Origin of the sequence: Mesorhizobium sp. M0894 (genome assembly GCF_040319725.1) — a bacterium.
GTDB lineage: Bacteria > Pseudomonadota > Alphaproteobacteria > Rhizobiales > Rhizobiaceae > Mesorhizobium.
In genome coordinates this window covers 1-56794 of sequence record NZ_JAMYOG010000022.1, presented here as the reverse complement: position 1 = coordinate 56794, position 56794 = coordinate 1, and the positions used below count along the sequence as shown (strand labels likewise).

At 62.5% G+C, this 56794-nt stretch carries 55 protein-coding genes and 1 tRNA gene; 23 read left to right on the top strand and 33 right to left on the bottom strand.

Translation table 11 applies throughout. From position 1 onward, the window contains the following. Nucleotide 1: 1 nt before the first annotated feature. The 4 genes from NKH91_RS28385 to NKH91_RS28370 all read left to right on the top strand — a co-directional run bounded on the left by NKH91_RS28385 (nt 2) and on the right by NKH91_RS28370 (nt 3476). Nucleotides 2-1843 carry an ABC transporter ATP-binding protein gene (locus tag NKH91_RS28385; protein ID WP_352885421.1) on the top strand — a complete coding sequence of 614 codons (1842 nt, stop codon included), beginning with the start codon at nt 2-4 and terminating at the stop codon, nt 1841-1843. 5 nt (nt 1844-1848) lie between these two features. Next, nucleotides 1849-2673, top strand: a complete 825-nt coding sequence (gene dapB, locus NKH91_RS28380; protein ID WP_352789161.1) for a 4-hydroxy-tetrahydrodipicolinate reductase — start codon at nt 1849-1851, stop codon at nt 2671-2673. A 24-nt stretch (nt 2674-2697) separates the two neighbouring features. After that, the gene (locus NKH91_RS28375; RefSeq protein ID WP_352845473.1) at nt 2698-3318 is read left to right on the top strand and encodes a 2,3-bisphosphoglycerate-dependent phosphoglycerate mutase; all 621 of its coding nucleotides are present in this window, start codon (nt 2698-2700) and stop codon (nt 3316-3318) included. A gap of 73 nt (nt 3319-3391) precedes the next feature. Next, nucleotides 3392-3476 (top strand) — tRNA-Leu (locus NKH91_RS28370). A gap of 272 nt (nt 3477-3748) precedes the next feature. Here the strand turns inward: NKH91_RS28370 and NKH91_RS28365 are convergent. From NKH91_RS28365 to NKH91_RS28320, 10 genes are all read right to left on the bottom strand, one after another. Beyond that, nucleotides 3749-4897, bottom strand: coding sequence for an MFS transporter (locus NKH91_RS28365; protein ID WP_352951025.1), 1149 nt, complete (start codon nt 4895-4897; stop codon nt 3749-3751). Then, nucleotides 4897-6240 carry an HdeD family acid-resistance protein gene (locus NKH91_RS28360; RefSeq protein ID WP_352548655.1) on the bottom strand — a complete coding sequence of 448 codons (1344 nt, stop codon included), beginning with the start codon at nt 6238-6240 and terminating at the stop codon, nt 4897-4899. The genes NKH91_RS28365 and NKH91_RS28360 overlap by 1 nt, the downstream gene beginning before the upstream one ends. A 213-nt stretch (nt 6241-6453) precedes the next feature. Then, nucleotides 6454-6825, bottom strand: a complete 372-nt coding sequence (locus NKH91_RS28355; RefSeq protein ID WP_352495429.1) for a DUF4087 domain-containing protein — start codon at nt 6823-6825, stop codon at nt 6454-6456. Between the two features lie 88 nt (nt 6826-6913). After that, nucleotides 6914-7351 (bottom strand): hypothetical protein, encoded by a 438-nt coding sequence (locus NKH91_RS28350; protein WP_352481358.1) that lies wholly within the window; start codon nt 7349-7351, stop codon nt 6914-6916. 148 nt (nt 7352-7499) lie between these two features. Next, the gene (locus tag NKH91_RS28345; protein WP_352845466.1) at nt 7500-9377 is read right to left on the bottom strand and encodes a M60 family metallopeptidase; all 1878 of its coding nucleotides are present in this window, start codon (nt 9375-9377) and stop codon (nt 7500-7502) included. A gap of 15 nt (nt 9378-9392) precedes the next feature. Then, entirely contained in the window at nt 9393-9809 is a 417-nt protein-coding gene (locus NKH91_RS28340; protein ID WP_352717238.1) for a lysozyme inhibitor LprI family protein, read from the bottom strand. Nucleotides 9810-9825: 16 nt separating this feature from the next. Next, nucleotides 9826-12135, bottom strand: a complete 2310-nt coding sequence (locus tag NKH91_RS28335) for a lysozyme inhibitor LprI family protein (protein WP_352845464.1) — start codon at nt 12133-12135, stop codon at nt 9826-9828. A 39-nt stretch (nt 12136-12174) separates the two neighbouring features. Beyond that, a complete protein-coding gene (locus NKH91_RS28330; RefSeq protein ID WP_352845462.1) occupies nt 12175-13131 on the bottom strand; it encodes a PDZ domain-containing protein in 957 nt (318 codons plus the stop codon). A gap of 123 nt (nt 13132-13254) precedes the next feature. Beyond that, on the bottom strand, nt 13255-13689 hold the full coding sequence (locus NKH91_RS28325; protein WP_352548652.1) for a hypothetical protein: 435 nt from the start codon (nt 13687-13689) through the stop codon (nt 13255-13257). 34 nt (nt 13690-13723) lie between these two features. Continuing rightward, a complete protein-coding gene (locus NKH91_RS28320; RefSeq protein WP_352845460.1) occupies nt 13724-14113 on the bottom strand; it encodes a hypothetical protein in 390 nt (129 codons plus the stop codon). 775 nt (nt 14114-14888) lie between these two features. Between NKH91_RS28320 and NKH91_RS28315 the strand changes: the two genes are divergently transcribed. Beyond that, nucleotides 14889-15521, top strand: a complete 633-nt coding sequence (locus NKH91_RS28315) for a L,D-transpeptidase (RefSeq protein ID WP_352845458.1) — start codon at nt 14889-14891, stop codon at nt 15519-15521. A 134-nt stretch (nt 15522-15655) separates the two neighbouring features. Continuing rightward, nucleotides 15656-15874, top strand: coding sequence for a hypothetical protein (locus NKH91_RS28310; protein WP_031212349.1), 219 nt, complete (start codon nt 15656-15658; stop codon nt 15872-15874). 126 nt (nt 15875-16000) lie between these two features. Here the strand turns inward: NKH91_RS28310 and NKH91_RS28305 are convergent, their stop codons facing one another. Further along, entirely contained in the window at nt 16001-18034 is a 2034-nt protein-coding gene (locus NKH91_RS28305; RefSeq protein WP_352845456.1) for a transcriptional regulator, read from the bottom strand. Nucleotides 18035-18256: 222 nt separating this feature from the next. Here NKH91_RS28305 and NKH91_RS28300 point away from each other — a divergent pair, with 222 nt between their 5' ends. Then, nucleotides 18257-19342, top strand: coding sequence for a PLP-dependent cysteine synthase family protein (locus tag NKH91_RS28300; protein WP_352481351.1), 1086 nt, complete (start codon nt 18257-18259; stop codon nt 19340-19342). Between the two features lie 25 nt (nt 19343-19367). Then, a complete protein-coding gene (locus NKH91_RS28295) occupies nt 19368-20855 on the top strand; it encodes a pyridoxal phosphate-dependent decarboxylase family protein (RefSeq protein WP_352481350.1) in 1488 nt (495 codons plus the stop codon). Nucleotides 20856-20882: 27 nt separating this feature from the next. On the opposite strand, the gene NKH91_RS28290 is transcribed toward NKH91_RS28295, so the two are convergent. The 8 genes from NKH91_RS28290 to NKH91_RS28255 all read right to left on the bottom strand — a co-directional run bounded on the left by NKH91_RS28290 (nt 20883) and on the right by NKH91_RS28255 (nt 30468). Beyond that, the gene (locus tag NKH91_RS28290) at nt 20883-22523 is read right to left on the bottom strand and encodes an ABC transporter substrate-binding protein (RefSeq protein ID WP_023718789.1); all 1641 of its coding nucleotides are present in this window, start codon (nt 22521-22523) and stop codon (nt 20883-20885) included. A gap of 148 nt (nt 22524-22671) precedes the next feature. Next, nucleotides 22672-23679: an alpha/beta hydrolase gene (locus NKH91_RS28285; RefSeq protein ID WP_352845454.1), complete on the bottom strand. Its 1008-nt coding sequence runs from the start codon at nt 23677-23679 to the stop codon at nt 22672-22674. 16 nt (nt 23680-23695) lie between these two features. Beyond that, complete coding sequence (locus tag NKH91_RS28280; RefSeq protein WP_352481348.1) at nt 23696-24373, bottom strand: isochorismatase family protein; 678 nt, start codon at nt 24371-24373, stop codon at nt 23696-23698. A 20-nt stretch (nt 24374-24393) separates the two neighbouring features. Beyond that, entirely contained in the window at nt 24394-25698 is a 1305-nt protein-coding gene (locus NKH91_RS28275) for a M24 family metallopeptidase (protein WP_352845452.1), read from the bottom strand. Between the two features lie 290 nt (nt 25699-25988). Next, nucleotides 25989-26966 carry a GlxA family transcriptional regulator gene (locus NKH91_RS28270; RefSeq protein ID WP_352845450.1) on the bottom strand — a complete coding sequence of 326 codons (978 nt, stop codon included), beginning with the start codon at nt 26964-26966 and terminating at the stop codon, nt 25989-25991. Between the two features lie 315 nt (nt 26967-27281). Continuing rightward, nucleotides 27282-28463: a cystathionine gamma-synthase gene (locus NKH91_RS28265; protein WP_352845448.1), complete on the bottom strand. Its 1182-nt coding sequence runs from the start codon at nt 28461-28463 to the stop codon at nt 27282-27284. Then, nucleotides 28460-29884, bottom strand: a complete 1425-nt coding sequence (locus NKH91_RS28260; protein ID WP_352481345.1) for a pyridoxal-phosphate dependent enzyme — start codon at nt 29882-29884, stop codon at nt 28460-28462. Before NKH91_RS28260 ends, NKH91_RS28265 begins: the two co-directional genes overlap by 4 nt. Before the next feature lie 416 nt (nt 29885-30300). Further along, nucleotides 30301-30468: a hypothetical protein gene (locus NKH91_RS28255; RefSeq protein WP_352481344.1), complete on the bottom strand. Its 168-nt coding sequence runs from the start codon at nt 30466-30468 to the stop codon at nt 30301-30303. 172 nt (nt 30469-30640) lie between these two features. Between NKH91_RS28255 and NKH91_RS28250 the strand changes: the two genes are divergently transcribed. Next, nucleotides 30641-30970 carry a hypothetical protein gene (locus NKH91_RS28250; protein WP_023718782.1) on the top strand — a complete coding sequence of 110 codons (330 nt, stop codon included), beginning with the start codon at nt 30641-30643 and terminating at the stop codon, nt 30968-30970. After that, nucleotides 30967-31614: a cysteine hydrolase family protein gene (locus NKH91_RS28245; protein ID WP_352845446.1), complete on the top strand. Its 648-nt coding sequence runs from the start codon at nt 30967-30969 to the stop codon at nt 31612-31614. The genes NKH91_RS28250 and NKH91_RS28245 overlap by 4 nt, the downstream gene beginning before the upstream one ends. Before the next feature lie 111 nt (nt 31615-31725). Here the strand turns inward: NKH91_RS28245 and NKH91_RS28240 are convergent, their stop codons facing one another. From NKH91_RS28240 to NKH91_RS28230, 3 genes are all read right to left on the bottom strand, one after another. Beyond that, complete coding sequence (locus tag NKH91_RS28240; protein WP_352481342.1) at nt 31726-32076, bottom strand: winged helix-turn-helix transcriptional regulator; 351 nt, start codon at nt 32074-32076, stop codon at nt 31726-31728. Between the two features lie 338 nt (nt 32077-32414). Further along, nucleotides 32415-33764, bottom strand: a complete 1350-nt coding sequence (locus NKH91_RS28235) for an FAD/NAD(P)-binding protein (RefSeq protein WP_352885423.1) — start codon at nt 33762-33764, stop codon at nt 32415-32417. Between the two features lie 61 nt (nt 33765-33825). Continuing rightward, nucleotides 33826-34278, bottom strand: a complete 453-nt coding sequence (locus tag NKH91_RS28230; RefSeq protein WP_352592220.1) for an RrF2 family transcriptional regulator — start codon at nt 34276-34278, stop codon at nt 33826-33828. 841 nt (nt 34279-35119) lie between these two features. Here NKH91_RS28230 and tauA point away from each other — a divergent pair. The 4 genes from tauA to NKH91_RS28210 all read left to right on the top strand — a co-directional run bounded on the left by tauA (nt 35120) and on the right by NKH91_RS28210 (nt 38053). Further along, entirely contained in the window at nt 35120-36133 is a 1014-nt protein-coding gene (gene tauA, locus NKH91_RS28225; protein ID WP_352481339.1) for a taurine ABC transporter substrate-binding protein, read from the top strand. Between the two features lie 75 nt (nt 36134-36208). Beyond that, nucleotides 36209-36982, top strand: coding sequence for a taurine ABC transporter ATP-binding protein (locus NKH91_RS28220; RefSeq protein ID WP_352481338.1), 774 nt, complete (start codon nt 36209-36211; stop codon nt 36980-36982). Beyond that, nucleotides 36979-37845, top strand: coding sequence for an ABC transporter permease subunit (locus NKH91_RS28215; RefSeq protein WP_352481337.1), 867 nt, complete (start codon nt 36979-36981; stop codon nt 37843-37845). The genes NKH91_RS28220 and NKH91_RS28215 overlap by 4 nt, the downstream gene beginning before the upstream one ends. A gap of 19 nt (nt 37846-37864) precedes the next feature. Continuing rightward, on the top strand, nt 37865-38053 hold the full coding sequence (locus tag NKH91_RS28210; protein WP_023718773.1) for a hypothetical protein: 189 nt from the start codon (nt 37865-37867) through the stop codon (nt 38051-38053). A 59-nt stretch (nt 38054-38112) separates the two neighbouring features. Here NKH91_RS28210 and NKH91_RS28205 read toward each other — a convergent pair whose 3' ends face one another. Beyond that, complete coding sequence (locus NKH91_RS28205) at nt 38113-38298, bottom strand: hypothetical protein (RefSeq protein WP_023718772.1); 186 nt, start codon at nt 38296-38298, stop codon at nt 38113-38115. A gap of 304 nt (nt 38299-38602) precedes the next feature. Between NKH91_RS28205 and NKH91_RS28200 the strand changes: the two genes are divergently transcribed. The 3 genes from NKH91_RS28200 to NKH91_RS28190 all read left to right on the top strand — a co-directional run bounded on the left by NKH91_RS28200 (nt 38603) and on the right by NKH91_RS28190 (nt 41323). Further along, complete coding sequence (locus NKH91_RS28200) at nt 38603-38962, top strand: septal ring lytic transglycosylase RlpA family protein (RefSeq protein ID WP_352481336.1); 360 nt, start codon at nt 38603-38605, stop codon at nt 38960-38962. A gap of 253 nt (nt 38963-39215) precedes the next feature. Then, the gene (locus NKH91_RS28195) at nt 39216-40493 is read left to right on the top strand and encodes a polyhydroxyalkanoate depolymerase (protein ID WP_352481335.1); all 1278 of its coding nucleotides are present in this window, start codon (nt 39216-39218) and stop codon (nt 40491-40493) included. A gap of 212 nt (nt 40494-40705) precedes the next feature. Next, a complete protein-coding gene (locus tag NKH91_RS28190; protein WP_023718769.1) occupies nt 40706-41323 on the top strand; it encodes a transglutaminase-like cysteine peptidase in 618 nt (205 codons plus the stop codon). A gap of 9 nt (nt 41324-41332) precedes the next feature. Here the strand turns inward: NKH91_RS28190 and NKH91_RS28185 are convergent, their stop codons facing one another. From NKH91_RS28185 to NKH91_RS28170, 4 genes are read right to left on the bottom strand one after another with little or no spacing between them, the layout of a single operon-like run. Beyond that, nucleotides 41333-41701, bottom strand: coding sequence for a helix-turn-helix domain-containing protein (locus tag NKH91_RS28185; RefSeq protein ID WP_352481334.1), 369 nt, complete (start codon nt 41699-41701; stop codon nt 41333-41335). A 38-nt stretch (nt 41702-41739) separates the two neighbouring features. Continuing rightward, complete coding sequence (locus NKH91_RS28180) at nt 41740-42276, bottom strand: Smr/MutS family protein (RefSeq protein ID WP_352481333.1); 537 nt, start codon at nt 42274-42276, stop codon at nt 41740-41742. After that, nucleotides 42273-43379 (bottom strand): murein transglycosylase A, encoded by a 1107-nt coding sequence (gene mltA, locus NKH91_RS28175; RefSeq protein WP_352481332.1) that lies wholly within the window; start codon nt 43377-43379, stop codon nt 42273-42275. The genes NKH91_RS28180 and mltA overlap by 4 nt, the downstream gene beginning before the upstream one ends. Nucleotides 43380-43402: 23 nt before the next feature. After that, complete coding sequence (locus tag NKH91_RS28170) at nt 43403-44110, bottom strand: Tim44/TimA family putative adaptor protein (protein ID WP_023718765.1); 708 nt, start codon at nt 44108-44110, stop codon at nt 43403-43405. Nucleotides 44111-44308: 198 nt separating this feature from the next. Between NKH91_RS28170 and NKH91_RS28165 the strand changes: the two genes are divergently transcribed. Both NKH91_RS28165 and secB read left to right on the top strand, forming a co-directional pair. After that, nucleotides 44309-44800: an FxsA family protein gene (locus NKH91_RS28165; protein ID WP_023718764.1), complete on the top strand. Its 492-nt coding sequence runs from the start codon at nt 44309-44311 to the stop codon at nt 44798-44800. 113 nt (nt 44801-44913) lie between these two features. Next, the gene (gene secB, locus NKH91_RS28160; protein WP_023718763.1) at nt 44914-45414 is read left to right on the top strand and encodes a protein-export chaperone SecB; all 501 of its coding nucleotides are present in this window, start codon (nt 44914-44916) and stop codon (nt 45412-45414) included. 271 nt (nt 45415-45685) lie between these two features. Here the strand turns inward: secB and dnaQ are convergent, their stop codons facing one another. The 5 genes from dnaQ to NKH91_RS28135 form a co-directional block, all read right to left on the bottom strand. Then, the gene (gene dnaQ, locus NKH91_RS28155; protein ID WP_023718762.1) at nt 45686-46405 is read right to left on the bottom strand and encodes a DNA polymerase III subunit epsilon; all 720 of its coding nucleotides are present in this window, start codon (nt 46403-46405) and stop codon (nt 45686-45688) included. A gap of 84 nt (nt 46406-46489) precedes the next feature. After that, nucleotides 46490-47092, bottom strand: a complete 603-nt coding sequence (gene coaE / locus NKH91_RS28150; protein ID WP_352592217.1) for a dephospho-CoA kinase — start codon at nt 47090-47092, stop codon at nt 46490-46492. Then, nucleotides 47089-47931, bottom strand: a complete 843-nt coding sequence (locus tag NKH91_RS28145) for a shikimate dehydrogenase (RefSeq protein WP_352885424.1) — start codon at nt 47929-47931, stop codon at nt 47089-47091. The genes coaE and NKH91_RS28145 overlap by 4 nt, the downstream gene beginning before the upstream one ends. Continuing rightward, on the bottom strand, nt 47924-48523 hold the full coding sequence (locus NKH91_RS28140; protein ID WP_352481329.1) for a Maf-like protein: 600 nt from the start codon (nt 48521-48523) through the stop codon (nt 47924-47926). The genes NKH91_RS28145 and NKH91_RS28140 overlap by 8 nt, the downstream gene beginning before the upstream one ends. Nucleotides 48524-48693: 170 nt before the next feature. After that, entirely contained in the window at nt 48694-49512 is an 819-nt protein-coding gene (locus NKH91_RS28135; RefSeq protein ID WP_023718758.1) for a pyruvate, water dikinase regulatory protein, read from the bottom strand. A gap of 401 nt (nt 49513-49913) precedes the next feature. On the opposite strand from NKH91_RS28135, the gene hemE reads away from it, so the two are divergent. The 3 genes from hemE (at nt 49914) to rho (ending at nt 52917) form a co-directional block, all read left to right on the top strand. Continuing rightward, nucleotides 49914-50942 carry a uroporphyrinogen decarboxylase gene (gene hemE / locus NKH91_RS28130; RefSeq protein ID WP_352845441.1) on the top strand — a complete coding sequence of 343 codons (1029 nt, stop codon included), beginning with the start codon at nt 49914-49916 and terminating at the stop codon, nt 50940-50942. Between the two features lie 5 nt (nt 50943-50947). Next, entirely contained in the window at nt 50948-51490 is a 543-nt protein-coding gene (gene hemJ, locus NKH91_RS28125; protein WP_084642637.1) for a protoporphyrinogen oxidase HemJ, read from the top strand. Nucleotides 51491-51651: 161 nt separating this feature from the next. Continuing rightward, nucleotides 51652-52917 carry a transcription termination factor Rho gene (rho, locus tag NKH91_RS28120; RefSeq protein WP_023718755.1) on the top strand — a complete coding sequence of 422 codons (1266 nt, stop codon included), beginning with the start codon at nt 51652-51654 and terminating at the stop codon, nt 52915-52917. Between the two features lie 183 nt (nt 52918-53100). On the opposite strand, the gene NKH91_RS28115 is transcribed toward rho, so the two are convergent. Beyond that, a complete protein-coding gene (locus tag NKH91_RS28115) occupies nt 53101-55119 on the bottom strand; it encodes a thioredoxin domain-containing protein (protein WP_352845440.1) in 2019 nt (672 codons plus the stop codon). Between the two features lie 59 nt (nt 55120-55178). Here NKH91_RS28115 and mnmE point away from each other — a divergent pair, with 59 nt between their 5' ends. Continuing rightward, nucleotides 55179-56507, top strand: a complete 1329-nt coding sequence (gene mnmE / locus NKH91_RS28110; protein ID WP_352845438.1) for a tRNA uridine-5-carboxymethylaminomethyl(34) synthesis GTPase MnmE — start codon at nt 55179-55181, stop codon at nt 56505-56507. Nucleotides 56508-56794 lie beyond the last annotated feature (287 nt).

Sequence of the window (56794 nt, the reverse complement as noted above, 5' to 3'; positions counted from 1 at the left end):
CTTGACACTTCCAGCACCAACCAAAGGGAAAGTCCGGCCCGGCGAGATCGTGGCGGTGATCCGCCGCATCATCGCCGAGAACAGCCGCGATTACCGCTGGTACTATGTTCTTGCCGTGCTGTGCCTGGTGACGATCGCGGCGACGACCGCCTTCACCGCCTGGATCATGAAGGATGTCATCGACCAGATCTTCTACAAGCAGCGCAGCGATCTTATCGCGCTGATCAGCGTGTCGATTCTGGCCGCCTTCATGCTGCGCGGGCTGGCCAGCTACGGCCAGGCAGTGACGCTGGCCAAGATCGGCAACAATCTGGTGGCGCGCTATCAGCGCCGCATCTTCGACCACCTGATGAAGCTCGGCGTCAGTTTCTTCAACGACACCCGTTCGGGCCGGCTCGCCGCGCAGATCAACGAGAACGTCAACGGCATCCGCGATCTCCTGTCGATGACGCTGACATCGCTGGCACGCGATGCCGTATCGCTTGTCGCGCTGGTCGGCGTCATGATCTGGCAGGACCCGGTGCTCTCGGCGATGTCGCTGCTGATCGGGCCGCCTTTAATTTACAGTGTCACCTATCTGATGCGCCGGGTACGTCGCATCACTCGCGAATCGGTGCAGATCAACTCGCGGCTGATCGGCGCCATGCAGGAAGCGACGCAAGGCATCGCTATCGTCAAGGCCTTCACCCTGGAGGACGAGCTGTCGCGGCGCATCGGCGGCCTCGTCGCCGGCGCCGAGCAGCGGGCAAACAAGATCGCCCGCGTCTCGGAACGGCTGACGCCGATCTCCGAAATGCTGGCCGGCTTCGCCGTCGCCGGCGTCATCGCCTATTCCGGCTACCGGGCGACTGTCGGCGGCCAGCCGCCGGGCGCGGTGTTTGCCTTCATCACCGCCCTGCTGCTTGCCTATGACCCCGCCAGGCGGCTGGCGCGTATGCAGGTCGGCATGGAAAAGTCGCTGGTCAATGCGCGCATGATCTACGAGCTTCTCGACCTCGAGCCGCAGCAGGGTGACGTGCCGGGAGCCGCCGAGGCGAAATTCACCTCTGGCGAAGTGCGCTTCAACAATGTGTCCTTCCGCTATGTCGAAGAGGCGCCGGTCCTGCAGGATCTGAGCTTTGTCGCCGCTGCCGGCAAGGTGACCGCCATCGTCGGAGCTTCGGGCGCCGGCAAGACGACGCTGGTTGCGCTGCTGCAGCGCTTCTACGACGTCGAGTCGGGCAGCATCGATATCGATGGCCAGGACATTTCAAAGGTCACCAAGCATTCGCTGCGCGGCTCGATCGCCTATGTTTCGCAGCAGCCTTATCTGTTCGAAGGCACCATCCGCGACAACATCCGCTACGGACGTCTGAGCGCCACCGACGCCGAGATTGAACGCGCCGCCCAACAGGCCGCAGCCGACGATTTCATTCGCCAGCAGCCGCAAGGCTACGACACGCCCGTCGGCGAGAACGGCGTGACGCTGTCGGGCGGCCAGCGCCAGCGCGTATCGATTGCGGCGCCGATCCTGCTGCTCGACGAAGCCACCTCGGCGCTCGACAACGAGGCCGAGGCCCGCGTCCAGCAGGCGCTGACCCATGTCATGCAAGGGCGCACCACCATTGTCATCGCGCACCGGCTGTCGACGGTGGTCAATGCCGACCATATCATCGTGCTGGAGCAGGGCCGGCTGGTCGAACAGGGCACGCACGCCTCGCTGATGGCCGACCCGCACAGCGTCTATGCCCGGTTCCACCGGGTGCAAGGCAGGAAAGGGCTGGGGCTTGTCGATGACGGCAAGCCAATCCAGAGTGCGGCGCAAAATGTCCGCGCGAAAAAGGTGGTCGGGAGACATTCATGAGTGACATGCCGACCGCGAGTGAAATGGGCCTGGTGGTGGTCGGCGCGGCCGGCCGCATGGGCCAGGCGCTGATCCGCGCCATCTACACCATACCGGGCGCGCGCGTCGCCGGCGCCATCGCGCCGGCCGGATCGCCCCATATCGGCAAGGATGCCGGCGAGCTGGCCGGCGTCGGCCGGCTCGGCGTGGCGATCGGCGACGATCCGCTGCCGGCCTTCGCCAAGGCCGATGGCGTGCTTGATTTCACGAACCCGGCGGCGACCGTCGAATTCGCCGGCTACGCGGCGCAGGCGCGCATCGCCCACATCATCGGCACCACCGGCTGTTCGGCCGAGGACAATGCGAAGATCGCGGCGGCGGCGCGGCACGCGACGATCGTCAAGTCAGGCAATATGAGCCTCGGCGTCAATCTGCTGGCGGTGCTGGTGGAGCAGGCGGCGCGCGCGCTCGATGCCGACGATTTCGACATCGAGATCCTGGAAATGCATCACCGGCACAAGGTCGACGCGCCGTCGGGAACGGCGCTGCTGCTCGGCGAAGCCGCCGCTAATGGGCGCGGCATCGACCTTGACGGGAACAGCGTGCGGTCGCGCGACGGCCATACCGGCGTGCGCAAGGCAGGCTCGATCGGTTTCGCCAGCTTGCGCGGCGGCTCGGTGGTCGGCGACCACAGTGTGGTGTTGGCCGGTACCGGCGAGCGCATCACGCTCGCCCACCATGCCGAGGACCGGGCGATCTTTGCCCGCGGCGCAGTCAAGGCAGCCCTGTGGGCGCGCGGCCGCAAGCCGGGCCTCTATTCGATGCGGGACGTGCTCGGCCTGACAAGCTGATCCACAAAATTTGAAGGAGCAAATATGTCGAGAACTCTCGTGCTCGTGCGCCACGGCCAGAGCGAATGGAACCTGAAGAACCTTTTTACCGGCTGGCGCGACGTCGACCTGACCGAACTAGGCCATACCGAAGCCAAGGCGGCCGGCGCCAAGCTCAGGGCGCGCGGCATGAAATTCGACATCGCCTTTACGTCGTCGCTGATCCGGGCGCAGAAGACCTGCCAGCATATTCTTGACGCCGTCGGCCAGAGCGACCTCGAGACCATTCGCGACCAGGCGCTGAACGAGCGCGACTATGGCGATCTCTCCGGCCTCAACAAGGATGATGCGCGCAAAAAATGGGGCGAGGACCAGGTGCATATCTGGCGCCGCTCCTACGACGTGCCGCCGCCCGGCGGTGAAAGCCTGAAAGACACCGGCGCACGCGTCTGGCCCTATTACCTGCACGATCTGCAGCCGCATGTGCTGCGCGGCGGTACCGTGCTGGTGGCGGCGCACGGCAATTCGCTGCGCGCGCTGATCATGGCGCTGGACGGCAAGTCGGGCGAGGAGATCGTCAAGCTCGAGCTCGGCACCGGTGTGCCGATCATCTACACGCTCAACGCCGATTCCACGGTAGCGTCGAAGGAAGTGCTGGAGCACTGAGCCGGAGAAGGAACGCGGCTTTCAAAAAAGCGCGTTGACACTCATCCTTTGCCCGCTTAATGAGCGCGCACCAGCCCAGATGGCGGAATTGGTAGACGCGCACGGTTCAGGTCCGTGTTCCGCAAGGAGTGGAGGTTCGAGTCCTCTTCTGGGCACCAAATTCCCGTTTCGAACTTTTGATAAGGTTCAGAAACCCCAAGAAAAAGCCCCGGTTTTGCCGGGCCTTTTTCTTGGCCGGATGTCCTAGGCTGTACGCGTCGACAGCGCACCAGGATTTTCGCTCGAGAGCTTGCGACGACAACGATCCCCTCCTTTTCAGCCGCGAGCTCGGCAGCTGCCTTTTTTGGAAAGCGTGACGTTAACGTCGAAGCTCATGTCGGCTGGGCCGTTGCCGGCACGGCACCCGCCAACAATACAGATGCCGCAATCGTCATACCACCCTGCCTCGTTTCCATATCTCCTCCCGCGAGCCGACAAACAACATGAATCCGCCACAGGTGATCGCAGCGAAGACGGGCAGACCATGCGGTGAACTTTCCATCGCCATGCCGGCGATGAGCGGCCCCAGGAGCGCGCCGATACCCCAGGCGATGGAGAGCAACGCATAGATGCTGAGCAATTCTGCGTCCTTGTAAGCCTCGCCGAGCATGGCGACCGTAGTCGTATAGATGCCGACGAAGGCACCTCCCCACAGGAAAAGCAGGGAATAGGAAAACCACGGGTGCAAGAAGGCCAAGGGCGATGCAAGCGCCCCAAGCGCCGATATTGCCGCAAGGGCAATCAGCAGCCACCGGCGATCCATTCGGTCACCGAGCCAGCCGATGGGCAATTGCAGCAGGATCGAGCCGATAAGGAGCACGGTTAACAGGAGCGTCGCTGAATGCTCCGGCCATCCAAGGCGGATGGCATAGAGCGGCAATAGGCTGAGACCGGCCGCTTCCAATGCGGCGTTCAAGACTGAGGAAGCAACCGCCACTGGCGCTAGTTTGAGGTACCGAAACGGATTGCCGATATCCTCGCGCGCTGGCTTGGCTGCATCGGGCCTACCTACGATCAGGACCACGCAAGCGACAAGTGCTATTGCAGCGCCGACAATGAAAGCAAGAGACTCCTCACGTCCGACCAGGACCAGGATGGCAGGGCCAATTGCGGTGCCGCAGGAAAGAGCGGTCATATAGATTGCTATCATTCGTCCCCGGTTTCTCTCACCGGCAAGCTGGTTGAGCCACGTTTCGGAAACGACAAACAGCGTCTCTGACGCCGCTCCGAGAGCCGCACGCAAGGGAAACCAGACCCAAAGAAACGGTGCCAAGGGAAAAAAGACGAACAACCCGCCCGATGCTATTAGAGCTCCCTTCGCCAGCCGCACAAATCCAAGCTGCTGTGCAAGGCGGGGCAGGTAGGGGGCCGCCAGAAGTACACCGATGGCGTACATGGCACTGTTCGCCCCAATAAGGCTTTCGGAATAGCCCGCTTCCGCCAGCTCAAGTGCAATCAGCGGTGCGCTGAGGCCATAGGTCAGCCCGAAGATTGCGGCGGTCAGGATGACGACCGCTGACGTGCGCACAAGCCCGCTCATCATGCAGGCGCCCCGTCGCGCTCGGCCACATGGGCGAGCTTGCGGCCAGTGCTGAACGCGTCGGAGAGCTTGCTTCTCCAGCGCCGGTCGCTGTGCTCAACAACGCTGCGCAGGAGGCGCGTATAGTCCAGAACGAGCCCAGGGGTCCACGTCAAGGCCTCAGCCCGGCCGCGCACGAGCCGCAACAACCAGAATTGCGGGTTGCTGATGATCTTGAAGAGATCCCGCCAAACATGGCCGTTGTACGATGCGCCCTCCAGAGCCGCATCGAGTGCCTGGATAACGGTTGTCGAGCAGTTGCGGGCCGTGAGATTGTAGGTCTTGTCCTGAGAATATGCTTCCCAGAATATCCTCAGGGCTTGCGGATTGAACCTGTGGAACGTCACCTTCTGGTCCGGCTCACACCAGTCGGCCGATTCCTGTGCAAGGGACTCGTTGAACCGCCCAGCTACATCATTCTCATGTCCCGCCGAGAGAATGGCCCGGAAGTCGTCAGGGCTGTGGTCGATGTCGTCGAACGGATAGTGGCTGATGTAAAGGTCCGGTGGCATTTCCAGCGCGGAATGGCCCGTTGAGATCACGCCTTTCTTGTCGACTGCCGCGACATACCGGTCGATTAGAATCCTGCGCTCCGGGTCCTTTATCGAACCGACAGCCGTCCAGACATAGACATTGAGGACCTCGTCCGCCTTGGCCCAGACATCGCCGTTTGCGGGAATGACCGGGCGGGCCACGCGACCCTGCCAGTTTCGGGCCGCATAAAGCGGCAGGGAGGTGATCGAGCCGCCTTCCGGCAATTGCCGTAATGGCAGGGCCATCCGCACAAGTGCATAGCCGGATGTCAGCAGAAGGAGCGCAAAGCAAAATGGAACTGTCAGCTGGTGCGGGACCGGCCAGGACATCAAGATGCCGATGGCCAGGCTGATCTCGATCAGGCCGGCGATAATCCCCACCCGCCAGCGTGGGTTGTGGATCACCAAAGCGGAGCCGATCCGAAAGAGCCCGTCAACCAGGAAGGCAGTGCCGAACACGATTGCCGCGCCGATATTGTTGTCCCAGGGGACGTCGAAGACCAGAAACGCCGCGAACAGAAATGCGATGCCACGCAGCGTATCAATCCAATGCTGGCGAAGTCCGACGGATATGGCCGCGGCAATCTCGACCAGTCCCTCGACTACCAGGAATATGGCGAGCGTATCCAGCGCGACGGAGAGCGCGCCATCGCTCAGATCGAACAGGATGGCAACCCCGACAAGCATCCAGATGACGCCTGCCGCAGTCAGGAGCTGCCAGATGGGTTTCAGCGCACGCGCCCCAAGAAAAAGAAAGACCAGCCGGATCATGATGCTTTTCGGTAACTTGTGGCGCTACGGCGCCATCTGGTTGACGTTTCCGAATATTGGCCGCGGCTTCTCCGCGGTCCCGTCTTCGATCGGTTCCACAAGCTGAACCCATCAGATGTTTAATTACGGAAGCATCGCCGGTCCGTCCCTTCGATCCAGAAGCGATTGGAGGAGAGGCGCCGTTTCCTGACTGTCGCCGGTTCCTGGTCATGACTATCCGTCCGGGTTAGGCAGCGATCTGTCGTTGCGACAGCGCACGAGCGGAAGGATTTCGCCCGAGATTATTCTGGTGATCTTTTGCTGCTTGGCGTTGGTTACGACGGTCATGCACGCGCATCCGTAGCCGTGGCCGGAACCAGGCACATTGGTCTCGACGAATTGCCGCTCGTCAAAGGCCGGCACATTGTCGATGCCTTTGGGATCCGGTCGCCCCTGCATCTGGATCCACCAATCCCCGTCACTGTCGGTCAGGACGAGGTTGCCGGGTGTCGGGCTGGAGTACCAGCCACAACGGCGCTCGGCGTAGGCGGCGGCAGGCAAGGACATGATGGCCAGGCAGAAACAGGTAGCGAATAATGGGCGCATGAGAACCTTTACCTCCTTAAGTAAAGCAGGTCATGCCGCCGATAATCTGCGTTGACGCAGGTAACGAGGCGGCATGATTTTGTAGGCCTTATGGCCTCAACTTCGTGTCCACATTTTCTTCGATCAATCCGCAATGAAGCGTCACAGGCTTCCTTTGGACATCGCTTAGTGGACCGTCGATGAAATCGCAGCTGAGCAGATTGTCCGGACTGCTCTTGCGTGCGGATGCAACGTTGACGTTGACCTCGGGAGGGCCGGCAAGCCAGTCGAGACGCTTCGTGTCGACCTTTGTGCCGCCGATGTGGGCGTGGCCCGCTGTGCCCGCTATCTCGACCTCTTCGTCCTGCGGCGTGAGATCGATCTGGCCGACTTCGTTGGCGTGCTTCTCGGCACTCCGCTTCGGGTCACCGTAATAGGAGGCGAGGACAACGATCCCTTCCTTTTCAGTCGCGAGCTTGGCGGCTGCTTTTTTGGACAGCGTGACGTTGACGTCGAAGCCGAGGTCGCCCTGGGCTGTCGCTGGCACAGCACATGCCAACAGCGCAGATGCTGCAATCGTTACTGCGGGCAGTGATCTATAGCGTTTCACAATCCACCTCCTTTAGCCCCTCACGCAATGCCGATACCCCCGCATCCTTTCGTGTCTGGCTCCGGCATCACGCTCGCCGCCGGCTTCACCGTGAAACAACATTCAGACCAACGCGCGACAGTTGAGGATCTGCTGGAGGCAGATTCAAACGCTTCAATCTGTCGGCGGTTTCCTGTTCTATGTGCAGCCCCCAATCGGAAAAGAACCGGGTCAGGTCCTGATTTGCGACCGTACTGGCACGCAGGATAAAGGTTTGTACCTTGACCGCATCCTGCTTATTGGCATCGTCCAGTGGATGCTCGCGGTAATATCGGTGAAGCTTCGGATAGAAGTCCTCGCCGAGACCCCGGCGCAATTGATCGAACATGACCAGCCGCACCCAAAGCTCATCGTCGTCATCCGCGCTGGCACGCATTTGTTTTTCATTGTCGAAATCGCGCGTCTTCCGCGCCAGATATCGCGCCGCCAGATCCAGCGGCGTCTTGCCGGTAGAGTCATCGCGCTCTTTCAAACGGGACGGATGGCCAAAATGTGCCTGGGCATTGAGGGAATAGATATTGACCGTAGTTTCTACGATCTCGCCCCAGGTCCAATCCTCCTGCTGGTACATATGGCCGGTTTCATGCCAGATCGACCACGCTTGTCGCAGCTTATTCACGTCCAGCAAATCACCCATGTTGCTGCCGGGGACACCCATAAAATAGTTGCCTGCGTACATGTATATGCCGTCGTCGAAGACCTTCGCCGGTGTCACCGTGTCCTGCTGATAGTGCATGCGCAAACGGGATGCCCGATGAAGTTTGGAGGAACCGTCGAGACCGGATAGTGCATCGTACCAGCCTAGAATTTGCTCGAGGGTGTCGAGAATTTCCGCAGGGTCGCCCTGAGGCGCCCTCATATAGACTTTGCGGGTCGCGGTAATGGCAACACGCTCGCTTATCATCTCGACGAATGGCGCACCGGGCATGTCGGTGAGCATTTTACGCCAGTCTTCGAAGCTTGTTTTTCCCTTGACGTAGAGGGGGGTCGAACTGCCGCCGCGCACGATTGCCACGTCGATCGGAGGCAGAGCCGCACTGAAGCCGCTGTAGGCGTAGCGGAAATGGATCAGCCCGTCGCGCTTCGCCGTGAAGTCGGTGCGCCCTTCCTTGGCAATGACCAATTGCGGGTCATCCTGGGGTCTTTCGTCATAGAAGCTGTTCATCGGGCCGATCATGATCATCAAGCCGTCGGGGGAAGGCGGCAGGCCTTCGGCCGTAACCGATACTGCCTCTCCCTTTCTCACGAACACACCGCTTGGCTGATCGTCCATCAGCTTCGTGCGTCTCAGCCTATTGGCCTCGGGTGTGGCTGCAGGCATCGGAGCGAGGCGATAGCGCTCGTTCAGATTGTCGAATTCCGACACCGCTGCCGACGCCGCTGCCGGTCGGTCGCCATTGCCGGCCGGATAAAGCAACCACTGGGCGTTATCGTCCAGGCTGGCGTCATAGACGATGATCTGAGCGTCGTCCGCACGTTCATTGGCCCTGACGTTGAGCGTCGTGCCGCTGTCATCCAGCTCGATGCCATAGCTGTTCAGATGCGGCTTGAAGCGCCATGCCTGCCCCTCAGCGGACTGCTCGTCCTTGAGGACGACACTCGTATTCCCGTTTTCGTCTTCGTCGCCCCCAGCAAGATACGTTCCGTATCGTCGAGACCGGATCTGATAGGTTGCGCCGTTCGTTTCCCGGGTCGCCCTGGTGATGGTCCACAGCTGCGCGGGACCATCCTTGGGTTTGCGAGCGGACTGACCAAGCACGATCTCGCCATGCCTGCCTTCAAAGGCAGTGAGCGCTTTGTAGGAATGCTTCGCGACGATGTAATAGTCCCCTTCGGGGATCTCAGCGGCACTTGCGACCGTAACAACTGCCGCCAGCAACAGCCCAGCTATCAAGTGCACTGCAGATGCTATGAAGTTCTTCATCCCGACACCGTCGTGTCAATTCGCGGCCGGAACGGGACAACTCATCGGATCGCCCTGCTTGCCGCATTTCAGGTAACCCTCGAAGGCTTTGACCCGGGATTGCGCCAGGCTGTCCATGCACTGCGCGGTGAGCATCGGCATTACGCTTCCTCCGGCCGCTCCTGAAGTCTGGAAACTGCACTCGGCGTCGCGAAATTTGTCCCAATCCCGTTGAGCTTGGACAAGAAGCTTCCTGGTATCCGCATCGTCCTTCAGGCGGGCTTCGATCTGCTTGTAAAGCTCATTGAGCTTCTTGTCGGATTTCTTGAACGCCGCATCGGCGCACGCATTCAGCGAGGCCTGATCCTTGGCGGCGGCGTAGCACTTGTCCTGGGCAAAGGTGAACGTCGGCATGGCCAGAACCATGGCAGCAGTCAGAATTGCGGTTTTCATCGATTTCCCTTTCCTATTATCTGGTTTTCATTGGATCCGCTTTGCCACCTTCGGCGACCGTGACGCTGCCGACCTTTCCCGAACCGGTTAGCCTGCCGCCTTCCTTGACCGTGACTTTGCCGGAGACTTCCCCGTCAACGGCAAGGAGTCCCGAGACGGAAACGTCGCCGGTCAAGGACCCGGTCACGCGCAACTGCGCCCCTGACGCGACTTCCGTCACGCCTGAATAGGTGTTCTTGCCGCTCAGCGTCAGCTTGCCGCCGGCGACAACGAGGCCGCCGCTCATGCCGCCGGCGTCATCAAAGTCCGCTATGGTTCCATCAAATTGCCCGTTGGCTTCTGTCAGGATCAGTCTGCCCGCACCCAGATAGACCTCGCCTTTTCCGTTCAGGTTGCGAATGGCCGTACCGTTCAGGGAGTGCGCCACTCCCCAGGACTTCAGGTGGTTTCCTTTCTGGTCGAGGTTGAGCACACCGTCGACCGTGACGCGCGAGGAATGCTCGACGCTGCCCGGCCCGGCCAGAGTAAGGTACCCATCGGCCGCAATGTGGGTTGTGCCGGTGTAGGTGTTGGCCCCGGTCATGCGCACGTCCGCGTCCTTCTCGATCGTGAAGTCGCCGGCGCCGGAGATGATGCCGGCCAGTCCGAGCCATTCCATTTCGCTGGTCGCGCGATTCAGCTGCACTTGATCCTCGGCGGCCGTGTCTGTCGTAAAGTTAGCAGCGCTGACAAAATAGGGTGAATATGCGGTCGTCTTGTTTTCCAGATCATACATTACGGAATTGGACTGAAAGAAGGGCAGCCCGACAGTAACTCCATTGCCATCACCCTCATCGCTTTGGCGGAAAATGTCGACACCATCATATTCATGGTTATTGATACTATCATCGAATCCAAAAAACTTGATGTCGATTGACTCATCACTATTCTCACCAATATTAAGTCCTCTCGACCGAAGCTTATCTAAAATAGGTTTTGTCGTAACAAAAATAAAATTGTGCGTTCCTGTATCCAATAAAACAGGTCCGCTGAAATCAACCGATTGCTTCTTTCCCTTATGATCAAAAGAAATTGTATAACGGTAAGACCCTTCGAACTCATTGGATGCGTTCGCGCCTGATCGTGGAAATTTCCTCTGAGTGTCTTCGTAGTCCACCAGTTCGCCCCACGGAATTAGGGCCGTGAACTGAGACCTCAGACTGGGGGACAAATTCAGCGTCAGGCAGGGAGCGCAGCCCGGTATCGTCTTGTCTCCAAGATTTGCATTGGCAGAGACCACATAGCCGCTTTGTGTCTGACTGGCTGGAGCGGCGGTCTGGTCCCCCTTATTGATAAAATCGCCGGCTCCAAAGGTGCCGTAAAACGGCGGCGAATCACCGGGTTCGCCTTTCTGCATGCTCTCGCGCGCATTAAGATCCGCATAGACCGGTGTACCGCTGGGGTGGCCCACGGGCTTTTGCGTCACATTCGCATCCTCGAAGCCGCTGAAATCCTTGGTGTAGACGTAATCCAACACCCGAGCAGCGCCAAAGCCGCCGTCGAAGGTTACGATAGGCTCCGAGGGATGATCCGGATCGTAATAGGACAGGCTGTCGAACCGGACCTGTTGTACCCAATCGCCATAGGTGCCGTCTCCATAGGCGTATATTTTGGGCTTGCTGCCGGGCATCGGCTTTACGCCAGGGACACTCGAATCGATCTCCGCGTTGAACTGATCCGACCCGGTGTCGAAATTGTACAGACGAGGCTTGGCACCATTGATGCCCACCATGATCCCGAGTCTGAACGAGTCGAATCCATCACTGTCGGTTCCGAAGTGCCTCCTAACATGTTGCAATGGAATGGGTATCGGGTCGGCAGCCTGGGCAAGGCCGGTCTGGCCGTTCTCCTGGGCCACGGGAGGTACGGCAGGTGATGTGTTCGCTGCCGGAACGGGGCAGCTCGCATCGCCTTCCCTGCATTTCAGGTAATCCTCGAAATCTTTGACCCGGGATTGCGTCAGGCCGTCCATGCACTGCGCGATGAGCGTTGGTATCATGCTTCCTCCGGCCGCTCCCGCGGTCTGAAAACTGCACTCCGCGTCGCGAAATTTGACCCAATCGCGCTGTGCCTGAACAAGAAGCGTCTTGGTATCCGCGTCGTCGTTCAGGCGGGCTTCGATCTGCTGGTAAAGCTCGTTGAGCTTCTTGTCGGACTTCCTGGACGCGGCATCGGCGCACTCGTTCGGGGCGGACTGATCCTTGGCGGCGTCGTTGCACTTGTCCTGGGCAGATGCGAAAGCCGGCATGGCCAGAACCATGGCAGTGGTCAGCATCGCGGTTTTCATCGGTTGCCCTCCGTTTAGAACTACCGGCGCGGTCGGCTGCTAGTTGGCACCGTCGTCGTCCGATCCGTCAGCGTCGCCGGTGCTGTCATCCGACGCGTCGTTGTCCGGGCTGTTGTCGCCAGCGTCGGTGCTGTTGTCGTCATCACCGCCGTCCGTTGGGTCTGCATCGTCATTCTGATCGCTCGAATCGTCCTGATCATTGGAACTGTCGGCGTCGGTCTTGTCGTCCGGGCTGTCATCGTCCCCGTCCGTTGAGTCTTGATCGTCGTTCTGATCGCTCGAAACGTCCTGATCGTCGGAACTATTGTTGTCAGTGCTGTCATCCGACGCATCGGTATCCGTACTATCGTCGTCAGTGTCTGTGCTGTCTTTGTCATCAGCATCGGGAGCGGTCGCGTTGGCGTCCGGATTGGCGTCGCCAGGCTGCGAGTCGTCCTCGCGATAGCTCGTGTCATTGAGGCCCGTCTCCATCTCGTCGTCGTACTGATCGACGATCTGCGTCCACTCCTCATGGTTATCGACGCTCGTCCATTGCGAGATATTGTTGACCGAGATGTTGGTATTGAAGTTGTTGACGGTGATGTTGGTGTTGACCTCGACGACATCTGCGGCTTCTATTCCGCGGTTCACGCCAAACAGAAAACTGGTAGCGCTCACGGCAAGAGCGGCCCATACGAGTCGGTCGACATCGGTCGGCGTCGAAATCGGTTGATGCCGCACTGTGGCAAGCACGTCACCCGGCCGGATGCCTTGCCGCGCGGCAACGCCATGGGGTGCAACAGCCAAGACATACACCCCGCGAAGCTTGGGCGGGATCTGGTAGCGGTGCCGAGAGGCGTGGTTGATGGGTATCAAAACCGCGTTAAGAGCCCGGGAAACATAGGGTTTCGGCAGATCATATTTGCTGGCATACGCAACATTGATCGTGTGCGGGACGGCTACACTCACAACAGCCGTCATTTTCACTGAAGTTGCCAATGCACGGGCGAACTGCATTATCAGTCTGGACTTTCGAACAGTTTGCATTTTGCACATCCTGCAGCTGATGATTGGAACCGATCTCAGAGGCCCGGCGCCCCGGAGCGCTCACCAATCATTCTCCCCCTGCGATCATCACCGTCATTCCGTAACTTCCTCGGCAAAACACTTTGCCAGATCTTGCGGCGCTCCGAGCTTCTTCGCCCAGGATACCAGTTCAGGTTTTTCCGACGGGTCGGCATAGCCGCCCCACACGTCGCGAAATTGCTTTTTTCCGTCGACCGTCTGGAAGAACATCACGCCGTCGTCGCTCACCGGCGTGGAGACGTAGGCGGCGCTCCAGTTGCCGTTCTCCATGATCGTGATGAACTTCACCCGAGCAGGCTTGACCTTGTTGTCCAACGCCGAGGCAACGAGGGGGGCATATTCCTGCTTGCGCGCCTTCGTCACATCGACCTTTACGCCGTCGCAGGCACCATTCGCGGCGAAAGCGAAGGTCAGCGTCATTCCCAACCCCATGAGGCCGATCATCACGATTTTGGCACATCGCGGGATAAGACCGTTGGATTCAAACATGAGGGCATCCTCTTCGTTCGTATTGGAGGGTCCACTAATCGGAATCGTCATCGTCCGATGAACTGTCGTCGTCCGGTGTATCGACCTCGCAGCCGATGCCGCGGCAGCCTTGGTAGTTGCCTTGCGTATCGAAGTTCGGATTGCCTTCCTTGTCGTACTGCGGCCTGTCGTCGATGCTTTGATCCCCGTCATCAGGATCGTCGACTTTACATCCGAGCCCATGGCAGCCGATGTAACGGCCCCTGGTATCGAAGTTGGGATTGCCGTTCCTGTCGAACTGCGGCCGGTCGTCTATCTTCCGGCTCCCTTTATGGGACCGATCAACCAGGCAGCCCTTTCCGCGACAACCATCGTAGTCGTCGGTGGTACAACCGAAGATTGCCATCAAAGCAGTGGCCAAGGCCGCACAGATTACGAGTTTCATGATTCATTCCTCCGACTGGCTGGCGGCTCGGATCGTCCGCATCGGAAGGCTATCGCAGGCGGCGATCCCCGCTTTTGTCGCGAAGTCTGGCGCCAATCGGAGGAGGGCAAAGCTTCGCCGGCCATCGAACGAGAGCCAGGCTGTGGGCGATGCATTCGACGAGTTAGCCGACGGTTGCCGTAATCTCTTACGTGGGAGGGAACGCTCCCAGCGGGGGCCGCCGCATTAGCGAATGTCAATATTCCTCTCCATGCTTAGTGCCCCGTCCGCCCAAGCATGTTTCAACGATCCGCTGACGCGGCTGTGCTTCTAAAAAGTTGCATCCGATTCGGCCTGCGGCAAGGAAAAACCACAATATTGCGGCGATGAATTTTGCAAATGCTTAATAATTCGGAACCAGCGCCGGCTATCTTAGCAGATGCTGAAATATGATCGGAAGCAAGTTTGCGGAATACGCTCTTAGCTTCATTCTCTTTATCTCGCGTTATTGCAAGTAGTTTCATATGTTATTGTGAATTCTCGCCCAGCCTTGTAAAAAGGCGCGACGGCATCGCTTCTTATATGATCGCTATAATCCGAATCTATTGTGGTATTTTTTTCGAATCCAGCCAAGCCGTTGCGCAGGCCGAAAGAAATGCCGCTCAATCATTCGACTTTTTCAACGCTGCGGCGTGCCGCATAGCGGCGCAGTGGGGGCCGCGGCCGCGTTGTGAGCATCTTCCCAGTCGGATTGTCATCGGGTAGCGTGCAGAGGCGGCACGTGAAGGCGCTCTCTTTGGCTAACGCACTGCCGCACCTTCAGCAGTTGGCGGCGCTGGCTGCGGGAACACAGGTTTTCGACCCGAAAACCCACAAATGGGTGGACTACGATCGCACCAAGGCGCGCAAATACTATGCCGCGCATAATGAAGTGCCCGAGGCATTTCGTCCGCAGATGGTCAAGTTCCGCACCGCGGAAGTGCCGGGCACGATCATCATCGATGGCAACCAGCACTTTCTCTACCTTGTGCAGCCGGGTCAGCAGGCCATGCGCTATGGTATCGGCGTGGGCCGGGAGGGGTTTGGCTGGGCCGGCATCGTGCGCGTCGGCCGTATGGCGGAGTGGCCGACCTGGACACCTCCGGCCGAAATGGTCGCTCGCGATCCAAAGGCGGTGAAATATGCCGGAGGCATGAAGGGGGGGCCGGACAACCCGCTCGGCGCAAGGGCGCTCTACCTCTATGAGCGCGACCAGGACACGATCTACCGGATACACGGCACCCCGGAGCCCTGGACGATCGGGCTCGACGTGTCGTCGGGATGTATCCGGATGAGGAACGACGACATCGTCGATCTCGCATCCCGCGTCAAGGTCGGGGCCAAGGTCATCGTCCTCATGCAGGGGGCGGCACTTTACAAAGGCGTGTGAGGGCATTCGGAGAGGGACAAGCAATGTCGGCAAAAAATGCAGTGAGAACTTCGATTCGGGCGACAGCAATTGGATTCCTGGCTGGAGCCCTTGGCGCTTGCGTCAGCGCGCCATCGCCGCCGCCGCAGGACCAGTTGTCCAGGACCAAGGTCGAAACGGCGCCGGCGGACCTTCAGCTGCTTTGCGCCAATGCGGTCGCCAAGGCCAGCGGCGTCGACAGCACCAAGATACTTCCGGTTTCATCAAGCAAGCTCGATTCCAAGACCTATCAGGTCGAACTCGATGCCAGCGGCAAGAAGACAAGCTGCCTCGTGGATACCGACGGCAATGTCAAATCCGTTGAGCCCGTCTGATCCGCTCCGGTCGACGAATTTTGCGACCTATCTGACCATTGGCGCCTTGGGCTGCGGACATGACGATGTTTGGGGGCGGCCAGCCGCGATGAGCGGTTTAGAGAACCCGGGCTAACCGCGCCTGCTTCACCTCAGCCCGATCCGCTTGGCGCCTTGCCGGAACAGCGCCTCGGCGTCCGGCTCGAAGCGGAAGGTGCCGATGAAATCATCGGCGCAGTAGTTCGGCAGCGTCTTGCGCAACGCGGCGGCGAAACCTTGAGCCTCGTCCAGCCGTCCCGCCAGCGCAAGGCAATGCGCGGCGATTGCCAGGATGATGGCATGGGCGTTGGGACGCGCGGCTGCTTTCAGCGCCCATTCGGCGGCTTCGTCAAACTGGCCGAGCCGGACATGCGACATCGCCCTGGCGCCCAGCATGCCGAACAGCAGCGGATCGAAGGGGCTCAGATGCCTGGAATGGTCGGATGAGCCGATCGCGGCCTTCGGGTCGCCGGACTGCGAGTGGACGAAAGACAGGGCATAGTGGCCAAGCGCGAAATTAGGGCTGAGGTCGACGGCGCGTTCCAGCTCGATGAGGGAGCCGTCCTGCTCGCCGCGCAGCCACAGCGCCCGCCCCATGGCCCAATGCGCGGCCGGATTGTGATCGTCGACGAGAAGGCTCTGGCCGGCTGCCTCGAAGGCCATGGCGCTCTCCTGATCGCGGTCGCCCCAGCGCTGGAAGGCATTTTGCCAATGAGTGAAGGAGAGCCCGGCATAAGCGCGGGCGAAGGTAGGATCGAGCTTCAAGGCCAGGTCGAAGAAATGCCGGGCCTGCTCGTTTTCCGCGCGGGTGAAGCGGTACATGTGCCACAGGCCGCGGTGATAGGCCTCCCAGGCGTTCAGCGAATTGGGCGCCTTCAGCATGGCGCGGTTGCGCTCGACCGTCTCGATCTCGGCCGAGATCGACGAGACGATGCTGTTGCCGATATCATCGAGCACCGCAAAGATGTCGTCCGGCTTGCGCTCGAACGTCTCGGCCCAGACTATCCTGGCGGTGCGCACTTCGACCAGCTCGACAGCAACGGTGACGCGGCCCGCCTGGCAGCGCACCATGCCCGTGGCGACATAGTCGACGTTGAGCCGCCGCCCGGCATCTTCGGGCGCGATGTTTTTCTCCGCCAAGGCAAACACCGAGCCGCGCGCGATGACGGAGAAATCCCTGAGCTTGGCCAGGCGGGTGATGATGTCGTGGGTCAGGCCGTCGGCAATCCCTCCGCGAGGGCCACCAGGAACGCCGCCGATGCCGGCCTGTTCAATAAACGGCATCACCGCAAGCGAAGCCTTGCGCGACGTTGCGGCGTTGGGATCGGCAAGCATGATAGGAGGTACCGAGAGCGGAACGGCCGGCTGCACCCATGATGACGCGCCGTGCTGACAGCGGATTGCCCGCCATGCGTCGCGAACGGGTCCGAAATCCAGGTCTTCGGACTGGAAGTGCCGTGCGGCGGCCGCAATATGCTCCTCGGCCGCGCCGAACTGGCCGCGCTGGGCGAGCCTCGTCAGCAAGGCCAGATGCACACGGCCGTCGAATGGCGCGAGCTCTAGCCATTTTTCGAGGTGCGCGGACACGTCATCGGAATCGCTGGGGAGCCGCTCGACAAGCTGTTGCAGCACGGCCGCGTGGCATGAGCTGAAGCGGCGGCGCTGAGCGGTCAACCAGCTGTTGAAATGCGGGCTGCGGTCGATCTCCAGCCCGTCGAGGAAATCGCCGGCGAACAGCCGGGAAAGCGCCAGCAGGCGTTCGAGCTCGAGCGTCTCTATTCCCTTCGTCGCGGCGGAGGCAATCTCCACGGCATCCACGGATACACCGTTCAGGTCGAGCGCGACCGTGTCGCCCTGTGCCTCGATCCTGCTCCGATCGGATTCGTCGAGAACGCCTCGAAGCTTGCTGAGGCACCAGCGGAGTTCGCCGCGCGGGTCGTTCGGCACGTCCCACAAAAGCTCGCAGAGCCGGCTGCGGCCGACCGGATGCGGCGCCAGCGCCAGATAGGCGAGCAGCGCACGCAGCTTGCGCGATTTTGGGAGCTGGATGATGATGCCGTTGCGTGCGATCGTCGGCGGGCCGAGCAGGCGCACGGAAAGGCCGGTCACCTCGCCGTCGAGGCTCGATCGGGTGGATTCCACGTGCGTTTCCACGCCTGCTCCCACGCTGGCCAGTCGGCCTTTGTTTTATCACCAAACGCGACACGGTGCATCCGGCGGCGAATTTCCGCGCCGGATGCCGCCATGGCCACATTGCCGGGAGGCAAATGTAGTGCGGCAAGGTCTCGAAACCTCGCCGCCCAAGCCACCGGTCTGTAACCGGCCCGTGACGACAAGAGACAACGACGAAGCGAGGAGATCGACATGTTGCATCAACAGAAAATCAGAACCACCGCCGGGCGCGGCCGCCTGTTCGACAGCATTCTCGACACGGTCGGCGATACGCCGGTGATCCGCATCAACAATCTCGGACCGGATCATGCGACGATCTATGTGAAGGCCGAGTTCTTCAATCCTGCCGCCTCGGTGAAGGACCGGCTGGCGCTCAACATCATCGAGGAAGGCGAGCGCAGCGGCGCCTTGACGCCGGGCCAGACCGTGGTCGAGGCGACCAGCGGCAACACCGGAATCGGCCTTGCCATGGTCTGCGCCCAAAAGGGCTATCCGCTGGTGGTGACGATGGCCGACAGTTTTTCCATCGAACGCCGCAAGCTGATGCGCATGCTGGGCGCCAAGGTGGTGCTGACGCCACGCGCCCAGAAGGGTTTTGGCATGTACAAGAAGGCGGTGGAGCTGGCCGAAGCCAATGGCTGGTTTTTGGCCCGCCAGTTCGAAACCAAGGCCAACGCCGCCATTCACGAGGCGACGACGGCGCGCGAGATCATCAACGATTTCGCCGGCTCGCGGCTCGACTGCTTCGTCACCGGCTATGGCACGGGCGGCACCGTCGTCGGCGTCGGGCGCGTGCTGCGGCAGGAGCGTCCGGAGACCCGGATCGTGCTCGCCGAACCGGCCAACGCGCAGCTGATCGGCAGCGGCAAGCCGCAGCAGCGCGGCGCCGGTGGCGCGCCTGCCGCCAGCCATCCGGCCTTCGAGCCGCATCCGATCCAGGGCTGGACGCCCGACTTCATTCCGGACGTGCTGCAAGAGGCGATCGACGCCAGCCTCTATGACGAGGTGGTGCCGATTGCCGGGCCCGAGGGCATGAAATGGGCCAAGGCGCTGGCGCAGAAGGAAGGGATTTTCACCGGCATCTCCGGCGGAGCGACCTTCGCTGTGGCGCGGCAGATCGCGGAAAAGGCGGCGCCCGGCTCGGTGATCCTGTGCATGCTGCCCGATACTGGCGAACGCTACATGACGACACCGCTGTTCGACGGCATCGAAGCCGAGATGGACGCCGAGGAGACTGCGCTTTCGCAGTCGACGCCCGGCTGCCAGTTTCCGGCGTGACGGCGGCACATCGGGAGCGGCCTGTATGGACACGAGGCCTGGATTGGCCATCACGGCCACCGAGGAAACGCTTGACCCCTCGAACTGGGCCGACGTGCAGGTCCTGTCGCATCGGATCGTCGACGATGCCGTCGCTTACCTGCGCGATGTCAGAGAGCGTCCGGTGTGGCAGGAGATGCCGGTTGATGTGAGGACTTTCTTCACGGCGCCGCTGCCGCGTTCGCCGGCTCCGCTGGCCGAAATCTACGGCGACGTCACAGGGAAGCTGATGCCCTATCCGATGGGCAACATCCATCCGCGCTTCTGGTCCTGGTATATGGGCTCTAGCAATTTCACCGGCGCGCTCGGCGATTTCCTGGCGGCGATCCAGGGCTCCAATCTCGGCGGCGGCAACCATGCCGCCGCGTTGATGGACAACCAGGTCGTCGACTGGTGCAAGGAAATGATGGGCTTTCCGCAATCGGCCAGCGGCACGCTGGTCAGCGGCGGCTCGATGGCCAACATCATCGGGCTGACCGTGGCGCGCAACGCCAAGGCGGGCATCGACATACGCGAGCACGGGGTTGCCGGCATCGACAAGCCACTGCGTTTCTATGGCTCCGACCAGCTTCACTCCTGCCATCGCAAGGCGATGGAGGCGCTCGGCCTCGGCAACCGGGCACTGCGTCGCATCCCGAGCGATGCGGGGCTGCGCATCGACATCGCTGCGTTGCGGGCGGCGATTGTCGAGGACCGTAACGCGGGCTTCAAGCCGGCCTGCGTGATCGGCACGGCCGGCACGGTGAACACCGGCGCGATCGACGATCTGCAAGCGCTGGCAGACCTGGCGTCACAAGAGGATCTGTGGTTCCATGTCGACGGGTGCATCGGCGCCCTGCTTGCGATTGCGCCGGACAATTCGCATCGCGTTGCCGGCATTGAACGCGCCCACTCAATCGCGCTCGATCCGCACAAATGGCTGCACGCGCCATTCGAGGTCGGCTGCGCGCTGATTAGGGATGCCTCCGCGCATCGCGGCACGTTCGCGGTGACGCCGGAATATCTGGAATCGACCCCGCGCGGACTCGCCTCCGGCCACTGGCTGCACGATTTCGGCTTGCAGACGTCACGCGGTTTCCGCGCGCTGAAGGTGTGGATGGCGCTGAGAGAGCACGGCATCGAAAAGTTCGGCCGGCTGATCGATCAGAACATTGCGCAGGGACATCATCTCAGCGCGCTGATCGAGGCGGAACCGGCTCTCGAACTGGTGGCACCGGTGAACATTAACATCGTTTGTTTTCGCCACCGCGGCGACGGGCAGACGGGAGAGAGGCAGAAGGCGCTCAACACCGAGATCATGCTGAGGCTGCAGGAAGAAGGCATCGCCGCCATTTCCGACACGACAGTGCATGGCCAGCATTGCCTCAGGGTGGCGATCAACAACCACCGCACCCGTCGCGACGATCTTGACCTGCTGATCCGGGAAACGGTGCGGCTCGGGCAGGAGATTTCAGCGACGGGCGCGACGGGCTAACGCCGGCCTTTCTTTCGAGCGGCGAGACTAGGCATCGAGCCAGACCTTCTCGAAATGCTGCTCGAGCGACTGGTGCTGCTCGCAGCCATGGACGCCCTTGCGGTAGGTGCGGTAAACCGAGCGCCAGTAGGGCTGGATGATAACGCCGGAATCGCGCAGATTCTGTTCAATCTTGGCCATGAGCTCCTTGCGGGCGCCGGGATCAGGCATCGCTAGGGCCTTGTCGAGCAGAGTGTCGAACTCCGGATTGGCATAGGCGCTCTCGTTCCACGCGGCGCCAGACTTATAAGCGAGCGCCAGCACCTGGACGCCGAGCGGCCGGCCGAGCCATTCCGTGCAGGAGAAGGGATATTTGCTCCAATCGTTCCAGAACGTCGCGGCCGGCAGCACAGTGCGCTTGATCTTCAGCCCGGCCTCGCGCATCTGCGCGGCGATGGCGTCGCCGGTGCTCTTCTGCCAGTCGACGTCGACCGAGATGAGTTCGTATTCGTGGTCGGCCTTGCCAGCCTCGGCGAGCAGGGCCTTGGCTTGATCGGTGTTGCGGACGGCCGGGCCGATATCGGCATATTCGGGATGCATCGGCCCGACGTGATGGTTCTCGGCAGGCTTGCCGCGATTGTCCATGCCGATCTTCAGCACGGCGGCGTTGTCGACCGCGAGCTGGGCGGCGCGCCGCACCTTGATGTCGTCATAGGGCGGATTGCCGATGTTGAAACGCGCGACGATGGTCGAGCCGGTGGCGATTTCCGAATTGCTCAGGCCCATGGAGTCGGTCTGCGCAACCGTGTCGGAGGCGGTTTCGTGGTCGGTGTCGATCTCGCCCGATTCGAAGGCCGACAGCATGGCGTTGGGATCGGAGCCGTAGTCGACCCATTTGATGCCGTCGAGGTAGAAGTCGCCCTTCCACCATGGCTTGTCCTTACGGCGGACTTCGGCGCCGACCTCGGCGTCCCATGCGACGAGTTCGCAAGGCCCGGTAGTGATCGCCAATGCCTTCAGCGGATCGCCGTCGCCTTCATAGCTGCGGTGCATGATCAGCGCCGGATAGTCGGCCATGCCGGCGATCAGCGAAATGTCGGGCTTGGGCAGATTGAGCCGGACGATGAAATCGTCGACGCGCTCGATGCCGCCGTCGACGGCCTTCTTGGTATCGGCGTTGACCAGTGCGCCCATGCGCGCGGCGACCGAATTGCCGGCGACGGACGCATCGCACCAGCGCGTCAGATTGTGGATCACGTCGTCGGCGTTGAAGGTGTCGCCGTTCGACCAGGTGATGCCCTTGCGGACATGCAGCGTCAGCACGCGGGCGTCGTCGCTGGTTTCCCAGCTCTCGAGCAGCCATGGCTCGAAGGTGAAGTCGCGCTTCCAGCGCACCAGATATTCGTTGCACTGGCGGGCGACGTTGGACATCTCCACGCCGTCGAAAGTGCGCGGATCCTTCCAGCCCTTGACGTTCATGGCGACACGCAAGATGCCGCCGCGCTTCGGTTCCTCGGCCCTGGCCGGTGACGGCGCAAGCCCGCCCAGCGCCAGCGCGCCGGCAGCGCTGACGCCGAGCGCAGCCATGGTGGCGAGATATTCGCGCCGGTTCATCTGGCCTTTCTTGAAGCCATCGGCGACGGGCTCGGCCTGCGGATGCAATTTCCGGTCGGTCAGCATGAACTTCATCGTAAATCCTCCCTGTCGGGCCGGCGCATCGCGGATGCGGGCTCCTTACGTGGCGTGATGATAGGGCTGGCCTGACCGAAGCAGTGTTCGGGTTTCCGCAGTTGTTGTGCGCTGTTCCGCGACAGTGGAGATTGGAGGACGGTCCGCGTCACTCAGGCCAATCACCTCCGCCCAGCGCGGCTATTGCCGCGATTATGCGCTCAAACGCCTGGCCGGCGCGCGGTACGGTTTTGCGGGCGCGCAGGAAGCTGTGCACCAGCCGCGGCTCTTCGCGCCACCATGCCTTGCCGCCGGCGGCAAGGATGCGATCGCGATAGGCCTTGCCGTCAGCCGACAGCGGGTCGCATTCGGCAGTGATGACGACGGTCGGCGGCAGGCCAGAGAAGTCCGTATCGCCGAGCGGCGAAAATGTCGGGTCGTCCGGCGACTGCCCCTTCCCTGCCCGGATATGCCGATAGAATTCGACGTCGCGCAATGTCAGCAGTGGCGCCTCTGCGTGCTCGACATAGGAGCCGGCGCGCGCTTTGCCGTCCAGCTCGGGGCCGTCTAGCTCGTCACCGCCGAGCTCGGGATAAATCAGCACCTGGCCGATCGCATGGCGAGGATGGCGGCGCGTCGCATGCGCGACGGCGGCGGCAAGATTGCCGCCGGCACTCTCACCGCAGAGTACGAGCGGCAGGCCGGTCGTCGCCGCAGCCCATTCGAATACGGCCAGCGCATCCTCGAAGGCCGCCGGATGCAGATGCTCGGGCGCCAGCCGGTAGTCTGCGGACAGAACGGGAAAGCCAGTGCCGGCGCAAATCTCGGCGCAGATGTCGTCATGGCTGTCGAGCCCGCCAAGGACGAAGCCGCCGCCGTGATAATAGACGACCATCGCTTGTGGCGCCGTGCCCGCCATCTGGTAACGCCGGACCGGGATCGCATGGTCAATGGCAGGAACCGCGCTGTCGCTGGCCTTGACACCGGACGGATAGGGCTCGCGGAACGCCCGGCACATGGCGTCATAGACCGCCCGCTGCCTGTCGATCGGCATGTAGACGATCTCGGGCGGATACGACTCATTGACCCGGTCGATATAGGCCCACAGCTCCGGATCGAGCAGCGTTTGGTATTTTCCGCGCTCTGTCGTTTCTGGTCGATCGGCCTCGGTGATCATCGCGGCGCGGTCCCGCTCAGAGCTCGGCGTAGAGGCGGGCGGCGTTTTCGTAGCTGAAGCGCAATGGCACCGAGCCCTCGACCTGCCAGGCTTCGACCGTCTCGCCGGCCAGCAGCCGACAGGCGCCGTCGGTGGTGGTGACGGCGCCGCCATAGAGCCGGTTGGCGAGATTGAGAATGGCCGTCTGATGCATCGCCGTGCTGCCGCTGCCGCAGGCATCCTTGACCAGCAGCACGCGAAACCCGAGCGCCACCGCGTCCTTTACGGTGGCATCGATGCAGGCCTCGGTCCAGACGCCGGCAACGACCAGCCACTCGACGCCATCGGCCTTCAGCCGCTCGGCGGCAGGCCCCGCGCGGAAGGCGCTGGCATCGGTCTTGACCAGCATCGTCTCGCCTGTCGCCGGGCCCACTTCCGGACAGATCGCCGTCAGTGGATCGTCCTTGTCGGAAAACGCCGACTTGCCGTTGGCCTCGACCGGGTGGAACGGCCGTGCCGTGGCGAGATCGACGATATAGGCCCAGTGGTACAGGGGCACATTGTTGGCCCGAGCCGCCTGCTGCAGCCGCTGGACGTTGGCGAGAATGTCGCCATAGCCTTCGACCAGATAGCGCTTGTCCCGCCGATGCTCCTCCTGGAGATCGATGAACACCGCCGCCGCCTTGCCGCGCTTGATCGAGATCGGGCTTTTCATGCAAAACTGCCTGTCAGCACTCAAACGTGCCTGTCAAGGAAATCGTCCTCATAGGGAAAGCGCGACAGGAGTTCGGTGCCGGTCTCGGTGATCAGGATCTCGTCCTCCAGCTTGACGCCCTCGCGGCCGCCCTTTTCGCCGATATAGCTTTCGACGCTGACCACCATGCCGGGCACGATGACACCGTCGCGGCCATAGGTCTCGTAATCCATGGCATGCGCGATGAACGGCGTCTCGCCATGCATGCCGACGCCGTGCATGACCGAGGTGTAGCGCTGGTCGACGAAGCGGTCCGGGATCTTCCAGGCCTTTTCGGCAATCTCGCGAAACGCCATGCCCGGCTTGACGACCCCGATGTTGTGCTGAACCTGATCGTGCGCCATGCGGTAGAGCGATCTCTGATAATCGGTCGGCTTGCCCGGGCCGCAGCGGAAGGTGCGCGAAAAGTCCGAATAATAGCCGTAGCAGCCGATCGTGTCGGTATCGAGCGCCAGAAGTTCGCCCGGCCTGATCTTGCGGCCGCTCGCCTCATTGAACCATGGGTTGGTGCGCTGGCCCGAGGTCAGCAAACGGGTTTCGATGAATTCGCCGCCCTGGCGGATCACCTCGCCATACATGATGGCGAACAACTCGTTTTCGGATACGCCGGGCTTGATCGCCTCGCGCACCGCATAGACCGCAGCCTCGGCGCCAGCCATCGACACCTGCAGGCATTTTACTTCCTCTGGCGTCTTGACCGCGCGCACCGCCAAAATCTCGCCCTGGCAATCCCGGACGTCGCAGCCGCGCTTTTCCAACGCCAGTGCCTGCAGATGGCTGCAGCGGTCGAGCCCGAGCTTCATCGAGCCGCCGCCATGCGCCTTGAGCAATTCGGCGATCTCATCGGCGAACGGGCCGGCTGTTTCGTCGTCACGGCCCGACACCGAAGACCAGACCAGCTTCGACGGCCGCGCCTCGTCGATCGTGTCGAGCACCATCGAGACATGGTAGCTCTGCGGATATTCGAACAACACGATCGGCCCTTCGGTCGGGATGAAGAAGTAGCGCGTCGAGTTGCGCAGGAAATAGCCGAACATGTTGCGCGAGCCGGTGGCGTAGCGCTGGTTGTAGGGGTCGAACAGCACGACGCCGCCATAGCCGGCCTCGCGCATCCACGCGCGCAGCTTGGCCAGTCGCCCCTTGCGCAGCGCGTCGGCATTGATGAAGGACGGCTCGGTATCCGACAACCACATGCCGCCGGCCGGATCGGCCGCAGCCGGATGCCGCATGCGGTCCTTGAAGTCAACGTCCTCGGTGCTGTCGGGGTCGAAAACGACGATGCTCATGGGTGCCTCCTGGAAGCGAGACCATGGAGCAAAGGACGTGCGGGCGTTGTGCGGAAAACCGCAAATGTTGTGCTGGATGCCGTGAGCGGTGGCCGGACAGCACCCCCCTCTGGCCTGCCGGCCATCTCCCCCTCAGGTGGGGAGATTGGACGTCACTTCAGCTTTCGCCAATCTCCAAAGTTGTCGAGTGAGCTTTGCTTGCGAAGCTACCAATCTCCCCCCTTGAGGGGGAGATGGCCGGCAGGCCAGAGGGGGGTGGGCGGGAACTCAGCGTGGAGCGATTAACGCCGCTAGTGCCTCCTCATCACCTTCGGCGCGTGGCCATGCTCCTCCCGGAACGCGCGGGCAAAGCTCGACATCGACGCAAAGCCGCAGGCCAGCGCCACGTCACGCACCATCAGCGTCGAATGTGCCAGGAGATCAGCGGCGCGCTTCAGCCGCAGGCGGCGGTAGTAGCCGTTGGGCGAGATGCTGAGCTCGGAGCGGAAATTGCGTTCAAGCTTGTCGGAGGAGACGCCGAGCCGCCCCGCCAGCTCCGCCATGCCGAGCCGCTCCTCCACCGCATCCTCCATGATGGCGATGGCCGACAGCACCAGTTCGTTCTGGACGCCGGTGCGTAAGCGCAGCGGCATCAGCTTGCGGTCGACGCTGGAGCGCAGCGGGCTGTGCACGAACCATTCGGCGACGCCGGCCGCCAGCTCGGCGCCATAATCGTTGGTGATGATCTCCAGCATCATGTCGAGGCTGCCGACGCCACCGGCCGAAGTGAAGCGCTTGCGGTCGATGACATAGAGATCGCGCCTGAGCTCGATATCCGGAAACGCTTCGGTGAAGGCTGCCTGGCTGGTCCAGTGCAAGGTGCAGGCATGGCCGTCGAGCAGGCCGGCGCGGGCGAGGAAGAACGCCGCATCCGCCACCGCACCGATATGGGCGCCGCCGCGCAGGCTCTTGCGGATCCAGCTCACGGCATCGTGCGCGACGAGATGATCGGCATCGCCGCCCGAGCAGACGACGATGCGATCGACCTTCGGCGCGTCATGGGCGGCAAAGCCGGGCTGGATGACGACGCCGTTCGAGGCCTCGACCGGGCCTTCGGCGGCGCCGACGATGATCCAGCGATAGCAGTCCCGCTTGGCCAGCACGTTCGCCGCGCGCAACGGCTCGATGACGGAGCTGAACGCCATCATCGGAAAACCGGGGAAGACCAGGATGGCGAAGGTGAGGGGGGCTTCGCTTGCCGTCGGTTGGTTGCGTTGTCGGTTGTTCATAGCTTCCGGAGCCGGGAGGATCGGGTCGCTACAATTCAGGCAGAATTGGCCTGGGTCAACGGAATAGCGTGCGGGGGCGCGACACAGAACAATTGTCGCTTGTCGGTGATCCTTCACGCCCCCCTCTGTCCTGCCGGACATCTCCCCCACAAGGGGGGAGATCGGCCGTCACCGCCGTTTTCGTCAATCTTCCAACATTGTAAATGTGTGCGGAGCGCTGAAGCTGCTAATCTCCCCCCTCGTGGGGGAGATGCCCGGCAGGGCAGAGGGGGGCGCTGTCCCGCCGACATCTCGCAAGGTTTCTTGTTACCGGGCTCAACTCGCCAGCGCCTGATCCAGATCCGCAATCAGATCATCACCATCCTCTATCCCGGCCGACAAGCGCACCAGCGAATCGGATATCCCGATCTCCGCGCGTTTTTTCGCCGGGATCGAGCCGTGCGTCATCAGTGCGGGGTGCTCGATCAGGCTTTCGACGCCGCCGAGGCTTTCGGCCAGCGTGAACAGTTGCGTGTGCTCGAGGAAGCGTTTGGTGCCGGCGAGGTCGCGGTCGAGCTCGACCGTGATCATGCCGCCGAAGGCGTGCATCTGCCGCCTGGCGATGGCGTGCTGCGGGTGGCTGGGCAGGCCGGGATAGATGACGCGACGGATGTCGGGGCGGCTTTCCAGCCAGTGCGCGATCTTCTGGCCGTTCGACGAATGACGCTCCATCCTCAGCGCCAGCGTCTTCAGGCCGCGCAGCGCCAGGAAACTGTCGAATGGCCCGGAAATGGCGCCGATGGCGTTCTGCAGGAACTTCAGCCGATCGGCGAGATCCTTGTTGTCGCCGACCACGGCGACGCCGCCGACCATGTCGGAATGGCCGTTGAGGTATTTCGTCGTCGAGTGAACAACGATATCGATGCCGAGCTCCAGCGGCCGCTGCAGATAGGGGCTGCAGAAAGTGTTGTCGGCGACCGACAGCACGCCTTTGCGCCTGGCCAATGCCGCGACGCCTTCGAGATCGACGACACGCAGCAGTGGATTGGTCGGCGTCTCCACCCAGAGCAGCTTGGTTTCCGGGCGGATCGCCGCTTCGACCGCGGCAAGATCGGTGAAGTCGACAAAGTCGACCTGCAGATTGGCCGAGCGCTTGCGCACCCGCTCGAGCAGCCGAAACGTGCCGCCATATATGTCGTCGGTGGCGACGATATGGGCACCGGAATCGAGCAGTTCGAAAATAGTGGCGATCGCCGCCAGCCCCGAAGCGAAGGCGAAGGCGGCTGTGCCGCTTTCGAGGTCGGCCACAGCGCGCTCGAAGGCAAAGCGGGTCGGGTTCTGGCTGCGGGCATATTCAAAGCCCTTGTGCACGCCGGGGCTCTGCTGGCCGTAGGTCGAAGTCGCATAGATCGGCACCATCACCGCGCCCGTCGTCGGGTCGTGACTCTGGCCGCCATGGATGGTGCGCGTCGAGAAGGCGAGGCGATTCCTGCCCGATACGGTGGCTTTGACGGTCATCGGGCGCGCCTCAGATGGTTGATCAGGTCGATACGGGTTATCAGGCCAATGAATTCGTCGCCATCGAAGACGATGGCGACTTCGTTGCGGTCGAACACCGGCAGCAGCGCATCCAGCGTCTGGCTGGCCTGCAGCGTGTGCAGGGTAGAGGTCATGGCCGTACTGACCGGGGCCTTGAAGCGGTCCCAGCGGCTGTCATAGGGGCCTTCGACCTTGGCGAGGATATCGCTTTCGTCGATGATGCCGACGAGCTTGCCCTCGTCCAGCACCGGTAGTTGCGAGACATCCGAGCGGCGCATCCGGCCATAGGCGTTGAGCAGGCTTTCGTCCGGACCGACATACACGGTGTCGCCGGTGCGGTGCGAACGCATCACCAGATCACGCAGGTCGCCATGCTGCTCTTGCTCGGCAAGGCCCTGTTCGGCCAGCCAGAAGTCGTCGAACACTTTCGACAGATACTTGTTGCCGCTGTCGCAGACGAAGGTGACGACGCGCTTCGGCACGGTCTGCTCGCGGCAATAGCGGAGCGCCGTCGAAAGCAGCGTGCCGGACGACGAGCCGGCGAGGATGCCTTCCTTCGAAAGCAGGTCGCGCACCGCCAGCATGCTCTGCTTGTCGGGGATGGAATAGGCCTTCCTGACCAGCGACAGATCGGCATTGGGCGGGACGAAATCCTCGCCGATGCCTTCGACGGTCCAGCTTCCGGCCTCTACCATCTTGCCGGTCTTGATCAAAGGCGCCAGCACCGAGCCGACCGGATCGGCCAAAATCATCTCGGTCTTCGGCGAGACTTTCGCGAAATAGCGGCCGAGCCCGGTCAGCGTGCCGCCGGAGCCGACACCGACGACAACCGCGTCGACGTCGCCTTCGAGCTGTTGGAAGATTTCCGGTCCGGTCGTGGTTTCATGAGCCAGCGGATTGGCCGGGTTGGCGAACTGGTTGGCATAGAAGGCGCCGGGCAGCTCGACGGCGATCTTTTCGGCCATGTCCTGGTAATATTCGGCATGGCCCTTGCCGACATCGGAGCGCGTCATGCGCACTTCGGCGCCGAGCGCGCGCAAATGCTGGATTTTTTCGCGGGACATCTTGTCGGGAACGACGAGGATGATGCGGTAGCCCTTGGGGATGCCGACCTGGGCGAGGCCGAGACCGGTGTTGCCGGCGGTCGCCTCGACGATGGTGCCGCCGGGCTTCAGTCTGCCCTGTTTTTCGGCGGCGGCAATCATCGACAGCGCGATGCGGTCCTTGATCGAGCCGCCGGGATTCTGGCTTTCGAGCTTGATGAACAGCCGGCACTTGCCGATGTCGAATTTGGTCAGCTCGACGACCGGCGTCTGCCCGATCAGATCGAGAACCGAGGCATAGGGCGGGCGCAAGCGGGACGATGCGTCGTCCGGTGCCACGATCTTGTGCTTGCTCATGTCAGATGCTCCGTTGCCAGAATGAGCAACCGCCCTGGAAGACGGCAACCTACCGTCTTTTCCAGCCGTTTGCAGTTGTAAAGAAGATAGATCGTGCCAATCCGGCCGCCAGCAGGGGAATGGAATTTCGCGAAAGCTTCGCCAGCCTCGAGGCTGGGCAAAAGATTTGCAGAACCTGCTTAGGGTTCAGGCGATCGCGGCCTGGGCTTCGATCTCGATCAGAAAATCCGGATTACCGAGGCCGGCGACGCGCAGCACTTTGATGATCGGGGCACGCCGCGGTTTGCCCAGAAGGCCATCCAGGCGCCGAAGGCCGGCCCTATGTCCAGGTCGCCGGCGATATAGACCGAGAGGCTGACGAGGTCTTCAGGCTTTGCCCCACCGGCTTCGAGCACCTTTGCCAGGTTGGAGAGCGCCTAAGCGGTCTGCGCAGCGAGATCGTCCCTGGCGACGATCCGGCCTTGCGCGTCGACCCCATTCTGGCCGCCGACCAGCACGATGCGCGCGGATGGCGGCAGCGACACGCCTTGCGAATAGGCCGGGTTGCTGTGCATGCCCTCGGGGTTCAGCCTTTCGATGGTCACTGCGCTTTTCCTCCTCAGCGAAAACTATACCGCGGCCGCCTGGCCGTCCGTAGGGTCGCACGGCACAGAACGGCAATCGTGCGGCCGTTTCAACGCACCATCTCGTTCGTTGCCGCCGCTGATTCCGCCATGCTACCCGGCGCTGGTCGAACAGCAATGCAAGGAATGGCCGATGAAGATTCTTGCCTATGACAATTTCAAGCCCGGCGTCACGCTCGACGACCTGCGGCCTTATTTGCGCGACGAAGTGTCGAACGTCTGGCGGCTCTGGAAGGCGGGGATCGTGCGCGAGAATTATGCGCGCGGCGATATTGGCGGCGTCATCATCGTCTTCGAGCTCGACAGCGTCGCGGAAGCGCGGCGCTACACCGAGGACTTCCCGCTGTCCAAGGCCGGGCTGCTGGAATGGCACTTCATCGCCTTTGACGCGCCATTGCCGCTGGAATTCCTGTTCGACCCGACCGTCGACATCGCCAAGCCGTGGGACCGGACGGCGGCATGATCCGGTCGCGCGACGGGATCGAAATCCCGGCCAGCCTGGCTGAGTGGTGCGATCCGCGCCGCACGGCGCTGGTGGTCTACGACATGCAGGTCGGCATCTGCCGCCAGGTGGCCGGCGCCGCCACCATCGTCGAGCGCACCGGCACGGTGCTGGAAGCGGCGCGCGTGGCCGGAATGCGGGTGGCGTTCACGCGCCATCTGTCGCTGCCGCGCAAATGGATGGGCGCGACGCAGCTGCGCACCGCCATGGCCTGGCAGCGGCGCGACAGCCCCGACACAGTTGAGCCGTCGTTCCCGCGCGACGCCGAAGCGACGCGGATCGTGCCCGAGCTGGAACCCCGCGATGACGAGGCGGTGTTCGACAAGCTCACGATGTCGGCCTTCGATTCCACCGCGCTCGGCTTTGCCTTGCGCGATTGCGGCGTGCGCACGATAGCGCTCGCAGGCATCGCCATGGAGATCGGCATCGAGCCAACCGTTCGCCAGGCGACCGACAATGGCTTTGTCGCCGTGGTCATCGAGGATGCCTGTGGCTTCGGCAACCGCGAGGCGCGCGACCGCTCGATGGCGACGCTACGCTTCCTCGGCGAAGCCGTTGTCACCGATGTCGCCAGCTTCTGCAGCGCGCTTGCCGGACCGGGTTGAGGACAGTCGGCTTGCTAGAGCGATCCACCCTTTCACGCGAACGTCGAACCGCTCCATCGCTTTGTCTCGCAATTGCGGACAGAAAACCGCTCCGCGCTTCCCGGAATTGATCTAGGTGGCTGCGCTATCGGTGCGAAAACGCACGCCCTCGGCGCGGCCATGCACGCTTCCCCAGTCGTAGAGCGCCTGGAGCGCGGCGGCGAGATCTTCACCGCGCCCGGTCAAGGCGTAGCGCCCCTTGCCGTCGGGCGACATCTCGAGCGTGACGAAGCCGATCTCGACAAGCTCGGCCAGGCGCTGCGTCAGCATCTTGTCCGAGAGCGAGGGGATCAGCCGGCGCAGGTCGGAATAGCGCATCGGCTGTTCCTTGACGTGCGCCAGGATCACCGTCTTCCATTTGCCGCCGAGCGCGTCGAGCGCGAACTCGACCGGGCAGCCGTAGAGTCTTCCGCGTTGGGTCATGCGCCATGGTAGGCAAGGCATGGTGACGACGGAAGCAGAATTCGCCCGGTCATCTGGCCAGGGGTCGCGGCTCACGGCCTCGCCGGCCACAAAATCCAGGGAGGAGAACGAAGATGAGCGTACGCGACGCCAATCCGGTCAACGCGCAACAGCCGAAACGTGTGGCGATCGTCATCGCCAACCCGGCTGTCTCGACCACCACGGGCTGGCCGGTCGGCTTCTGGCGGAGCTAGCTCCCGCACCCCTGGTTCGCCTTCACCGCGAGGTTATGCGGTCGAGATCTTTTCACCCAACGGCGGCGGTCTTGCATCCGAAATTGCGTCAAGACAAAGGGGGCCTTATCCGAGCAATCGCTTGCTTAGCCGCGCACACTGCACGCGAATATCGGGAATGGCGTCGATCTCGAAGAAGGTGCCGCGCGTCAGCGGCCCGACCGCCAAAATCTTGGCCGATACTGTGCCATCGCCGGCGATGACCTCGCAGTCCGCGGTCACATCGAGGCCGAGCCGCAGCGGATCCGGCCGTGCCAGCCCACGGTCGACCAGCGACCGCACCACGCTGTTCGAGGTGGTCGAGATATCCTTGGCGATGCCGGTGCAATCATAGATGCGGGCGACATCGAACCTTTCGAGGCGCTGCGTGTGGCGGGACTGGACCTCTACGGTGTAGCCTGCGGCGATGTCGACGATGCGGCCGGCGACAAGCCGGATGCGGCCGGCCTGCACCGCCTCCGTAACGCGGGCGTAGACTTGCGGCGCCATGCGATGGCGGTGGATGTCCCACCACGCCTTGGTGTGCTCGACAAAGCGGCGCTTGGCCGAGGACGGCCAGTTCTGCCAGATCTTCTGGTTGAAGGGCCTCAGACCGTCGACGACGTCGCGCCAGTCGATGCCGGCCTTCTGGTTTTCCCGGATCAGGTCGCGGAACCAGCCGACGAAATAGGAAAGCTGGGTGCCGAGCGGGATATCGGCAACGTCGAGCTTGATGGGATTGCCCTTGCGATGCGGCGAAGGCAGCAGGCCGCGCCGCGACACCGCGACGATCGCGCCGCGATGACCGCGCTGCTCGAGCGACAGAAAGGCATCGACCATGCTCAACCCCGTGCCCAGCACCAGGACTCGGGCTTCGGGGTCGAGCGCGCTGTCGGCCTCGGATCCCATCCTGATCGCGTGGCCCTGCCCCGCCCCCGGCTCCTCGTCATGGCCGGTCGCCAGCACGGCAAGGTGCGCAACCACGCTGGTGCCGTTGGCCAGCGCCACCTCGACGCCGGACGCGGTCGGCGAGATCGACAGGCTCTCCTCGCGGATCAGGCGCAGCCGGCCCGTCTGCTGCTCACGCGCCTCGAGTTCGTCGAGCAGCTCCTTGAGATAGCGGGCGTAGACGCTGCGCGGCGCATAGACCGGTGCCTGTTCCGGCGTTGCCAGGCCGCGTTCAAGTAGCCAGCGCGAGAAATTGCCGGGATCGTCGGCATAGGCGCTCATGCCCAACGCGCTGACATTCAGCACATGGGCTGAGAGCAGCGTTGAATAGGCCATGCCTTGCCCAAAATGCGGGCGTTTTTCGACCAGGCTGACGCGGAGATCGGGATTGGGCGACTTCAGCAGATGCGCGGCAAGCACGACGCCGCTGGCGCCGCCACCGACAATGATGATCGAAGTTGGAATGATCGAATTTGCGCGTCCGGTCATGCGCGCACCAATTGTCTTGGGAGCCATCGGTTCCGGAATTCTCGGGTCAGGCTTTGTTGATTCAGGCCTGGATTTTCAACGGCACCGAAAGGTCTTCGTCGCCGGCGATGTCGCGCATCTCGGCGAGGCTGCGCTGGTCCAGCACCTCGGCGATGGCCTGCCGGACCTCCAGCATCAGATGTCGGACTTGGCATGTCGCCTCGTTGCAATCTTCGCAGCGCTGATACTGGGTGCGGCTGGCGCAAGGAATGGGGGCAAGTGGCCCGTCGAGCACGCGCACGACGTGCCCGACCTTGATCTCGTCCGCTGGGCGCGCCAGGCGATAACCGCCCTCCTTGCCCTTGCGGCTCTGGACGAAACCGGCATTGCGCAATTCGCCAAGGATGGCATCGAGGAACTTTTTCGGAATATTGTTTGCGCGGGCGATGTCGTTGACGAAGGCGAGCTGTCCAACCGGCAGGCGCGCCAGATGAACGAGCGCCTTGAGGCCGTACTTACCTTTTTTCGTGAGCATAACCCGAACGTTTCTCTGTCATGCGATGACCCAAGGCCATCGGTTGCGAAACGCCTGGCGTGCCTCCCCGCCGCGTCCAAGCTGTCACTACAGATAAATTCTAGTGACATGATATACAAGCCAAGAAACGTTGATTTTGTTTCGTTTTCAAGCCGCAATGGCCATTTTGGCCGGGGCTTGTGGCCCTACGAGCACAGGAGCCGCCGCCAATGGGACACCGGCAAACTGGCCGGCGACAGGAATGTCCCGACCGGCCGACAGCAGCTTCTGTCCCTGAATTTGAAGGCCAAAGCATGCCGCGCGCGGCAACAAGGAGGGTGGCGTCGCTCATCGTCCTCTCCAATCCTTCAATGTCCATAAGAATACTAGACTTAACCCCGAGCACAGGAAATTCACTTTCAATTGTTCGGCCGTTCGCAGCATGGATTTGCCGGTGACCGGGCCAAAACGGAAAATTCTTGTTTGCGGCTGATGGCGCAATCACCGGTCGCTCCAACGGACAGCGAAGCCAGAGGCGAGGTGGAGCCAAGAAGGCAATTGAGGTGCTGCGCCATTGTTCAAAGCAGCGACGCAGCGGAGACCCGAGGATCGATGCCGCTATACTGACCAATGAATGCAGTCCAATAGTGCGCGCCATTCCGTCTCTGTTTCGGCTGACCTGACCGTCAACAGACCTTAGGCCGAGGCCCGCTGCAGCCGCCATATCCGCCTTCGCGCCGCGCCACTGACGGCTTTTTTCTAACAAGACGGCAATGGTTGGAAGGATTTAACTCTACAAGCCTTATAGACTTAGCTGACTATGAGGGAGCGATCCGATTTTTCTCTTTTCAAGGAGCCTTTCATGTCCACTATTTCGCGACGCGTCGTTCTCCTGTCCTCGGCGGCTCTGGCTGGTGCCGGCTTTCTCGGCCCAGCCCATGCGAAGGACCTCAAGATCACTATCGGCTACCAGACGGTCGTCGAACCCTCGAAGGTGCCGCAGGCCGACGGCGCCTATGAGAGCGCGACCAAGGCGGCAATCGACTGGCGGAAATTTGATTCCGGCGCCGACGTGATCGCCGCCGTCGCTTCCGGTTCGGTCGACATCGGTTATGTCGGCTCGAGCCCGCTGGCGGCGGCGGCGAGCCGCGAGCTTCCCATCCAGACCATCTTCATTGTCGGGCTGATCGGCGAATCCGAGGCCCTTGTCGCCCGCAACGGCGCCGGCATCGAGAAGGTCGCCGACCTTGCCGGCAAGAAGGTGGCGGTACCCTTCGTCTCGACGACGCATTACAGCCTGCTTGCGGCGCTGAAGCATGAGGGTGTCGAGCCGAAGTCGGTCGATATTCTCAATCTGCGGCCACCGGAGATCGCGGCGGCATGGGCGCGCGGCGACATCGACGCCGCCTATGTCTGGGATCCGGCACTCGGCCAGATCAAGACGTCGGGCAAGGTCGTGCTGGATTCCTCGCAGGTCGCCGCTTGGGGCGCGCCGACTTTCGACGCCTGGATCGTGCGCACCGACTTCGCCGAAAGGAACCCGGAGGCGGTGCGCGACTTCGTCAAAGTGACGGGCGCTGCCTATGCCGAATTCCTGGCCAAGCCGGATCAATGGTCGGTGTCCTCGCCGCAAGCGGCCAAGATCGCCAGGATCACCGGGGCCAAGCTCGAAGACGTGCCGCAACTGCTGAGGGGCTATGTCTTCCCGACGCTCGAGGAGCAGGCCTCGGACAAGTTCCTCGGTGGCGGCACGGTCAAGGCAGTCGAGGCGACGTCGGCCTTCCTCAAGGAGCAGGGCAAGATCGACGCCGTGCTGCCGGATTATTCGAAATACGTGTCGTCGAAATATGTCGGCGAGGCGCTTGCCTCGAATTAGCGACCGCTCAATGCGCGCGTCCTCCCTTCCCTGACGCGCGCGTTGCCTGCAGATTCAGAATATCGGCGACGCCACATGACGCATCTCCTGCTCGACAAAGTCTCGATTCATTATGAAGGCCAGCCGGCGCCGGCCGTCGAACGCGTGTCGATTGACGTCGCCAAGGATGACTTCGTTGTCCTGGTCGGCCGCTCCGGCTGCGGCAAGACCTCGCTGCTCAATGTCGCTGCGGGCCTGGTCGAGCCTGTGCGCGGCAGCGCCACGGTAGGCGGCAGGCCGATCACGGCGCCAGGCTCGGACCGCGCCGTCGTGTTCCAGAACGACGCGCTGTTTCCGTGGCTGACCGCGCGGGAAAATGTCGCCTTTGCGCTCAGGCTGCGCGGCGTCGGGCCAAGTGAACGGGCGCGGCGCGCCGATGCGCTGCTGGCGCTGGTGAAGCTCGACGGTGCCGGCGACAAGCGCATCTGGGAGCTTTCCGGGGGCATGCGCCAGCGCGTCGGCCTGGCCCGGGCGCTGGCGGCCGAGCCGCAATTCCTGCTGCTCGACGAGCCGCTGGGCGCGCTCGATGCGCTGACACGGGAACGCATGCAAACAACGCTGCTCGATCTGTGGACGGCAAGCAATGTCGGCGTGCTGATGGTGACGCACGGCATCGAGGAAGCGCTGGTGCTCGCAACCCGCATCATTGTGCTGGCTCCCGACCCTGGGCGGGTGGTGCGGAGTTTCGAAACCGGCTTCAGCCGGCGCTATGCAGCCGGCGAGGCCATTCGCAGCATCAAGGCCGATCCCGCCTTCGCCGCGGCGCGCGGCGAGCTGACCGATGCGATCTTCGAAGGAGAGGCAGCATGACCGTTACCTCCTATACCGAGCGGCCGCAGCGCTCCAAGGCCGACGACGGAGCCGACGCGCTGTCCGTGCCATGGTCGCGGTCGCGGCCGAGACGCAGCCGCGTTTCGGCCCGCATGGTCAGCGCGATCACTGTTCTGGTGGTGCTGGCGGCGTGGGCACTGTCGGCCCGCCTGCAATTGGTGTCGCCGGTTTTCCTGCCGTCGCCCGTGGCAGTCTGGAACAAATTTGTCGTCGTCGCCCGTGACGGCTTTGTCGACGCGACGCTGCTCCAGCATATCGCCGCCAGTCTGTGGCGGGTATTTGCAGCGCTGATCGCGGCCGTTTTCGTCGGCGTTCCCATCGGGCTGGCTATCGGCATCAGCATCATAGGGCGCGGCATCTTCGATCCGCTGCTCGAATTGCTGCGGCCGATCCCGCCGCTGGCCTATCTGCCACTAATCATTATCTGGTTCGGCATTGGCGAGCCGTCCAAGATCCTGGTGATTGCCATCGCCATGCTGGCGCCGGTCGCGCTGTCGACGGCATCGGGTGTTCGCGGCGTCTCGCAGGAACGCATCAATGCGGCACGCGCGCTTGGCGCGACCCGCACGCAGCTTGTCCGGCACGTGATCCTACCCAGCGCACTGCCCTCGATCCTGACCGGCCTGCGCATCGCGCTTGGCGCCGGCTGGTCGACGCTGGTTGCCGCCGAGCTGGTGGCGGCGACGCGCGGGCTCGGCTTCATGATCCAGTCCGCCGCCCAGTTCCTCGTCACCGACGTGGTGGTGATGGGCATACTGGTGATCGCGGCCATTGCCTTCGTGCTCGAATTCATCATCCGCAGGATCGAGCGGGTGCTCGTCCCGTGGGCGGGGCGGGAGTGACCGGATCGGAGACGTGACGATGCCCCATTCCACCGCTGTGCTGCTTGCGCGTTTCGGCCATTGGCTCCGCCTGATCAAGGCCGGAGACAAACAGCCGCCTGAGGACGAACGCAAAGCGCCGACGCCGGTGCATCTGGACGCGGAGCGCAACCGCTTACCGCCGCGCGACGAAAGTTTCTACTGGGGCTGGCAATACTGGTCGCGGTGACCGGCCGCCACAGGTCCGCTGTGCGCTGCTCTGGCGGGAGCCTGAGGATCGACGCCTGCTCAAACGCGCGAACGGTTCGCCCAGGCCAGGCCGGCCAAGCCAACCAGCGCGGTGACGATGCCGACATAGAGCCATTGCGACTGGCCGGTCATGAAGCTGCCGCCGATAAGGCCGATGCCTTGCAATGACCACAGCACGCCGATGGCGAGCACAATCAACGCCAGCAGATTTTTGATCAATCTCATTGCTAAAACTCCTTTCCAAGTCGATCATCGGCCGCGCTCCTGCCGGAATGGAACAGCGAAAGAAGCGGCCCGGTCAGGCCAACTTCTACTTAGATGCAAATCTCTGATCTTGTGCAAGACGTGCTGAGGTCGATGCGAAGATCATCAAAGAAGCTGTGCCTTGCTGCGGAAACTCTCTGACAAATTGTTTCGCACCGACTCCAAACGTGTAACATTGTCATGGAACCGACAGATCATTGCCGCATTTGCTGCCTCATTCGCCTCTAACCGCTGCGGGTCTGTCAACGGAGCCAGTCCCCAACACATGAACAAAAGCAACCAGACCGCGCTTGCCGCGGCCATGATCGCGGCTGGCCTGATGGTCGGCGCATCCACTGCCAGCGCCGCCGCTCAGTGCGGCCGTGCCTCCTGGTACTCACTGCATTCCAGAACCGCTTCCGGCGAACGCATGAACCCGTCGGCGCTGACCGCAGCGCATCGCAGCCTGCCGTTCGGCACCAAGCTGAAGGTGACCAACCGCAACAATGGCCGCAGCGTCGTCGTGCGGATCAACGATCGCGGCCCGTTTATCAGGGGCCGCGTGCTCGATCTGTCGAAGGGCGCCGCCAGCCAGCTCGGCTTCATCAGCTCGGGCCATACCGCCGTCTGCATGGCACGCGTCTAACAGTCAGAGCGCCAGGCCGGACACCTCCTCCGACGATCGCACCGATAGGCGTACCCTTGGCTACGCCTTCGCAGGTGCACATTGAGCCGGCTGTTGCCGTTGAAGGCGGATTCCCAACATCTTGGACGAAAGAATGAGCATAAATCACGCAAGTTGACGTATTGCATCGCAGCAAATTGTTGCTAACCTCCCGCAAGACAAGGCTCGGCGCTGCTCGTCGGCCCTTCGATCGCAGTCGGCAGCGGGGTTCTCGATGTTCTACCAGCTTTACGAACTGAACCATGCCGCCTTGCAGCCGGCCCGCCTCTATGCCGATGCGGTGCGCCTGTTCTACTCCAATCCGCTCAATCCGGTTTCACACACGTCCTGGGGCCGCTCGGTCGCGGCAACGGCCGAATTGTTCGAACGCACGACACGCCGCTACGGCAAGCCGCAATTCGGCCTGACCAAGACCGTGGTCGACTGGAAAACCGTCGAGGTCAGCGAACGCACCGTCTGGTCGCGGCCGTTCTGCAATCTGGTCCGTTTCGAGCGGGCTGTCCCGGCCGGGCGCCGGCCGGATCCGAAGCTGTTAATCGTCGCACCGATGTCGGGCCACTATGCGACGCTGTTGCGCGGCACGGCCGAGGCGATGCTGCCCTATGCGGACGTGCATATCACCGACTGGGTCGACGCCCGGATGGTGCCGCTTGCCGACGGCAGCTTCGACCTCGACGACTATGTCGACTACATTGTCGACATGCTGCATGCGCTGGGACCCGACACCCACGTGATGGCGGTGTGCCAGCCGTCGGTGCCGGTGCTGGCGGCGGTGGCGCTGATGGAAGCCAAGGGCGATCCTTTCGTGCCCTCGACGATGACGCTGATGGGCGGCCCGATCGACACGCGCCGCAACCCGACGGCGGTCAATTTGCTGGCCCAGGAAAAGGGCATCGACTGGTTCCGCGACAACGTCATCATGCGCGCGCCCTGGCCGGTGCCGGGCTTCGGCCGCGAGGTCTATCCCGGTTTCCTGCAGCTTTCGGGTTTCATGAGCATGAACCTGGATCGCCACATCATCGCCCACAAAGACTTCTTCATGCACCTGGTGAAGCATGACGGCGACAATGCCGAGAAGCACCGCGAATTCTATGACGAATACCTGGCGGTGATGGATCTGACGGCGGAATTCTACCTGCAGACCGTCGATACCGTCTTCGTCCGCCAGGCCTTGCCCAAGGGCGAAATGACGCATCGCGGTGTGGCGGTCGACCCTTCGGCGATCCGCAATGTCGCCCTGTTCACCGTCGAGGGCGAGAACGACGACATCTCCGGCCTTGGCCAGACCAAGGCGGCGCACGACCTCTGCATCAACATTCCGGCCGACAGGCACGCCCATTACATGCAGCCGGCGGTCGGCCATTACGGTGTGTTCAACGGCTCGCGCTTCCGCTCCGAAATCGTGCCGCGCATCGTCGATTTCATTACCAGCTACGGCCGCCAGAACCGTGTTGCGGTGAAGCCCAAGCTGGTCAGGACCGGCAAGAAATAGGCGACCAGCGATGATGCCCGTCAATCCGCATCAGGTCGGTCAATGCCAAAATCATCGGTTGGCGGGGCCGTGCGGCCGGTCGACCTGTTGCACAATAGTCGCGTTGGCGCCACGCAGGTAACCATGCCGCAAAAATCAATCCATCCTCATAATTGACACCGACTGTAAATACCCCTTAACGTTTCGTTAACAACAAGGGACAAGCGGGGACAATGATTTCCTCACCAATGGCGAGAACGCTACGCCTGTGCGCGCTGGCTGGACTTACTGTGGCGGCAGGTTGGGCCAGTTCGGCCTCGGCAGCCAGCCCGATGATAACAGGTGGTCCGACGTCGCAGCCGATCGGCCATTATGATTTCTGCAAGACCTACCCGTCGGAATGCTCGATCCGCCCGAAGGATCTGTCGCCCGCCAGCATGACCGGCTCGCTGTGGCGCAAGCTGCTCAGCGTCACGGTAAAGGTCAACGCCGCCGTCAAGCCTGAGAGCGACTTCGACATCTACGGCAAGGACGAGGTCTGGGCCTATCCCGACAAGGGTGTCGGCGACTGCGAGGACTATGTCCTGGAAAAGCGCCGTGAGCTGAACCGGCTGGGCGTCTCGTTTGCCGATCTGCTGATGACCGTCGTGCGCAAGCCGGATGGCGAAGGCCACGCCGTGCTGACGGTGCGCACCGACAAGGGCGACTACATCCTCGACAATCTGACCGACCAGGTCCGTTCCTGGGACCAGACCGGCTATCGTTTCCTCAAGCGGCAGGCGATCGACAATACCGGCCGTTGGGTCTCGATCCGCGGCGGCCAGCAGGTTCTGGTCGGCTCGGTCCAGTAACAAAGCAACTCATTTCGGCCGGTTCAGCGCGGCGCGGAGCGACGCAATGATGCGGCGAAGCTCGGCTTCGTCGAGCTTTTCGATGTTGTCGGCCAGGAGATTGGCAAGCTCGGTCGCCGCCGGGCTAAGGCCGGACGTGTCGAGCCTGACGCGCGGATGCGAGGTTTCGGCCAACCGCGCCAGTTCCTCGGCGTCGTCCCAAATGATGTTGAAATAGCCGATGATCTTCTGGATCAGCGTCCAGCTCGGCGCACCGCGGCGGCCGTGTTCGAGCGCCGAGAGATAGGCTGCGCTGACGCCGATCGCCTTGGCCATGTCCTTCTGGGTGACGCCGCGCTCGTTTCGCAGCACGCGAAGCTTTTCGCCGAACGGGGTCACGAGCACATCCTCATTGGCGCATCCTCATGGGCGCATCCTCAAGAGCGCGCCCGCCGCAGACGGACGTAAAGCGCGCCCGAGCCGCCATGATTGCGGGCGGCATGGTCGTGGCTGGAGACAAGGGGCCGGAAGGCGGGCGTCGACAGCCATGACGGCACGGCGCGTCGCAAGACGCCGTCGCCGCCCGACGAAGAGCCCTTGCCGGTGATTACCAGGACATAGCGGATGCCGCCGGCATGCGCCCGGTGCAGGAAGGAAAACAGCAGCGAATAGGCTTCGTCCTGGGTCAGGCCATGCAGGTCGACGCGGCCCTCGATCGGCAGCCGGCCCTTCGACAGCTTGTCCAGCGTCGGTTCGTCGAGTGCGTGGGAAACATGCTGCGCCTTCGGTTTCGCGACCGCGGCAGCATTGCCCGCGACCTGTGCCGGCGGCGGCACCTGCCTGGTTTCGTCGATCTCCGGCCCAAGCTTGGGAATATCGACGGCGATCTTGCCCTTCAGCGGCTTTGCCGTGCGCGCCACCAGGTTCCACAGGACCCGGTCGTCCTCGCTCAGCCTGTCGATGCGCCGGGTCATCGGTCTGCTCCTGAAACCAGCGGCCGGGGGATCAGCGCATAAAAATCGGCGGCGTTGCGGATAACGCCGGCGATCTCGCCGGCCGCATCGCCCGACCCAGCGAACAGATCGCCGCGGGCCGGCCCGATGATCGCTGAGCCGGTGTCCTGTGCGATCATCAGCCGCCGGAACGGTTTTTCGTCGAAGGCGGTCAGCGACGGCGCATCGATATGGAAGGGCGTGCCGAACGTGTGCAGCAGCCGGTCGACGGCGATCGAGCGGCAGGGTGTCAGCGGCACCTTGGCGGCAGCGACCGGGCCGAGCTCCGGGTCGTCGACGCCCATCTCGCGGAAGAAGATGTAGGAGCGGTTGCGCCAAAGGATCTCGTCGACGCGCTCCGGACGCGCCTTGAGCCAGGCACGGATCGACTGCATCGTCACTTTTTCCAGCGGGATCTCGCCTTCGTCGCTCAGGATCTTGCCCGGTCCGGTAAAGCGCTGGCCGGATTTGGCGGCATAGGTGACGCGGCAAAGCTCCCCGTCGGTCATGTTGAGCCGCGCCGCGCCCTGCACGTGGATGAAGAAGGCATCGACCTTGTCGGCGAGCCAGGCGATTTCCAGGCCTTGTCCAGCGAGCGCGCCGCGTTCGATCTCGCCGCGGTCGAAATATTCGACCGGGTCGTTCGGCGCCGCACGAGCGAAGGCAAGATAAGGATCCATGCCGGAAGGACGATTGCCATCGTCGATGTCGACAAGGTCGGCCGGGCGGGTTAGCAACGGCACTGAAAATCGTCGCGTGCGCACCGGCGAGGCGTCGACCTCCGGCTCGTAGAAGCCGGTGACGAGGCCTGGGCCGCCGTTTTCCGCCCCTATATGGGCCGGCACAAAGTAGCGCTCGAAGAAGCTTCGGGCCTCCAACCGATTCGCCGGCGAAACGGTGCGCGCTGCGGCATAGGCTTCGGCAAAGGCGCCGAAATCGACGCCGAGCGCGCCGGAGCGGTAGGGTTTCGTCAGGACATGAAAGGCCGAGCGGCGAAAGGCGTCAAAGGCAGGGAGTTGGTCGTCCTCGTCCCAGCCCGGCAATTCGCCAAAGGACTTTTCGCTGAAGACTCGAGAAAGCGACACGACAGCCCCCGCCGCCGTCCAGTTCAGTCTTCTTCTTCGGTGGCGACGAGCTTCCAGTTCGGATCGCGCGAGCGCGCGTCACGAGCGAAGGTCCAGACGTCCTTGACCTCGGCGACGGTCTCGGGATCGCCGTCAATGACGGCGCCGGCCTTGTCGCGGGTCGCTGAAATCAGTTCGCTGACAATGCGCAGCGTGATGTGCGCCTCGCTGCCCTTCATCTCGGCCGAAACGATGTCGGCCTTGTCGATGCCGACGAAGGAGGACTGGATTTTTTCGGCTTTTGCCTCGCGGTCGCCGATGGCCGCGACAAAGCCGTCATAGACCTCGCGCGACAAAAGGTTCTTCAAGGTTTTGCGGTCGCCATCGGCGTAGGCCATGACGATCATCTCATAGGCCATCTTGGCGCCGTCGACGAAGGTCTTCGGGTCGAAGGTCGGATCATTGTCCTTGATCGCCCGCAGGCCCCGGTTGAGATCTGTGTCGGGCTTGGCAAAGGCGTCGATCGCCGTATAGGCATCGGCCGCCGGCTCTCCCGCCAGCCGCTTGCGCGGCAGCGAAACCACGTTCTCGGGTTTCTGGGCGGCATCCTTGTCGTTCTTGCGCCCTGCCGTATATGGATCGAAGGGCGGGCGTTCGTTGCCCGTGCGTCGGCCAAGCACGTTGCGCAGCTGGAAGAAGATCACCACCGCCGCAATCAGAAAGAAAATTGTGCCGAAGTCGAAGAAGCCCATATCTTGCGCCAATCAATCCCTGCTTTGGCCGGACCAGCGGCCAAGCAAGGGCCGCGATCACATAGCGTTCAGTATCCAAAGCATATAGAACGCATGGCGCAATCATTCAAATCAAAGGCAGCCATACCTATCTAACAGCTCTGGTGCCAGCGGCGATTGCTCGCCGGCCGGCAAAACATCGAAACGATCGGTCAAGATTTGCGTATCTCGCTGCTTCCCCTGTTTGTTCTTGCGCTTCCGCTGCTGGAGATAGCCGGTTTCGTCATTGTCGGCCGCCAGATCGGCGCGCTGGCGACGGTCGGGCTGGTGCTGGCCTCGAGCGTCGCCGGCGCCTTGCTCCTTCGACACCAGGGTTTTGGCGTCATGGCCAGGGTCCGTGCCGAAATGGATGCCGGCCACGATCCGAGCCGCCAGCTTGCGCACGGCGCCATGATCGTTCTGGCCGCGATCCTTTTGATCATCCCCGGCTTCATCTCGGATATTTTCGGCATTCTACTGTTCCTGCCACCGGTGCGCGATCTTGCCTGGCGGATGCTGAAAGGCCGCATCGTGCTGGCCACCGATTTCGGCGTTGGTTTGCGGGCAAGGCAACGCGGCAAGACCATCGATCTCGACGACGGCGACTATTCGCGCGCCGACGACCATGCGCGCGGGCCTGACTCTCCCTGGCGCCGCCTCAAGGACGAGTAGCCGCAAGGCAACCGGCGTCTTTTGCAAACTTGTCTTGTCGTGCCGGCCATGATAGCGAACGCCCGAATTTCAATCCGGTCAGCAACGCTGCCCAGGCAAAAGGATCACAGCTTATGGCCAGCAACGACGACGCCCCGACCGGCGCAGCCAACGGTAATGGAAATGCGGAGCAGCCTTCGCTCAACGTGCTTGCGCAATATGTGAAGGACCTGTCCTTCGAAAGCCCCGGCGCGCCAAACTCGCTGCGCGGCCGCGACAAGGCCCCCGGCATCGCCATCAACGTCAACGTCAACGCCAACCCGCTTTCGGACAAGCAGTTCGACGTCAATTTGACGCTGAATGCCAAGGCATCGTTCGACCAGGAAGTGCTGTTCAATGTCGAACTGGTCTATGGCGGCGTCTTCTCCATCAGCGGCTTCCCGCAGGAGCACATGCTGCCGATACTGTTCATCGAATGCCCGCGGCTGCTGTTCCCGTTCGCCAGGCAGATCATTGCCGAGGCAACGCGCAATGGCGGCTTCCCGCCGCTGATGCTCGACCCGATCGATTTCGCGCAGATGTTCCAGCAGAAGCTGGCCGAGGACCAGGCCGCCGCCAAGGTCAAGGTGAGCTGAAGGCGTTTGTGTCTCGATAGCGTTTGAGAAACCCGGCCTTGCGCCGGGTTTTTTTATGAGCCGCTGGCGGGACAGTGCCCCCTCTGGCCTTCCGGCCATCTCCCCCTTAAGTGGGGAGATCGGAACTTCACGTCAGCCTTCGCCAATCCTTCATCGTCGCAGGAATGAGCGAGGCGCTGGGACTGCCAATCTTTCCCACTGAGGGGGAGATGCCAAGTGGTGGCTAAAAGGGCAGGACAGAGGGGGCGACGGATCACTCCGCTCAAAATCACTATGCCGCGGAACTCGCTTCCCGGCCGATGCGCAGCCAAAGCGCCTTTTCGCCGAGGCTGCCAACCATGCCCGCGTGTGCTGCGCGCTCGGCATCGGTCAGGCGCGAGGGCAAGGCGATGGGCCTGACGCCGATCGAAATGTCGATATCGTCGACATTCTGTCGTCCGCCCGCCGGCGTCATGATGCTGTCGAGGATGAGGCTGGCCTGCTTGCCGCCGATAAGCTCGATATAGACCTCGGCCAGCAATTCAGAATCGAGCAACGCGCCATGCTTGGTGCGACGGCCATTGTCGATGCCATAGCGGCGGCAGAGCGCGTCGAGCGAATTGGGACCCATTGGATGCTTGCGGCGCGCCAGCGCCAGCGTGTCTACGATCCGTCCCGGATCGATGGCCGGATGACCAAGCCGGCCGAATTCGAGGTTGAGGAAGCCGATGTCGAAGCCGGCATTATGGGCGACCAGCTTGGCGCCGTCGATGAAGGCCAGGAACTCCTCGGCGATCTCCATGAAAGTCGGCTTGCCCTGAAGATCGGCGGCGCTGATGCCGTGCACGGCCTGCGCCTCGTGATGAATCGGGCGGCCTTGTGGGTTGATGTATTTGTGGAAGGTGCGGCCGGTCGGAAAGCGGTTGACCAGCTCGATGCCGCCAAGCTCGATGACGCGGTCCTCGCGCGTGTCGAGGCCGGTGGTTTCCGTATCGAAGATGATCTCACGCATCGAATCAGTCCATTGGTTCCGCGTCATTCTAGCCGAATCACACCCGGAACAAAATGGCAACAAGTAATGTGGGCTGCAAGCCTCTTAACCCGGACTGGCTGCTTTATCCCCGACTAGTTCGGCGACGATCGCATTGACAGCCGCGCGGGCGGCGTCAAAGCCCTGGCCGGTGTCGACGACGAAGTCGGCGCGCCGGCGCTTTTCGGCGTCGGGAACCTGCCTGGCCAGGATCGACGCAAACTTTTCCTCGCTCATGCCCGGGCGCGCCAGCACGCGGGCGCGCTGGATCTCGGCCGACGCGGTGACGACCACAACCTTGTCGACGCGATCGCGGCCGCCGGTCTCGAACAGCAGCGGTATATCGAGCACGGCAAGTGGCGCGCCGGCGGCACGATTTTGCGCCAGAAAGGCATCGGCGTCGGCACGGACCAGCGGATGGATGATCGCTTCCAGCCGTTTCAGCGCGGCGGCATCGCCGAGCACCCGTTCGGCCAACTTTGTGCGATCGACCGCACCGGATCGGGTGGTCCCGGGAAAGACCGCCTCGACCATGGGGGCGGCCTTGCCGGCATAGAGGCGATGCACGGCCTCGTCGGAATCATGGACCGGCACGCCGGCCTCGGCAAACATCTTTGCCGTGGTCGACTTGCCCATGCCGATCGATCCGGTGAGGCCGAGCACGATCATGGCTTCGCGCCGATATCGGCAATGATCATTTGCCGCAGTTCGGCGGTGACCTGCGGCCTGGTGCCGAACCAGCGCTCGAAGCCGGGCACCGCTTGGTGCAGCAGCATGCCGAGCCCATCGACGGTCTTGAGGCCGCGCGCGCTGGCTGCGGCGAGCAACGGCGTTTCCAGCGGAACATAAACGATGTCGGTGACGATGGCGCGGTCGGGCAGTCTGCCCGGATCGGCGGACAGGCCTTCATTGCCATGCATGCCGAGCGCTGACGTGTTGACCAGCAGGCCGGCATCTTCGAGCAACTCGCCGGTCGCCGCCATGCCATGGGCGGAGACGCCGGCACCGAAGCGGTCGCGCAGCTCCTGCGCCCTCGCAAGCGTCCGGTTTACGATGCGGATATCGTTGACGCCGCGTTGCTTCAGCGCATGGATGACCGCGCGAGCGGCACCGCCGGCACCGAGCACAACGGCCGGGCCGTCGGCCGCCCAACCCGGTGCATACTCGTCCAGATTGGCGGCAAAGCCATGGGCATCGGTATTGCCGCCCCACAATTCGCCATCCTCAAACCACAGTGTGTTGACCGCACCGATTTGTTCGGCCGCGTCGTCGCGGCGCGCCGCCAATGCGAAGGCGGCCTCCTTGTGCGGGATGGTGACGTTGCCGCCGCTATAGCCTTGTGCCTGCAGCGTTTGCAGGAATTCGGCAAACGCTTCTGGCGCAACGTCAATGGCCTCGTAGACGCCGTCGATGCCGTATTTCGCCAGCCAGTAGCCGTGGATCTTCGGTGACCTGGAATGGCCGATCGGGTGGCCGGTGACGAAGGCTTTTTTCGAGGCCTCAGCCATCGATCGCCCCGAGCTCACGCAGCTTGGCCAGCACCGGCAAAAGCGGCAGGCCAACAATGGTGAAGTAGTCGCCCTCGATCTTTTCGAACAGCTGGATGCCCTCGCCTTCGATCTGGTAGGCACCAACGCTGGACAACGCCTTGGCGCCGACGCGCGCCAGATGGCGGCCGATGAAGGCCGGATCGAGCTTGCGCATGGTCAGGCTGGCGATGCCGACATGCCGCCACAGAACCTGGCCGTCACGGGCCAGCACGACGGCGCTGTTGAGATGATGCGTCTTGCCCGACAACGCCAGCAGATGACGGCGTGCGCCTTCCATGTCGGCCGGCTTGTGGAACAGCTCGTCGCCGAGGGACAGCGTCTGGTCGCAGCCAAGCACCAGGGCGCCGGGCTTGCGCTCACTGACTTCGGTGGCCTTGGCCTCGGCAAGCACCAGGGCGACGTCCTCCGGCGACACGCCACTATTTTGCAGCGGCGCCTCCAGCGCACGTTCGTCGACAGAAGCCGGAACCGCTTCGACCACAACTCCGGCATTGACAAGCAGCGCCTTGCGGAACGGGCTGCCCGAGGCCAGGATGATTTTTTCGGCCATTTTTTTCGCCCCCGTTCCTGGCGCTCACTAGGGTGTGTCGAGATTCAGGTCAGGCCGAGCCGAAAATAGTGGTTTCCGAGAACCGGAGCGGAGCGTACTTTTCGTACGTGAGCACCGGAAGCGCAGGAAGCCGCCGTTTGTAGGCCGGCATCACCTGAATATCACACGCCCTAGCGCGTCTTGCCGCGCAGGGCAACGATAGCCGCCGCCGTCTCCTCGATCGAACGGCGGCTGACATCGATCATCGGCCAGCCATGCCGTGTGCAGATCTGGCGGGCGTAGGCGAGCTCTTCGGCGATCGCGGCGCGGTCGACGTAATCGGTCGGCTCGTAGGCGCTGTTGCCGAGAACGCGGTTCTGCCGGACCTGGGAGATGCGCTCGGCAGTGGCGATCAGGCCGACGATCAGTGGCCTCCTGGCGTAGACCAGGCTTTCCGGCACCGGCACGCCGAGCACGATCGGGATGTTGGCGGTCTTGATGCCGCGATTGGCGAGATAGATGCTGGTCGGCGTCTTCGAGGTGCGTGAGATGCCGACAAGCACGATGTCGGCATCGTCCATATTGGCCGGCAGCTGGCCGTCATCATGCTCCATGGTGAAATTGAGCGCGTCGATGCGGCGAAAATATTCGGCGTCCAGCACATGCTGGGCGCCGACGCGGCGGCCGGCCGGCGTGCCGAGATAGGACTGGAACACCGTCAGCACCGGCTCCAGTACCGAGACGCAAGGCAGGCCCATCGCCGCGCAGCGTTCATCGATGCCACGGGCAAGCTTCTGGTCGACGACGGTGTAGAGGATGATGCCCGGCTCCTCCTCGATGTCCTCGAACACTTTCGTCACCTGTTTTTCGGTGCGGATGAGCGGGTAGATGTGTTCGATGGCGCGCGCATCCTTGTATTGCGCGGAAGCGGCGCGGCCGGCGGCCAGCAGCGTTTCGCCGGTGGCGTCGGAAATCAGGTGAAGGTGAAAGAAGCTCTGCGGTTTGTTCACAGGATACATTCCAGGCTGTGGGCCGATGTGGATAAGCCGGGCGGAAAACTCGGCCACCGCCAAGCGACTGTATCAGATGCCGGTTTGTCCACAATTCGATGTGCTGTCGGCTTCTTCGGGCGGTTGGGGACAAGTCCGGGGACGGAGCTTTTTGCCTTCGCTTCATCCACAGGGGCAAGTTCCTTGGCCTGGCGGCAACGCATTGACTCCAGTCGGAAATTCCCGGCTTTCCACAAAGTCCTGCAATCCCGTTGGAGAAGCGCGCGACAATATGCTGGCTGGTCTTTTCCAGGGCAAAGCGGGACAGGAGACAACCACCACAACCAACAGACTCTTAGAATCATAAGATTCCTAAAAATAGAATATTTAATTATAGGGAAGCCTGGAAAGGCGAGCGCTCAATGCCTCAAGACCGGATCGTGCTGGACGTGTTGAGAGGCAAGGCAGCGTTTCCGCCGCCGCTCTGGATTATGCGCCAAGCCGGCCGCTATCTGCCGGAATACCGGGAGACGAGGAGACGGGCCGGATCGTTCCTCGATCTTTGCTACGACCCGGATCTCGCCGTCGAAGTGACGCTGCAGCCGATCGAACGCTTCGGCTTCGACGCATCGATCCTGTTTTCCGATATCCTTGTCGTGCCGCATGCGCTCGGCCGCGACGTGCGCTTCGAGGAAGGACGCGGCCCGCTGTTGACGCCGATCTCGGCTGCGGAGATCGAGGCTCTCGACGGCGAAACGTTTCACGTGAATCTCGAGCCGGTCTACGAGACGGTGCGGCGATTGCGCGCCAGACTGCCTGATGAAACGACGCTGATCGGCTTCTGCGGTGCGCCCTGGACGGTGGCGACCTACATGATTGCCGGCCACGGTACGCCCGACCAGGCGCCGGCCAGGCTGTTCGCCTATCGCGAGCCGGCGGCCTTTCTTCGGCTCCTGAAAGTGCTCGCCGATCATTCGGCTGCCTATCTGATCCGGCAGATCGAAGCCGGCGCCGACGTGGTGCAGATCTTTGATTCGTGGTCCGGCGTGCTCGACGAAGCGTCTTTCGAGTTGTTCTGCGTCCGGCCGGTGGCCGAGATTGTCCGGCAGGTGAAGGCTGTCCATCCCGACGTTCCGATCATCGGCTTTCCCAAAGGCGCCGGAGATCACTACTGGAGCTATCGCCAGACGACCGGCGTGACCGGGCTGGGCCTCGACTGGACCGTGCCATTGTCGACTGCGAAGGAATTGCAGCGTGACGGCGCCGTGCAAGGCAATCTCGATCCGCTGCGGCTGGTGGCCGGCGGCAAGGCGCTTGCCGACGGCGTGGGGGCGATCCTGAAGGTGTTAGGGGACCGGCCGCTGATCTTCAACCTCGGCCACGGCATCACGCCGGAGACGCCGCTCGCGCATGTCGAGCAGATGGTCAAACTGGTGCGGAGCGCGTCGTGACGATGATGGGCGCAGACAATGCGAACAGCACGAACAGCGGTAGCGGGGCGACGCGCCGCGCGGCAATCGCGATCGCCATTTTCCTCGTGCTGGCCGGGCTGCTGTTTCTCTTCGGGCCCGATGATTTCTATCCCTGGGCAAAGGCGATCCATGTGATTGCCGTCATCTCCTGGATGGCGGGCATGCTCTATCTGCCGCGCTTGCTGGTCTATCATGCCGATGCCGAAAAAGGCTCCGTCCAGTCGGAGACCTTCAAGGTAATGGAGCGCCGCCTGCTGCGCGGCATCATCAATCCGGCGATGGTGATTACCTGGGCGTTCGGCCTGTGGCTCGCCTGGAAAGGCTTTGGTTTTCAAGGCGGCTGGCTGCATGCCAAGATCGCTGCGGTGGTGGGTCTGTCGGCCGTGCATGGCTATTTCGCCGGCGCCGTCCGGAAATTTGCCGAAGACCGCAATGAAAAACCGGCAAGGCACTGGCGGATCGTCAATGAGATCCCCACCTTGCTGATGGTCGTCATCGTCGTCCTGGTTATCGTGAAACCATTCTGACGTATTCGGTGCCCGCAAAAGGCGGCTTGCTCTTTCACCCGACCGACGATAAAAGACGGGTCTTCCTTCCCGTCATGCGCCGCCCGTCATCGCTTTCGGCCGCGCCCGGCATTTGTCGCATCCCGCCGATATTTTTCCCAAAGCTCATTCAGAGTCCGTCCATGCAAGAAATGAAACTCACCGAGTTCAAGAACAAGAAACCACCAGAGTTGATCGCCTATGCGGAATCGCTCGAGGTCGAGAACGCCAGCGTCATGCGCAAGCAGGAGCTGATGTTCGCGATCCTGAAGAAGCTGGCGGCACAGGATATCGAGATCATCGGCGACGGCGTCGTCGAAGTGCTGCAGGACGGCTTTGGCTTTCTGCGCTCGGCCAACGCAAATTATCTGCCAGGTCCCGACGACATCTATATTTCACCCTCGCAGATCCGGCGGTTTTCGCTGAAGACCGGCGATACGGTTGAAGGCCCTATCCGCAGCCCGAAAGAGGGCGAGCGCTATTTCGCGCTGCTCAAGGTCAACACAATCAATTTCGACGATCCGGAAAAAATCCGCCACAAGATCCACTTTGACAACCTCACGCCGCTCTATCCGACCAAGCGGCTGAAGATGGAGATCGACAATCCGACCACCAAGGACATCTCGCCGCGCGTGATCGACCTGGTCGCGCCGATCGGCAAGGGGCAGCGTGCGTTGATCAATGCGCAGCCGCGCACCGGCAAGACGGTTCTCATGCAGAACATCGCCCACTCGATCACCGCCAACCATCCGGAATGCTATCTGATCGTGCTTCTGATCGACGAGCGGCCGGAGGAGGTTACCGACATGCAGCGCTCGGTGAAGGGCGAGGTGATCTCGTCGACCTTCGACGAGCCGGCGGTACGCCATGTCCAGGTTGCCGAGATGGTGATCGAAAAGGCCAAGCGCCTGGTCGAGCACGGTCGCGACGTGGTGATCCTGCTGGATTCGATCACGCGTCTCGGCCGCGCCTACAACACCGTCGTGCCGTCATCCGGCAAGGTGCTGACCGGCGGTGTCGACGCGAACGCGCTGCAGCGGCCGAAGCGCTTCTTCGGCGCCGCCCGCAACATCGAGGAAGGCGGCTCGCTGACCATCATCGCCACCGCGCTGATCGACACCGGCAGCCGCATGGACGAAGTCATCTTCGAAGAGTTCAAGGGCACCGGCAACTGCGAAATCCAGCTCGACCGCAAGGTGGCCGACAAGCGCATCTATCCGGCCATGGACATATTGAAGTCCGGCACCCGCAAGGAAGACCTGCTGGTTTCCAAGCAGGATCTGCAGAAGATCTTCGTGCTGCGCCGCATCCTGGCGCCGATGGGAACTACCGATGCCATCGAGTTCCTGATCGACAAGCTCAAGCAGACCAAGACGAATGCGGACTTCTTCGATTCGATGAATACGTAGGGTTGGGGGCTGGCCGTTGCCTTCGTCATCCTCGGGCTTGGCCCGAGGATCCATGCCGTGAGCTCTACCGGAGAAAGCAGCGGAGCAGAATTTGCGCCGTTGCAGCGCGCGAAAGTCACGGCATGGATCCTATGGTCTGCGCTGCGTCGCTTCACTCCTTGCTTCGCCATAGGATTACGAATCCTATCTTCGGCGCAATAACCCTTCCAGCTCTTCAGCTTCCGTTACCACCGGCAGGCAGACCTGCCCCGTGCACAGCCAGGCGCCGGGCTCGGCCGTTGGCGGCAGGACGCCGCCCGGCAAGGCCGGCAGATTTGTCGCCGAGCCAACAGGCACGACGATGTCCACCCGACGTGGGTCCGGATTTCGATTCGCAACCGGAACAAGCCTTGGATTCTCGGGTTTATCCACGATCACCAGTTTCAGCGGTTCGAGCGCCAGGGCACAGGCATTGACGATTCCTGCCTGGCCATAGGGCTGGTGCTCCGCCCGCCCGGCCGCATGCTCGGCGACTGTCCAGGCTTTTTCCCAGAGTTCGAGATCGCCGGTCAGCGACGACAATCGGACCATGGCTTCGATGATCTGCCCAGTGGCGGAAGGAATGGCCTCGTCGACATCGCCGCGGATGCGGATCGGCACATCCGTGCTGTTCGATGCGGTCAGATAGTAGCCGGTCTTGTCGCTGTACCGGTGCCAGAGATCGAGTTGCTCAATGAAGTTCCCGGCGCGATCGATATAGTCGGGATTGCCGGTCGCCTCGAACAGCGAGACCGCCGCATTGGTCATGGCGGCATAGTCGCTCGAAAGAGCCGGGAACAGCCTCTTTGCGCCGAGCATGGAATGCGACAGACGGTTATCGCGCCCGGCAGCCGCAATGGCGGCAAAGGCTGCTGCCGCCGCTACGATCCAGTCGGATCGGCCAAGCGATCGCCCGGCCTCTGCAAGCGCTGCGATCATCAGACCATTCCAGTCGGTCAGTGCCTTGCCGTCACGCCCTGGCCGGATGCGCTGTGCCCTCGCCGCGAGCAATTTTTCTTTCAGCGGGACGAGCTGTTGGCGGTCGATCACACTTTGCGTCTGCTGGGCTTCTGTCTGGCGGATGATCGGCTTGCCCTCCCAGCCGTGCGGGTCGGCAAGTGTGAAGTAGTTGAAAAACAATGCTGATTCGTCATCAAGGGCAAGCTCGACCTCATCCTTGCTCCAGGTATAGAACAGCCCTTCTTCCCCTTCGCTGTCGGCATCGAGACTGGCAGCGAAGGCACCGCCCTCGACCCGCATTTCGCGCAACAGCCAGGCAATCGTCTCTTCGATTCGCAACCGGAACAATTCCTTGCCAGTTGACGCATAGGCCCAATTGCACAGCCGGACGAGTTGGGCATTGTCGTAGAGCATCTTTTCGAAATGCGGCACCAGCCATTCGGCGTCGGTCGAGTAGCGACTGAGGCCACCGCCGACATGGTCGTAGATGCCGCCGGCCAGCATCTTTTCGAGGCTGAGGAGAACGGCGTCACGATGGGCTGCGGTGCTGTCGCGCAGCCAGGACAGCCAGAGGCTCTGCATGAACGGCGCGTTGGGGAATTTGGGTGCGCCGCGCAGGCCGCCCAGCTCGCGGTCGATCATGCCGTCAATGCCGTTGGCGAGCTTCGCTAGCGTGTCGCTGTCGAGTACGGCCTTGGCATGGCTGCCCGCCAGCCGCGCCTCGACATGCGTAGTCAAACCGTCGGCGCTTTGGTTAACGCTTTCTTTCTTCTCCCGCCAAGCCTTGTCGACCGCCTCCAGCACCTGGACGAAGCCCGGGCGCCCGTAGCGGGCTTCGCGAGGGAAGTATGTGCCGCCCCAGAACGGCTTGCCGTCCGGCGTCAGGAACATGGTCAGCGGCCATCCGCCCTGCTCGCCCATCGAGGACAGCGCCGCCATGTAGATCTGGTCGATGTCGGGGCGCTCCTCGCGGTCGACCTTGATATTGACGAAGAGACGGTTCATGACGGCGGCGACGCCGTCGTTCTCGAAGCTCTCATGCGCCATGACGTGGCACCAGTGGCAGGCAGCGTAGCCGACTGACAGCAGGATCGGACGCTGCAGCGCCTGTGCTTCGGCCAGAGCGGCAGGCGACCATGGCCGCCAGTGCACCGGATTGCCGCTGTGCTGCTGCAGATAGGGACTGGCCTCTTCGGCAAGCAGGTTTTGTGCAGGCAATGTCACGGCGCAACTCGATGGTGGATTGAACAGGCATAGCTAGGGCGCTTCGGCAGAGCGGGCAAATGATTTCAAAAGACTCCATCGTGGCACTGTCGAGCGGGCGCCTGCCGGCCGGCATTGCGGTGATCCGAATTTCGGGGCCGCAGAGTCGATTCGTAGTCGAAACGATTGCCGGATCGGCCGTGCCGAACCGCGTTGCTAGCTATCGCAAGTTACGGGCGCCGGACGGATCGGTGCTGGACAGCGGCCCGGTCGTCTTCTTTGCCGGTCCCGACAGTTTTACCGGCGAGGACGTTGCCGAGTTCCATGTGCATGGCGGACGCGCCGTCGTGGCGAAGATGCTGGAAACGATCACCTCCTTCGACGGCGTCAGGCATGCCGAGCCGGGTGAATTCACCCGCCGCGCCTTTGTCAACGGCAAGCTCGATCTGGTCGAAACCGAGGCGCTGGCCGATCTCATCAATGCCGACACCGAGGCGCAGCGGCGCTTTGCCGTGCACAATGCCGAAGGCGTGCAGAGCGAACTCTATCTGGGCTGGCGCCGACGGCTGATCCACGCCCGCGCGATGATCGAGGCCGAGATCGATTTTGCCGACGAGGACGACGTGCCGGGTTCGGTCGCCGACACAGTCTGGTCCGACGTGCGGGCCATGATCGCCGAGATCGAGCGCCATGTCGCCGGCTTCCGCGCTGCCGAAATCATTCGCGACGGGTTCGAAGTCGTCATCCTCGGTGCGCCGAATGCCGGCAAATCCAGCCTGTTCAACGCTCTGGCGCGGCGCGAGGCGGCGATCGTCACCGATGAGCCGGGCACGACCCGCGACCTGCTCGAGGTGGTGCTGGACCTCGAAGGGGTGCGGGTCCGGGTAACCGACACCGCCGGTCTGCGCGAGGCGCCCGGCAAGATCGAGGCGATCGGCATCGAGAAGGCCAGGGCCAAGGCGCACAGTGCGGACCTGCTGTTGCTGCTTGAGGATATGGCTGAGCCAATGGCGATCGGTGTGCTGCCGGGCGCCATTCCGGCGCTGAGGGTCGGAACGAAGGTTGATCTTCTGAGGGGCAAATCACCCTCGCCCGCGGCGCACTGCGATATCGCTATCTCGACGCAGGACGGCACGGGAGTGGCCGAATTGCTGGACGAGATCGGGCGGCACGCCGCAGCGCAGATCGGCCAGGCCGGCGATATCCTGCCGTCGCGGCTGCGGCACGTCGAGCTGCTCAATGAGACAAAACGCTTCCTGCTTGCGGCAGCGGCAAGTAGTGACCGCGGACAGGAATTGCGCGCCGAGGAACTGCGCCTGGCGGCGGATCGGCTCGGACGGATCGTCGGCGCGGTCGATGTCGAGGATATGCTCGACGTGATCTTTTCGCAATTCTGTATCGGCAAGTGACTCACGTGAAACATTGGGAAGAATACGCCCCAGTGATTCACGTGAAACGCTGGGCGGTCAGTGGAGGGCATTGTTTCACGTGAAACGATTCGCTGTGCAAATGTCGCAGGTGCTGCAGGTTGAGGGGTTAGTGCGGCTCTCGCCTTCTCCCCGTGTGGGCCTGTTGCGTAATTCGCTGATTGTGATTCTCTGAGGTGGACGGTCTGAGGGAATCGCGATGGCAGTGAAGCAGACGGGCCAGTTGAGCTTGGCGGAGGCTTTTCTAGGCACCAAGCTTGTGGGCGGCA

Coding starts and splice junctions, on each gene's coding strand:
- dapB (WP_352789161.1), top strand. CDS start 1,849: ATGCCGACCGCGAGTGAAATGGGCCTGGTGGTGGTCGGCGCGGCCGGC.
- NKH91_RS28375 (WP_352845473.1), top strand. CDS start 2,698: ATGTCGAGAACTCTCGTGCTCGTGCGCCACGGCCAGAGCGAATGGAAC.
- NKH91_RS28365 (WP_352951025.1), bottom strand. CDS start 4,897: ATGAGCGGGCTTGTGCGCACGTCAGCGGTCGTCATCCTGACCGCCGCA.
- NKH91_RS28360 (WP_352548655.1), bottom strand. CDS start 6,240: ATGATCCGGCTGGTCTTTCTTTTTCTTGGGGCGCGTGCGCTGAAACCC.
- NKH91_RS28355 (WP_352495429.1), bottom strand. CDS start 6,825: ATGCGCCCATTATTCGCTACCTGTTTCTGCCTGGCCATCATGTCCTTG.
- NKH91_RS28345 (WP_352845466.1), bottom strand. CDS start 9,377: ATGAAGAACTTCATAGCATCTGCAGTGCACTTGATAGCTGGGCTGTTG.
- NKH91_RS28340 (WP_352717238.1), bottom strand. CDS start 9,809: ATGAAAACCGCAATTCTGACTGCTGCCATGGTTCTGGCCATGCCGACG.
- NKH91_RS28335 (WP_352845464.1), bottom strand. CDS start 12,135: ATGAAAACCGCGATGCTGACCACTGCCATGGTTCTGGCCATGCCGGCT.
- NKH91_RS28330 (WP_352845462.1), bottom strand. CDS start 13,131: ATGCAGTTCGCCCGTGCATTGGCAACTTCAGTGAAAATGACGGCTGTT.
- NKH91_RS28325 (WP_352548652.1), bottom strand. CDS start 13,689: ATGTTTGAATCCAACGGTCTTATCCCGCGATGTGCCAAAATCGTGATG.
- NKH91_RS28320 (WP_352845460.1), bottom strand. CDS start 14,113: ATGAAACTCGTAATCTGTGCGGCCTTGGCCACTGCTTTGATGGCAATC.
- NKH91_RS28300 (WP_352481351.1), top strand. CDS start 18,257: ATGTTGCATCAACAGAAAATCAGAACCACCGCCGGGCGCGGCCGCCTG.
- NKH91_RS28295 (WP_352481350.1), top strand. CDS start 19,368: ATGGACACGAGGCCTGGATTGGCCATCACGGCCACCGAGGAAACGCTT.
- NKH91_RS28290 (WP_023718789.1), bottom strand. CDS start 22,523: ATGAAGTTCATGCTGACCGACCGGAAATTGCATCCGCAGGCCGAGCCC.
- NKH91_RS28285 (WP_352845454.1), bottom strand. CDS start 23,679: ATGATCACCGAGGCCGATCGACCAGAAACGACAGAGCGCGGAAAATAC.
- NKH91_RS28280 (WP_352481348.1), bottom strand. CDS start 24,373: ATGAAAAGCCCGATCTCGATCAAGCGCGGCAAGGCGGCGGCGGTGTTC.
- NKH91_RS28275 (WP_352845452.1), bottom strand. CDS start 25,698: ATGAGCATCGTCGTTTTCGACCCCGACAGCACCGAGGACGTTGACTTC.
- NKH91_RS28270 (WP_352845450.1), bottom strand. CDS start 26,966: ATGAACAACCGACAACGCAACCAACCGACGGCAAGCGAAGCCCCCCTC.
- NKH91_RS28265 (WP_352845448.1), bottom strand. CDS start 28,463: ATGACCGTCAAAGCCACCGTATCGGGCAGGAATCGCCTCGCCTTCTCG.
- NKH91_RS28260 (WP_352481345.1), bottom strand. CDS start 29,884: ATGAGCAAGCACAAGATCGTGGCACCGGACGACGCATCGTCCCGCTTG.
- NKH91_RS28250 (WP_023718782.1), top strand. CDS start 30,641: ATGAAGATTCTTGCCTATGACAATTTCAAGCCCGGCGTCACGCTCGAC.
- NKH91_RS28245 (WP_352845446.1), top strand. CDS start 30,967: ATGATCCGGTCGCGCGACGGGATCGAAATCCCGGCCAGCCTGGCTGAG.
- NKH91_RS28240 (WP_352481342.1), bottom strand. CDS start 32,076: ATGACCCAACGCGGAAGACTCTACGGCTGCCCGGTCGAGTTCGCGCTC.
- NKH91_RS28235 (WP_352885423.1), bottom strand. CDS start 33,764: ATGACCGGACGCGCAAATTCGATCATTCCAACTTCGATCATCATTGTC.
- NKH91_RS28230 (WP_352592220.1), bottom strand. CDS start 34,278: ATGCTCACGAAAAAAGGTAAGTACGGCCTCAAGGCGCTCGTTCATCTG.
- tauA (WP_352481339.1), top strand. CDS start 35,120: ATGTCCACTATTTCGCGACGCGTCGTTCTCCTGTCCTCGGCGGCTCTG.
- NKH91_RS28220 (WP_352481338.1), top strand. CDS start 36,209: ATGACGCATCTCCTGCTCGACAAAGTCTCGATTCATTATGAAGGCCAG.
- NKH91_RS28215 (WP_352481337.1), top strand. CDS start 36,979: ATGACCGTTACCTCCTATACCGAGCGGCCGCAGCGCTCCAAGGCCGAC.
- NKH91_RS28210 (WP_023718773.1), top strand. CDS start 37,865: ATGCCCCATTCCACCGCTGTGCTGCTTGCGCGTTTCGGCCATTGGCTC.
- NKH91_RS28205 (WP_023718772.1), bottom strand. CDS start 38,298: ATGAGATTGATCAAAAATCTGCTGGCGTTGATTGTGCTCGCCATCGGC.
- NKH91_RS28200 (WP_352481336.1), top strand. CDS start 38,603: ATGAACAAAAGCAACCAGACCGCGCTTGCCGCGGCCATGATCGCGGCT.
- NKH91_RS28195 (WP_352481335.1), top strand. CDS start 39,216: ATGTTCTACCAGCTTTACGAACTGAACCATGCCGCCTTGCAGCCGGCC.
- NKH91_RS28190 (WP_023718769.1), top strand. CDS start 40,706: ATGATTTCCTCACCAATGGCGAGAACGCTACGCCTGTGCGCGCTGGCT.
- NKH91_RS28180 (WP_352481333.1), bottom strand. CDS start 42,276: ATGACCCGGCGCATCGACAGGCTGAGCGAGGACGACCGGGTCCTGTGG.
- NKH91_RS28170 (WP_023718765.1), bottom strand. CDS start 44,110: ATGGGCTTCTTCGACTTCGGCACAATTTTCTTTCTGATTGCGGCGGTG.
- secB (WP_023718763.1), top strand. CDS start 44,914: ATGGCCAGCAACGACGACGCCCCGACCGGCGCAGCCAACGGTAATGGA.
- dnaQ (WP_023718762.1), bottom strand. CDS start 46,405: ATGCGTGAGATCATCTTCGATACGGAAACCACCGGCCTCGACACGCGC.
- coaE (WP_352592217.1), bottom strand. CDS start 47,092: ATGATCGTGCTCGGCCTCACCGGATCGATCGGCATGGGCAAGTCGACC.
- NKH91_RS28145 (WP_352885424.1), bottom strand. CDS start 47,931: ATGGCTGAGGCCTCGAAAAAAGCCTTCGTCACCGGCCACCCGATCGGC.
- NKH91_RS28140 (WP_352481329.1), bottom strand. CDS start 48,523: ATGGCCGAAAAAATCATCCTGGCCTCGGGCAGCCCGTTCCGCAAGGCG.
- hemE (WP_352845441.1), top strand. CDS start 49,914: ATGCCTCAAGACCGGATCGTGCTGGACGTGTTGAGAGGCAAGGCAGCG.
- hemJ (WP_084642637.1), top strand. CDS start 50,948: ATGGGCGCAGACAATGCGAACAGCACGAACAGCGGTAGCGGGGCGACG.
- rho (WP_023718755.1), top strand. CDS start 51,652: ATGCAAGAAATGAAACTCACCGAGTTCAAGAACAAGAAACCACCAGAG.
- mnmE (WP_352845438.1), top strand. CDS start 55,179: ATGATTTCAAAAGACTCCATCGTGGCACTGTCGAGCGGGCGCCTGCCG.